Raw genomic sequence first — 57,002 nt, 5'->3', positions numbered from 1 at the left:
ACAAGCTCAACCAGCAGGCTGTCTGGAGTGACGGCCGGGAGATCGGCGCCGCCGACTTCGCCGCCCAGTGGCGCGCCCTGTCCGGCAAGGACGCCGCCTACTGGAGCGCCCACAACGCCGGCTACGACCGCATCGACAAGATCGAACGCGGCGCCAACGACCTGGAGGTCCGGGTCACCTTCAGCCGCCCCTACGCCGACTGGAAGTCGCTGTTCTCCCCGCTGTACCCCAAGGACGTCATGGGCACCCCGGACGCCTTCAACGACGGGGCGCGCCGCAAGCTCCAGATCAGCGCCGGACCCTTCAAGGTCGACAAGGTCGACACCGCCAAGAAGGACGTCGTCCTCACCCGCAACCCGCGCTGGTGGGGTCACCCCACCAAACTGTCCGAGATCGTGCTGCACGCCGTGCCCCGCGACAAGCGGGCCACCGCGCTGGCCGACGGCACCGTGGACCTGGCCGAGATCGACCCCGCCGAGGTCGAGCGCATCAGCATCGCCGGCCGCGACGGCGGCACCGGCACGCCCCTGCAGGGCGCCGGGCGCGTCTCCGCCAAGAAGCTGCAGGACCAGCTGAGCGGTGTCGAGGTCCGCAGGTCCCTGGATCCGGCCTACACCCAGCTCGCCCTCAACGGCTCCGGGGGACCCCTCGCCGACGAGCGGGTCCGCCGTGCCGTCGCCCGCTCCCTGGACCGTACGGCCCTCGCCAAGGTCGCCCTGACCCCGCTCGGCCTGCCCTCCGTCCCCGTCGGCAGCCATCTCGCCCTCTCCGGCCAGACCGACTACGCCGACAGCAGCGGCGCCCTGGGCGGCCAGGACACCAAGGAGGCGCAGGCGCTGCTCGCGGAGGCCGGATGGGTGCTCGGCGGACCGGTCAAGGAGCAGAAGAAGCCCGAGAAGGCGGCCGGACCGCAGGGCCGCGCCGCCGACCAGTCCAACGGCGGCGACGACGGCGTGTTCATCGTCGGCGAGGACAACAAGGACCCCAGGGACCACAAGAACAAGCACCGCGAGCCGACCGGTGACGAGGGCGGCAGACACCTCGCACAGGACGGCAAGCAGTACACGGAACGGCATCTGCAGCAGGGCGGCGCGCCCGGCGCCTATGCCCCCAAGGGCACCGCCGCCCCGGCCGGAGCCGCCGCCAAGACGTTGGCCAAGGACGGCAAGGCGCTCACCCTGCGCTTCGTGCTCCCCTCGGGTCCCGGCTCGGACACCCTGCGCTCGGTCGCCGACCGGATCACGCAGATGCTGGAGAAGGTCGGCATCCGCACGGAGATCACCAGGGTCCCGGACGAGAGCTACTTCAGGGACCACATCGCCGCGGGCCAGTACGACCTGGCCCTCTACTCCTGGCCGTCCTCCGCCTTCCCCGCCACCGACGCCCGCCCGGTCTACGCCAAGCCGGTCCCGGCCGCCGACGGTTCCCTGAGCGTGGAGCAGAACTACACCCGCGTCGGCACCGACCAGATCGACCAGCTCTTCGACGAGGCCGCCGCCACCCTCGACGAGGACGAGGCCAAGGATCTGATCCGCAAGGCCGACTCCCGCATCTGGGCGGCGGCCGGCTCACTGCCCCTCTATCAGCGTCCCCAGCTCATCGGGGTGAGGAAGAGCCTGGTCAACGCGGGTGCCTTCGGTTTCCAGACCCCGGTCTACGAGGACATGGGCTTCCTGAAGAAGGGCGCGAAGATGCCCGCGAGTCCGATGGTGAAGTGAGCCCTGCGTGGCCCTGCGGAAGCCGCCTCCCGCCGGGCCACGTAACATGGGGTGAGGCCGTGGCATGTCAAGCCCGGCAGGGCCCGCGTCACACGGACGTACGCAGAGGGCCTTCCTCACACTCCGGGAGTACGTCGCAATATGGCCACGCGCCACGACATCCGCAACGTCGCCATCGTCGCCCACGTCGACCACGGCAAGACGACCATCGTCGACGGCATGCTGAAGCAGGCCGGTGCCTTCGCCGCCCACCAGCTCGACTCGGTCGACGACCGCATGATGGACTCGAACGACCTGGAGCGTGAGAAGGGCATCACGATCCTCGCCAAGAACACGGCGGTGAAGTACCACCCCAAGGACGGTGGCGACCCGATCACCATCAACATCATCGACACCCCCGGCCACGCCGACTTCGGCGGTGAGGTCGAGCGCGGTCTGTCGATGGTCGACGGTGTCGTGCTGCTGGTCGACGCCTCCGAGGGCCCGCTGCCGCAGACCCGCTTCGTGCTGCGCAAGGCCCTCCAGCAGCGCCTGCCCGTCATCCTGTGCATCAACAAGACGGACCGCCCGGACTCCCGCATCGACGAGGTCGTCAACGAGACCTACGACCTCTTCCTCGACCTGGACGCGGACGAGGAGCAGATCGAGTTCCCGATCGTGTACGCGTGCGGCCGTGACGGCATCGCCTCGCTGACCAAGCCGGAGAACGGCACGGTCCCGGCGGACTCCACCAGCCTGGAGCCGTTCTTCTCCACGATCCTGGAGCACATCCCGGCCCCGACCTTCGACGAGGACGCGCCGCTCCAGGCCCACGTCACCAACCTGGACGCGGACAACTTCCTCGGCCGTATCGCACTGCTCCGCGTCGAGCAGGGCGAGCTGCGCAAGGGCCAGACCGTGGCCTGGATCAAGCGCGACGGCTCGATCGGCAACGTTCGCATCAGCGAGCTGATGATGACCGAGGCCCTCACCCGCAAGCCCGCCGAGAAGGCCGGCCCGGGTGACATCTGCGCCGTCGCCGGTATCCCGGACATCATGATCGGCGAGACCCTCGCCGACACCGAGAACCCGGTGCCGCTGCCGCTGATCACGGTCGACGAGCCCGCGATCTCGATGACCATCGGCACCAACACCTCCCCGCTGGTCGGCCGCGGCGGCACCGGCAAGGGCGCCGACGCGAAGGCGGCCGTCAAGGACCGCAAGGTCACCGCCCGCCAGGTCAAGGACCGCCTCGACCGCGAGCTGATCGGTAACGTCTCGCTGCGCGTCCTGGAGACCGAGCGCCCGGACGCCTGGGAGGTCCAGGGCCGTGGTGAGCTGGCGCTCGCCATCCTGGTCGAGACCATGCGCCGGGAGGGCTACGAGCTCACCGTCGGCAAGCCCCAGGTGGTCACCAAGGACGTCGACGGCAAGGTCTACGAGCCGGTCGAGCGCATGACGGTCGACGTGCCCGAGGAGCACATGGGCGCGGTCACGCAGCTCATGGGTGTCCGCAAGGGCCGTATGGACAACATGTCCAACCACGGCTCCGGCTGGGTCCGCATGGAGTTCGTCGTGCCGTCCCGCGGTCTGATCGGCTTCCGTACCGAGTTCCTGACCCAGACCCGCGGCACCGGCATCGGCCACTCCATCCACGAGGGCTTCGAGCCCTGGTTCGGCACGCTCCAGACCCGTAACAACGGCTCCCTGGTCGCCGACCGCTCCGGTGCCGTCACCGCCTTCGCGATGACGAACCTCCAGGAGCGCGGTGTGCTCTTCGTCGAGCCGGGCACCGAGGTGTACGAGGGCATGATCGTCGGTGAGAACTCCCGCTCCGACGACATGGACGTCAACATCACCAAGGAGAAGAAGCTCACCAACATGCGGTCCTCGACGGCCGACGTGGCCGAGTCGATCGTGCCGCCGCGGAAGCTGTCCCTGGAGCAGTCGCTGGAGTTCTGCCGTGACGACGAGTGCGTCGAGGTGACCCCGGAGGCGGTCCGCATCCGCAAGGTGAACCTGGACGCCCGTGAGCGCGCCCGCGCCGCGAGCCGCGCCAAGCACGGCTGACGCACGGCGAACAGCAGTCCGGAGCCCGGGTGTCCCCATGGTGGGGATGCCCGGGCTTTTTGCAACCCGTTTTCCGATGGCTGATGTCCGTAATGCGGAGATCCCTGCCCGATACCCATGTAACACGTCCGTTTCGCGCCCTTCTTCGGTCGAACAGTTTGTCCAGATTTTGGAAGGTCTACGCGTGAGCTGTGACTGAATTGAGATTTAAGAACGGTGGTCGGTGGTCGGCCCATGGCAGATAGTTAGCCGCGTAGCGCTCGGGTCAATGGGTCACGCGCTGTGGGGACAGCGCCGACTCACGAGCACCAGGGGGTGTCTGACCCTCCGTCAGGGGTGTCGGAGGACGAGGACGGTTACCCCCTCCCGTTGGTGAACACGTGACGTCATGAGGAGGAACCCCCATGCGTGGTCATTTCGGCCGTTCGTCCGGCGACCAGGTCTGAGAATCCCGCGACCGCTCAGCGCGGCCGCTCAACTACGCGCGTCCCACTGCGGATTCGCGTGGCTCGGAGTACCTGGACGCCTCTCACACCCACACTTGTGAAACGGACGAACAGTGACAAGTCCTATCGACATTGAGGGCGGCGGGACAACGGTGGCCGTCGGTGGCGACCTGGGGCCGCAGACGCAGCCCGAAGCCGTCAAACTCGAAGGCCGGTCCCCCGGCCAGCTGATGTGGATCCGCTTCAAACGCGACCGTACGGGCGTGGTCTCGGCCTACGTCGTGGGCTTCTTCTTCCTGGTCGGGCTGCTCGCGCCGCTGATATCCAAGCTGTACGGGAAGAACCCGTACACGGTGTACGCGGACGAGCGCCCCGAACTCTTCGACAGCGCGGGCGTGCCCGTGCAGCCCAACGGCGGCATCAGCAGCGAGTTCTGGTTCGGCCTCGAACCCGGCAACGGCTACGACGTCTTCACCAAGCTCATCTACGGGATACGTACCTCGCTGATGATCTCGGTCGCGGTCACGATCGCGGTCGTGCTGACCGGCATCGTGCTCGGCGTCGCGGCCGGCTACCTCGGCGGCCGGACCGACTTCTTCATCGGCCGGGTCATCGACTTCCTGCTCGCCTTCCCGGCGCAGCTGTTCTTCATCGCCAGCATGCCCGTCGTGGTCTCACTGTTCGTCAGCCCGCGCGACGAGACACCGACGTATGTGCGCGTGGTCGCGCTCATCCTCGTCCAGTGGTTCCTCGGCTGGATGAGCCTGGCCCGCATCCTGCGCGGCACCTCACTGGCCCTGCGTGAACGGGAGTTCATCGAGGCGGCCAAGGTGAGCGGGGCCTCGCCCTGGCGGATCATCCGCAAGGAGATCCTGCCGAACGTCGTCACACCGCTCCTGGTGCAGTCGACGTATCTGCTGCCCAGCTTTGTGACCGCCGAGGCCGGTCTGTCCTTCCTGGGCGTGGGCATCGTCGAACCGACGCCCGACTGGGGGCAGATGTTCTCCAAGGCGTCCACCGAACTGGTGATGCAGAACGACATCACCTACATGTTCTTCCCCGGCATCTCGATGATCATCTTCATCGTCGCGTTCAACCTGCTCGGGGATTCGGTCAGGGACGCCTTCGACCCCAAGACCGCTCGCTGACCGGGCACTTGCACATCTTCTGCACGGCAGTTCTTCCGCACTGGTGACAGACGGGGCACCGGTGACACACAAGATGGGTGGAAACTGAGTGATGAGTAGGGGCGGACGCCACGTCTACGGCGCACTCTCCGTGCTCGCAGCCGGAGCTCTTGTGCTCACCGGTTGCAGCAAGGGCGGCAGCGACAGCGGCGGCAACGACAAGAAGGACCAGGAGAACGCCAAGCGTCAGCAGGCGTCGATCAAGTTCGGCGGCACGGCGGACTCCACCGGCCCGGCGGCCGATGTACCCGGCGCCAAGCCCGGCGGCACCATGGAAGTACTGCAGCGCGACAGCTACGCACACCTCGACCCGGCCCAGATCTATGTGTCCGACGAGGGCTCCCTGGCCACGCTGCTCCACAGAGGCCTCACCGGCTACAAGGCGACCAGCAACGACGGCTCGAAGCACGAGGTCGTCGGTGACCTCGCCACCGACTCCGGTACCACCACGGACGGCGGCAAGACCTGGAAGTACACGCTGAAGGACGGCATCAAGTTCCAGGACGGGTCCCCGATCACGTCCAAGGACTTCCGGCACAGCGTCGAGCGGCTCTTCGCGCCGTTCGTCAACCAGGGCCCGACCTACCTCCAGCAGTGGCTGGCCGACTCCCCGGGCACCGCGTACCGCAAGCTGCTCAAGGACGGCCCGTACAAGGGCAAGCACCTGCCCAGCAGCATCCTCGAAACGCCGGACGACAAGACGATCATCTTCCACTTCAAGACCGCCCACCCCGACCTGCCGTACGCGCTGGCGATGGCCGGCTACGCGGTGGTCTCCGAGAAGGGCGACACCAAGGAGAAGTACGACAAGGCCCCGGTGGTCACCGGCCCGTACAAGATCCAGTCGTTCAAGTCCGGCAAGTCCATGGTCCTGGTGAAGAACACCAACTGGGACCCGAAGACGGACCCGATCCGCCACCAGTACGTGGACCAGTTCAACATCACCTTCAACCAGCAGTTCGAGACCTCCACCAAGGCGCTGCTCGCCGACAGCGGTGCCGACCAGACCGGCATCAGCTTCAACAACCAGGTGGACGCGGGCAACCTGTCCAACGTCCTCAAGGACCCGAAGATGAAGGCCCGCACGGTCTCCGGCTACCAGCCGTACGTGGGCCAGATGAACATCAACATGAGCCACCCGGCGCTCAAGGACAAGACGATCCGCGAGGCGATCGCCTACGCCCTGCCGGTCACGCCCTTCGTCCGTGCCTACGGCGGCACCGACGCCATGGAGGTCGCCGGCGGCCTGATCTCCCCGACCGTCAGCGGCTACGACGCGGCCTTCGACCCGTGGGGCAAGAAGAAGAAGCCCGCCGGTGACCCGGACAAGGCCAGGGAGCTGCTGAAGAAGGCCGGCAAGCTCAACATGAAGCTGACCTTCGGCTACATCAACACCCCCGAGGGCCAGCAGTACTCCACCGCCATGGCCGCGGGCCTGAAGAAGGCCGGCTTCAACGTCCAGCGCCAGGAGATCCCGGCCGAGACGTACTACGACCAGGTCAGCAAGCTCGACAACAACTACGACATCTTCCACACCGCGTGGGGTGCCGACTGGCCGTCCGCCTCGACCGTCCTGCCGCCGCTGTACGACGGCCGCGTCATCGCCGACGGCGCGCAGAACTACTCGCAGATCAACGACCCCAAGGTCAACAGCGAGATCGACCGCATCAACCAGATCACCGACCCGGTGAAGGCCGCGGCCGAGTGGGAGAAGCTCGACCAGTACATCGTCAAGGACGTCGTCAACGTCGTCCCGACGGGTGACTACAAGCAGACCCAGATCGCCGGTTCGAAGGTCGGCGGCCTCGTCTACGACGACGTCATCGGCGGCGTCGACCCGCGTCGCCTCTACATCAAGTAACCGTCCCCGCCCGGTACCCGGTGCTTCACCTCAGTGGGGGGAGCACCGGGTACCGTCCGGCCCGCCGACGTCAGAGAGCTGCCCCTGTCATGCTGCGCTTCCTCGTCCGCCGGATCCTCGGTGCCATCGTCATTCTCTTCCTGCTGAGCATCGTCACGTTCTTGCTGTTCTTCGGGATGCCACGCGACCCGGCGCTGCTGATGTGCGGCAAGACCTGCAATCCGGGCAGCCTCGCCAACATCCACCATGTGCTCGGCCTCGACAAGTCGATACCCGAGCAGTACTGGATCTTCCTGCACAACCTGGTGATGGGCAGCAACCAGTTCGCCCAGGGCCCCTGCCCGGCGCCCTGCTTCGGGTACTCGTACCACACCAACGAACCGGTGTGGGCCACGCTGATGGACCGGCTGCCCACCACCGTCTCGCTCACCCTCGGCGCGGCGTTCTGCTTCCTGCTCGTCGGCCTCGGCAGCGGCCTGGTCGCCGCCTGGCGGCGCGGCACGTTCATCGACAAGGCGGCCACCGCCGGTGCGATGGTGCTCAGTTCGATGCAGATCTACTTCCTCGGCCCGCTCGCCCTGGCGATCCTCGTCTACCAGACCCACTGGTTCGACAAACCCGCCTACAACAACTTCACCGGAGACCCGATCACCTGGTTCACGGGCCTGATCATCCCCTGGGTGGTCCTCTCCACGATCTTCGCCGCGCAGTACACCCGTATGGCGCGCTCGTCGATGATCGAACAGCTCCAGGAGGAACACGTACGCACCGCCCGCGCCAAGGGCATGTCCCGGCGGTATGTCTTCTTCCGCTACGCCTGGCGCGGTTCGCTGATCCCCATCGTCACCATCTTCGGCATCGACCTCGGATCCCTGCTCGGCGGCGCCATCATCACCGAGTACACCTTCGGCCTGCCGGGCCTCGGCCAACTGGCGGTGCTGTCCGTCTTCTTCAGCGACCTGCCGCTGCTGCTCGGCGTGATGCTGTTCTCCGCGACCATGATCCTTCTCTTCAACATCATCGTTGACGCCTGCTACGCCTACATCGACCCGCGCGTGCGGCTGGCCTAGGCCGTTTAGGAGCACTTTCGTGACCACTCTGACCAAGGAGGCCGGCGCTCCCGTCCCGGCCGGTGCGGGTCCCCTGTTGTCCGTGCGGGATCTGCACGTCAGCTTCAAGACCGAGGACGGCATCGTACGGGCCGTGGACGGGCTCTCCTTCGACCTGGAACGCGGCAAGACCCTGGGGATCGTGGGGGAGTCGGGCTCGGGCAAGTCGGTGACGAACCTGACCATCCTGGGCCTGCACAACCCCATGTTCACCACCGTCGAGGGCGAGATCCTGCTGGACGGCCAGGAGTTGACCACCGCGCGGGAGTCGGAGCTGGAGAAACTGCGCGGCAACAAGGTAGCCATGATCTTCCAGGACCCGCTGACCGCGCTGTCCCCCTACTACACGGTGGGCCGCCAGATCGCCGAGCCGTTCATGAAGCACAACGGCGCCTCCAAGCGGGCCGCCTGGGACCGTGCGGTCGAGATGCTCGGCAAGGTGGGCATTCCGAACCCGAAGGAACGGGCGAAGGACTACCCGCACCAGTTCTCCGGCGGTATGCGCCAGCGCGCGATGATCGCCATGGCACTGGTCTGCGACCCCGACCTCCTGATCGCCGACGAGCCGACCACGGCCCTGGACGTGACGGTCCAGGCCCAGATCCTCGACCTCCTCAAGGACCTCCAGCAGGAGTTCGGCTCCGGGATCGTCTTCATCACCCACGACCTCGGCGTGATCGCCGACATGGCCGACGACATCATGGTGATGTACGCGGGCAGCGCGGTGGAGCGCGGCACGGTCGACGAGGTGCTGCGTTCGCCCCAGCACCCCTACACCTGGGGTCTGCTGAACTCGATGCCACGGCTGGACTCCGACCTGGCGGCCCCGCTGTCGCCCATCCCGGGCACCCCGCCCTCGCTGCTCACCCCGCCGTCCGGCTGCCGCTTCCACCCCCGCTGCACCTTCCAGGACCGGGTGCAGGGCGCCGGACGCTGTGTCAACGAACGCCCGCTGCTGGCCCCCGACCGGGCCTCCGCCTGTCATCTGACGGGCGAGCAGAAGCGGACCATCTTCATCGACGAGATCAAGCCCCGGCTGGGCTAGGGCCAGGAGGACACGGCATGAAAGAGGACCTCGTCCTCCCCGCTCCGCGCGAGTCGGCCGACGGCGTGGAGTCAGAAGCGCTCCTTGAGGTCTCCGGGCTGACCAAGCACTTCCCGGTCAAGGGCGGCTTTCCGATCCGGCGTACGGTCGGCCATGTGCAGGCCGTCGACGGCATCGACCTGACCGTGCGCGTCGGCGAGAGCTTCGGCCTGGTGGGCGAGTCGGGCTGCGGCAAGTCGACGACGGGCCGGCTGATCACCCGCCTCCTGGAGCCGACGAGCGGGAAGATCACGTACCGGGGCAAGGACATCAGCCGCGCCTCCCGCAAGCAGCTGGCGTCCATCCGCTCCGAGATCCAGATGATCTTCCAGGACCCCTACTCCTCGCTGAACCCCCGGCAGACGGTCGGCAAGATCATCTCCAACCCGATGGAGATCAACGGGATCGCGCCTGACGGCGGCCGGGAGAAGCGCGTCCGTGAACTCCTGGACATAGTCGGCCTCAACCCCGAGCACTACAACCGCTTCCCGCACGAGTTCTCCGGCGGTCAGCGCCAGCGCATCGGTGTGGCAAGGGCGTTGGCCCTCGAACCGAAGCTGATCGTGGCGGACGAGCCGGTCTCGGCGCTGGATGTCTCCATCCAGGCGCAGGTAATGAACCTCCTTCAGGAGGTACAGAAGGAACTGGGCATCGCGTTCCTGTTCATCGCCCACGACCTCGCGGTGGTCCGCCACTTCTCGCAACGCGTGGCGGTGATGTACCTCGGCAAGATCATCGAGGTGGGCGACCGCGACTCCATCTACACCCGCCCCCGCCACCCCTACACCCACGCCCTGCTGTCCGCGGTGCCCGAGGTCAACCTCACCGACACCGACTCCGCCGGGCGCGAGCGCATCCGGCTGGCCGGCGACGTCCCGTCCCCCATCTCCCCGCCCTCCGGCTGCCGCTTCCGCACCCGCTGCTGGAAGGCCCAGGACAAGTGCGCGGCCGAGGAACCCCCGCTGATCCAGATCTCCGGCAACCGGACCGGCCACCTGACGGCGTGCCACTTCCCGGAGGAGCCCACGATCGAGGCACGCGACCAGGACATCGTGCTGGACCCGGCACTGGCGGCGCTGGAGGAGGGCGACAGCTAACAGGACCGCTCGGCCGTCCGCTCCGCCACGGTGATGATCTCCGGGCTCGCGGGGGTCACCGGCCCCCGCTCCCAGTCGCCGTACTGCTCGACGATCGTGAGTCCGGCCTCCGAGAGGAAGCCGGACAGGGCGCCGGGGTCCAGGAAGCGGAGTGTGGCCCGGCTGACCCGTGGCCGGGCCCAGCCGTCGCCCTGGTAGGTCTCGGTGAACGTCACCCGGCCCCCGACGGGACCGCCCTGGACCTCGTGCCACACGCGTACGGCCGTGCCGTCGGCGCCCATGACCTCACGCACCCGGTCCGGCGTCCAGGTCTCCCAGGCGCGGGCGGCCGGGTGGCGGGTCTCGAAGACGAACCGTCCGCCGTCGGCGAGCGCCGACCGCACGGCGCGCAGGCAGGCACGCAACTCCTCGTCGGACAGGAGCACTTGGAAGACGTGTCCGGTCATCACGACCAGTTCGAACTCGCCGTTCCACAGCCGCGTCCGCAGATCCCCGAGCACCCATTCCACGGCAGGGGCGTTCCGTCGCGCCTGTACGAGCATGGCGGCGGCCGGATCGAGCCCCATCAGCCGGCCGGGGTGGCCGTCCTCGTGTGCCCGCCTGAGCAACTGCCCTGTTCCGCAGCCGACATCGAGCACGGACTCCGCGGACTTCACCAGACCGAGATAGAAGTCGTCACCCGGTCCCCACGGGTTGAGGGTGTCGTACAGGGCGGCAAGCGAAAGATCGGCGAACGAATGATCGACCACCGCGGCAGTTTGTCATACGTGAGTGAACCGCACGGCGGGATCCGCCGTCTTCTTGTCAGGTTCCGAACTCGGGGCAACGCCCGTTCGTCCGACGGCACTTGGCGGTACAGCGAAGGCCCGCACCTGGGGAGGTACGGGCCTTCGTCCCCTGGAACAGGACGATCATGGGCTCGGGTCAATGGGCCGGTGAAAGTCCGTTCCGTAGGCGACGGCTGACGGAAAGGGGTGTGTCAGGCCGCCGTCTCGGGGTCCTTGGAGAGGCGCTGCGCGGGAATCGTGTCCGCCGTCTCCGGGTAGTGGCAGGCGGTCAGGTGGCCGGGCTTGTTGCCCTCGGCCTGGACCAGCGGCGGGGCCTCCGTCGCGCACTTCTCCGTCGCCTTCCAGCAGCGGGTGCGGAAGCGGCAGCCGGAGGGCGGGTTGATCGGGGAGGGCACGTCACCGGTGAGCCGGATGCGCTCGCGCGGGGTGTCGTCCACCGTGGCCTCGGGCACGGCGGAGAGCAGGGCCCGCGTGTAGGGGTGACGCGGGTTGTTGTAGAGGTCGTCGCGGTCGGCGATCTCGACGATCTTACCCAGGTACATGACCGCGACGCGCTGCGAGAAGTGCCGCACGATCGCCAGGTCGTGGGCGATGAAGACGAACGCGATGCCGAGTTCCTTCTGAACCTTCTGAAGGAGGTTCACGACCTGCGCCTGGATGGAGACATCCAGGGCCGAGACCGGCTCGTCCGCGACGATCAGTTTCGGCTCCAGGGCGAGCGCGCGGGCGACACCGATGCGCTGGCGCTGACCGCCGGAGAACTCGTGCGGGAAGCGGTTGTAGTGCTCGGGGTTGAGGCCGACGATCTCCAGCAGCTCGCGGACGCGCTTCTCGCGGCCGCCGGCCGGGTTGATGTCGTTGATCTCCATCGGACCCGAGATGATCTTGCCGACCGTGTGCCGCGGGTTCAGCGAGGCGTACGGGTCCTGGAAGATCATCTGGATCTCGGACCGGATCGGCGCGAGGTCTCTGCGGCCGGCGTGCGTGATGTCCTGGCCGCGGTAGGAGACCTTGCCGCCGGTCGGCTCCAGCAGGCGGGTGATCAGTCGGCCGGTGGTCGACTTGCCGCAGCCGGACTCGCCGACCAGGCCCAGGCTCTCGCCCTCGGAGACCTGGAAGTCGAGCCCGTCGACGGCCTGGACGTGGCCGACCGTACGCCGGATCGGGAAGCCGCCCTTGATCGGGAAGTGCTTGGTCAGCCCGGAGACGTCCAGGAGGGGGGTGGTGTTGCTCATGGTGGTGAAATCCCGTCTCGTGTACGTCAGTGGGCCTTGCTGGCGGCAAGGTCGGCGAAGAACTCACGGCGCTGGTCGTCGGTGAGGTGGCACGCGCTGCCGCGGCCGTCCGCCATCTCCAGCGGCGGGCGCTCCTTCGAGCACCGGTCGCCCTCGACCTTCTCGGCGAAGGCGCAACGCGGGTGGAAGCGGCAGCCGGACGGCGGGTTCAGCAGCGACGGCGGGGAGCCCGGGATCGGGTTCAGCGGCACGTCGACCGGGCCGTCGAGGCTCGGCATGGAGCCGAGCAGACCCCAGGTGTAGGGGTGCTGCGGGGAGCGCAGCACCTCCTCCTTCGTCCCGCGCTCCACGCACCGGCCGCCGTACATGACGAGGACGTCGTCCGCGATGTCGGCGATCACCCCGAGGTCATGGGTGATGAAGATGATCGCGGTGCCGAATTCCTTCTGCAGGTCCTTGAGCAGGTCCATGATCTGGGCCTGGACCGTCACGTCGAGAGCCGTGGTCGGCTCGTCGGCGATCAGCAGCTCGGGGTCGCAGACCAGCGCCATGGCGATCATCGCGCGCTGGCGCATACCGCCGGAGAACTGGTGCGGGTAGTCGTCCACCCGGATCTCCGGCTGCGGGATGCCTACCCGCTTCAGCATCTCGATCGCGCGCGCACGGGCTTCCTTCTTGGAGGCGCCGGTGTGCTTGCGGTACGTCTCGCCGATCTGTATGCCGATCGTGTGGTACGGCGACAGCGAGGCCAGCGCGTCCTGGAAGATCATCGCCATCTTGTTGCCGCGGAGCTTCTCCAACTTCCGCTCCGAGGCGCCGTTCAGCTCTTCGCCGTCGAGCTCGATGGAGCCCTCGACCTTGGTGCTGTCGGGGTTGTGCAGGCCCAGGATGGTCAGGTTGGTGACCGACTTGCCGGACCCCGACTCACCCACGATGCCGAGCGTCTTGCCGCGCACGAGGTCGAAGGAGAGGCCGTCGACGGCCTTGACGGTGCCGTCCTCGGTCGAGAAGTGCACCTTCAGGTCCTTGACGGACAGGAAGGGCTGCTGGTCGGTGCTCGTCACGGGGACGCTCCAGAGGGGGGTGATGCGGGGTAGCTGGTGGGGGCGAGCGGGGTCAGGCGAGCCGGATCCGCGGGTCGATCAGGGCGTAGAGGGCGTCGACGACGATGTTGGCGATCACCACGAAGGAGGCCGTGATGATCATGACGCCGAGCAGCATGGGCAGGTCGTTGGTGAAGACGGACTTCACCGCGAGCATGCCCAGGCCCTGGAGGCTGAAGGTCTTCTCGGTGATCATCGCGCCACCGAGCAGGACACCCAGGTCGATGCCGAAGATGGTGACGATCGGACCCATCGCGCCGCGCCAGGCGAAGCGGAAGAAGACGTTGCGCTTGGACAGACCCTTGGCCCGTGCGGTGCGGACGTAGTCCTCGCTGAGCGTCTCGACGATCTGGGAGCGCGTCATACGGGTGTAGTTCGCGGTGAAGATCAGGGCCAGCACCAGCCAGGGCAGCAGCAGGCCGTTGAACCACAAGGCGGGGTTGTCGGTGAAGTTCGTGTACGACGGCTGGTCCAGGATGTGCCACTGGTACACGAAGAAGTACAGGGCCAGCGTGCCCACGAAGTAGATCTGCATCGACGAGGCGATCAGCGAGGCGGAGCTGGCGACCTTGTCGGTGGCCTTGCCCTGCTTCACTGCGGCGAGCATGCCGGCGCCGACACCGAAGATGACGAAGACGACCGAGGAGCCGACGGCGAGGGAGAACGTCGTCGGGAAGCGGTCCATGACGGTCGACAGGACCGGCTCACGGTTCACGAACGAGTAGCCCAGGCAGGGCGCGTCACAGTGGCCGAATCCGGTGAAGTCCCGACCCGCGAAGATGGCCGACAGCCAGTGCCAGTACTGGACCGGCAGCGGATCCGAGATCCCCATGTTGTGCCGGATGATCTGGAGCGTCTCCGGCGTGCAGAGCTTGCCGCAGGCCATCCGAGCCGGGTCACGCGGCACCGCGTAGAAGAGCATGAACGTGACCGCGCTGATGACGAACAGCGTGACCACGGCGCCGAGGATTCGGCGGACTAGGAAGCGAAGCATGGGGGTTGGCTTTCCTGGGAGGGCCGTCGTGCGGATCGGGCCGGGCCGGGGTGACCGGGGGCCCGGTGGACGAGCCGAGGGTGGGGCGGTCGGTGACCGCCCCACCTCTCAGGGATGGATCAGGCCTTGACGTACATCTTGTAGAGCATGCAACCGTCGAAGTTCGGGTCCATCTTCACGTTGCCGAGCTTGGAGCCGTGGAGGTAGATGCGCTTCATGTAGACGTCCGGGATGAACGCGCCCGTCTCGGTGACCTGCTTGTCCAGGGCGGCCCACATGGCGTTCGCCTTGTCGTTGTCGGTCTCCGCGGTGGCGGCCTTGATGGCGGCGTCGACCGCGGGGTCCTTCAGGTGCGAGTAGTTCGAACCGCCGTCGGCGATCGCCTTGCTGTCGAACAGCGGCTGGAAGACCGAGAAACCGGTCGGCCAGTCGGAGCCCCAGCCGCCCCAGTAGACGTCGTACGGGTTGGCGACCTTGCCGGTCTGGTCGTACCAGGTGGTGGAGTCGATGCCCTTGGTGACGACCTCGAAGCCCGCCGCCTTCAGGGCGTTCTCGACGACGACCTTGACCTTGGCGTTGGTGTCGTCCTGCTGGTAGGCGTAGACGATCTTGGTGCCGAGCTTGCCGGCCTTCTTCAGGATCGCCTTGGCGGCCGCCGGGTCACCCGCCGGGTTCTTCAGCTTGCCCCAGACGTCCTGCGACTTGTAGCCGGCGACGAGCGGGCTCATGATGCCGGTCGCGTAGTCACCGCGGTGGGTGCCGCCCTGGACCTGACGGATACCGGCGGTCGGCCAGGCCTTGATGAGCGCCTCGCGGACGGACTTGTCGGTGACCCGGGTGGTGTTGATCCAGTAGACGCTGACGCCGCTGCCCAGACCCTCGAAGACGCGGTCCTTGGCCTCGGTGACGGCCTTCTGGACACGCTCCTGCGGGATCGTGCGCCAGGAGACGGCGTACTGGTCGTTGCCGGAGTCGGCGAGCAGACGGTCGATCGCAGTCAGCTGCTCGATGCCGAAGGTGAAGTCGAACTCGTCCGGGTAGGCGTTGCGGATCGGGTCCGTGTTCGGGTCCCAGTGCTCGTTGCGGACCAGGACCATCGACTTGTCGGTGACGTGCGACTTGACCTTGTAAGGACCGTTGGAGACGGGCTTCTTGTCGTAGTCCTGCTTCGTGTCCTTCTTCACCGGGGTCGGCGCGTAGGAGTGCATCGCGACCACGTAGTTGAAGTCCGGACGGGCCTCGGAGAGGTGGAAGGTGATGGTCTTCCCGCTCGTCACGATCGACTTCAGGTGCTTGCCCTTGAAGGGACCGGGGTAGGACTTGCGGTACTCCTGCGAGCCGGTCAGCCACGTCTGGACGTACATGGCGCCCTCGGTGATGAAGCTGGCGAAGGCACGCTCGAAGCCGTGACGGACGTCGTCGATGGTGACGTCGGAACCGTCCTCCCACTTGACGCCGTCCTTCAGCGTGAAGGACCAGGTCTTGCCGCCGTCCTTCATGGTGCCCGTGTCGGTGGCGAGGTCGCCGACCAGGGTCATGGAGCCGTCGTCCGCGACCTTGTAGCCGGTCAGGGTGCGGGAGAGGACGATCGCGGCCAGCGAGTTCCACGCGTAGTAGATGCGCTGCGGGTCGAGGTGCGAGAAGTCGTCGTCGTTCAGCAGGGAGACCTTGCCGCCCTTCTTGGCGCCGGAGACCTCCGGAGCCGGGCCCTTGGAGTCCTCCGCCGTGCCGATCTTGACCGTGGTGGTCTTGGCCTTGGCCGCATCCTGCTTGCCGCCGCCGCCGTTGCTGCTGGAGTCACCGCTGCTGCACGCGGTCAGCACGGAGCCTGCCGCGGCGGCGACACCGGTGGCTATCAGGAAGTTTCTGCGCGAGAAGGACATCGCAATCCTGCCTTGGGAGTGAGTTGAGTGAGAGAACCGGCACCCCGGCGTCATCGCCGTGGTCCTGAAAAGAGCCGGAGTCAGCGCTTGGTCTTCGGGTCGAGCGCGTCGCGCAACGAGTCGCCGAGGAGGTTGAACGCCAGGACGAAGGCCACCATCGTGAGGCCCGGGAAGAGCAGGAAGGTGATGTCGTCCTGGTAGTACTTGGCGGCGTTCCCGATCATGACACCCCAGTCGGGGGTGGGGTCCTGAAGACCGACGCCGAGGAACGCGAGACCCGCCTCCGTGGTGACCATCGCGGGCAGGGTCAGCGTCGCCTGGATCAGGATCGGCGTCCACAGGTTGGGCAGCAGCTCCTTGAAGATGATGCGTGCCGGAGACGCTCCCGTGACCTTGGCGGCCTCGACGAACTCCCGCTCGCGCAGGGCCAGTACCTGGCCGCGCAGCAGTCGGGCGATCGAGGCCCAGCCGAAGGCGGTGAGCAGCAGGATCATCGAGATGACGATCAGCGACGTGGGCGTGTTCTCGCTGTCGGACACGAACAGGGCGATCACCACCGGGGTGAAGGCCACGAAGAACAGCTGCTGCGGGAAGGCGAGCAGGATGTCGATGACCCGGCCGAGGAACCAGTCCGTCTTGCCGCCGATGTAGCCGGCGGTGACACCGATCACCACACCGAGGATCACGACGAAGATCGTGATGGCTGTGGCGATCAGCAGCGAGTTTCGGATCGCGTACAGCAGGAAGGTGAAGACGTCGCGGCCGAGCTGCGGGTCGATGCCGAACCAGAAGTCCGAGCTCATGCCGCCGTTCGGCTTCACCGGGAAGCCGTTGTCGCCGAGCAGCCCCGGCGTGTTGAGCCCGTACGTCGTGTACGGATCCTTCCCGTACAGATTGGCGATCAGCGGCGCCGCCAGCGCGATCACGAAGAAGAAGATCACGACGTAAGCGGATATGACGCCGGTGCGGTCCCGCTTGAACCGGCGCCAGGCCAGCTGTCCCGGGGACCTGCTCTCGTTGCCCTTCGAAGAGGGAGAAGTGGTCGACTTCTCGACGCTCTCGTCGGTCACCTCAAGCGGGGCAGCCGCAGATGGAGTTGGGGGGGTCATGGTGCTCCTGGCCCAAGGGAGGGTCTGATGACTCCGCAGGGCGCTCCCCTACGGGCTACGCCGGACTTTTTCAACGCAATTCATTCAAGGTCAATAAATTCTCGGTCGCCTTGGTTGTCTATTTACCTTCTTTACTCATGCTTGACCATTCCGTAGCTACGCGGGTAGCACGCTGTAATCGTTCCGTGCTTTAGTTCGGACTAACTGGACTATTCGGGCAACGAGTTCGATATGCGGACGGCTGTGTGTCGAAATGCGTACATCGGCGGGACGCAATCCAACGTTTCGGCATCGTTACGCGGAGATCCATTGCATTCGTCGCCCGAGATCGCCGCGCCCGCCCGGCGGGGGCTGCGTGCATCCGGATGACCCGTCCCCTGAAAGGGCCCCTCCCGAGTGGCGCACACATGCGGTATGCGGCATTTGCGCTGATATTGACCGGTAGCTGAAATCGGCCGGTATTGGATCACCGCTCTCGGAGGAGGCACGCCATGCGTGGAGCCAGGCACGCCGGATGGGCCGTCGGTGCGACGGCGGTGGCGCTCGTCGCGACGGCGTGCGGGGGCGGAGCCACGAGCGGCACGCAGGGCGGGGTCCTCAGTTCCTCCTGGGGCGACCCGCAGAACCCCCTCGAACCGGCCAACACCAACGAGGTGCAGGGCGGCAAGGTCCTCGACATGATCTTCCGCGGTCTGAAGCGGTACGACCCCAAGACCGCGCAGGCCCAGAACATGCTCGCCGAGAGGATCGACACCCCGGACTCGCAGAACTTCACCGTCACGATCAAGGACGGCTGGACCTTCAGCAACGGCGAGAAGATCACCGCCAAGTCCTTCGTGGACGCCTGGAACTACGGCGCGAGCCTGAAGAACAACCAGAAGAACGCCTACTTCTTCGGCTACATCCAGGGCTACGACAAGGTCCACCCGGCCACCGGCTCACAGAGCGCCGACACGCTCTCCGGACTGAAGGTCGTGAACGACAGGACCTTCACGGTCAAGCTGAACCAGAAGTTCTCCGGCTTCCCCGACACCCTGGGCTACGTGGCCTTCGCGCCGCTGCCCCGGTCGTTCTTCTCCGACCACGCCGCCTGGCTGGAGAAGCCGGTCGGCAACGGGCCGTACATGATCGACTCGTACGCCAGGGGCTTCCAGATGGCCCTGATGAAGTGGGACGGCTACCCCGGCGCCGACAAGGCGCAGAACGACGGTGTGACCCTCAAGGTCTACACGGACAGCGACACCGCCTACACCGATCTGCTGGCCGGAAACCTCGACCTCGTCGACGACGTCCCCGCCGCGCAGCTGAGGAACGTCAAGAAGGACCTGGGCAACCGCTACATCAACACCCCGGCCGGCATCATCCAGACCCTCGCCTTCCCGTACTACGACAAGGACTGGGACAAGGCCGGCGCCGAGAAGGTCCGCACCGGCCTGTCCATGGCGATCAACCGGAAGCAGATCACCGACACGATCTTCCAGAAGACCCGCACCCCGGCGAGCGACTGGACCTCGCCCGTGCTCGGCACGGCAGGCGGTTTCAAGGAGGGGCTGTGCGGGAGCGCCTGCGAGTACGACCCGGCCGGGGCCAAGAAGCTGATCCAGGAGGGCGGCGGGCTCCCGGGCGGACAGCTCAAGATCACCTACAACGCCGACACCGGCTCGCACAGGATGTGGGTGGACGCCGTGTGCAACTCCATCAACAACGCGCTCGGCAACGACAAGGCCTGCGTGGGCAACCCGATCGGCACCTTCGCGGACTTCAGGAACCAGATCGGCCGGCACAAGATGAGCGGCCCGTTCCGGGCGGGCTGGCAGATGGACTACCCGCTGATCCAGAACTTCCTGCAGCCGCTCTACTACACCAATGCCTCCTCCAACGACGGCAAGTGGTCCAACGCGCAGTTCGACCAGCTCGTGGACCGGGCCAACGCCGAGACCGACACCGCCAAGGCGGTCTCCACCTTCCAGCAGGCCGAAGAGGTCGTCCGGGACAACATGGCCGCCATCCCGCTCTGGTACCAGAACGGCAGCGCGGGCTACTCGGAGCGGCTGTCCAACGTCGCCCTGAACCCGTTCAGCGTCCCCGTCTACAACGAGATCAAGGTCGGCTGAGCCGCCATGGGGCGCTATGTCGTCCGGCGTCTGCTCCAGATGGTCCCGGTGTTCGTCGGGGCGACGCTGCTGATCTTCCTGATGGTGAACGTGATGGGTGACCCCATCGCGGGACTGTGCGGCGAGCGTGCCTGCGACCCGGCGACGGCCGCCCAGCTGAAGCGGGAGTTCGGCCTCGACAAGCCGCTGTGGCAGCAATACCTGACCTACATGGGGAACATCTTCACCGGCGACTTCGGCACCGCGTTCAACGGCCAGCCCGTCACCGAGCTGATGGCGACCGCGTTCCCCGTCACCATCCGGCTGACGATCGTGGCGATCCTCTTCGAGATCGTCATCGGCATCTCGCTGGGCGTCGTCACCGGAGTGCACCGCGGCCGCCCCGTCGACACCGGTGTGCTCCTCGCCACCCTGGTCGTGATCTCCGTACCGACCTTCGTCACCGGCCTGCTGCTCCAGCTGCTGCTCGGCGTGCAGTGGCACTGGATCCAGCCGTCGGTCTCCCAGCAGGCCGCCTTCGGCGAACTGATCGTGCCGGGCCTCGTCCTGGCGGCCGTCTCCCTCGCCTACGTCACCCGGCTGACCCGCACCTCCATCGCGGAGAACAAACGGTCCGACTACGTCCGTACGGCCGTCGCCAAGGGCCTGCCCCGGCGCCGGGTCGTCACCCGGCATCTGCTGCGCAACTCGCTCATCCCCGTCGTCACCTTCATCGGCGCCGACATCGGGGCGCTGATGGGCGGCGCGATCGTCACCGAGCGGATCTTCAACATCCACGGCGTCGGCTACCAGCTCTACCAGGGCATCCTGCGGCAGAACACCCAGACGGTCGTCGGTTTCGTGACCGTCCTCGTCCTCGTCTTCCTGCTGGTCAACCTGCTCGTGGACCTGTTGTACGCCGTACTCGACCCGAGGATCCGCTATGCCTGAGCAGTTGCACGAGCCCGAACGCGCCATCGCGGGGACCGGCGCCGGCAGCGGGATGGACCTGGCGGCGAGCGAGGCCGAGACGCTGGAGAAGACACCGGCGGGACCGCTGGGCACAGGGCCCCGCGCCAAGCCGCGCAGCCTGTGGTCCGACGCCTGGCGGGACCTGCGCCGCAACCCCGTCTTCATCGTCTCCGCGCTCGCCATCCTCTTCCTCGTCGTCATCTCCCTGTGGCCCTCGCTGATCGCCTCCGGCAGCCCCCTGCAGTGCAACCTCGCCAAGTCCCAGGAGGGCTCCCAGCCGGGCGCCCCCTTCGGGTACGACGGCCAGGGCTGCAACGTCTACACGCGGACCGTCTACGGGGCCCGTACGTCCGTCACGGTCGGCGTCTGCGCCTCGCTCGGGGTCGCGCTCCTCGGGTCCGCGCTGGGCGGCCTCGCCGGGTTCTTCGGCGGGGCCTGGGACTCGCTCCTGTCCCGGGTGACCGACATCTTCTTCGCGATCCCCGTCGTCCTCGGCGGTCTGGTCCTCCTCTCCGTGGTGACCAGCAATACGGTCTGGCCGGTCATCGGGTTCATGGTGCTGCTCGGCTGGCCGCAGATCTCCCGCATCGCCCGCGGCTCCGTCATCACCGTCAAGCAGAACGACTATGTGCAGGCGGCCCGCTCCCTGGGCGCCTCCAACTCCCGCATCCTGCTGCGCCACATCGCGCCCAACGCGGTCGCCCCGGTGATCGTCGTGGCGACCATCGCGCTCGGCACCTACATCTCGCTGGAGGCGACCCTGTCGTATCTCGGCGTCGGCCTGAAGCCGCCCAGCGTCTCCTGGGGCATCGACATCTCCGCCGCCTCCCCCTTCATCCGCAACGCCCCGCACGCGCTGCTGTGGCCCTCCGGCGCCCTGGCGATCACGGTCCTGGCCTTCATCATGCTCGGCGACGCGGTGCGCGACGCCCTCGATCCGAAGCTGAGGTGAGCCGCCGTGCTGCTCGAAGTGCGTGACCTGCACGTGGAGTTCCGGACCCGGGACGGGGTCGCCAAGGCCGTGAACGGCGTCGGCTACGGCGTGGACGCGGGGGAGACGCTCGCGGTGCTCGGTGAGTCGGGGTCCGGCAAATCGGTCTCCGCGCAGGCCGTCATGGGCATTCTCGACATGCCGCCCGGCAGGATCACGGGCGGCGAGATCCTCTTCCGGGGCCAGGACCTGTTGAAGATGAAAGAAGAGGAGAGGAGAAGGATCCGCGGCTCCGGAATGGCGATGATCTTCCAGGACGCCCTGTCGGCACTGAACCCCGTGCTCTCCGTGGGCGAGCAGCTCGGCGAGATGTTCGTCGTGCACCGGGGGATGTCACGCAAGGACGCGCGGGCCAGGGCGGTCGAGCTGATGGACCGGGTGCGCATCCCGGGCGCCGCCCAGCGGGTGCGCGACTATCCCCACCAGTTCTCGGGCGGAATGCGCCAGCGCATCATGATCGCCATGGCGCTGGCCCTGGAGCCGGCGCTGATCATCGCCGACGAGCCCACCACCGCCCTCGACGTCACCGTCCAGGCCCAGGTCATGGATCTGCTCGCCGAACTGCGGCGCGAGTACGACATGGGGCTGATCCTGATCACCCACGACCTCGGCGTGGTCGCCGACGTCGCCGACCGCATCGCCGTGATGTACGCGGGACGGATCGTAGAGTCGGCCCCGGTCCACGACATCTACAAGTCACCCGCGCACCCGTACACACGCGGCCTGCTCGACTCCATCCCGCGCCTGGACCAGAAGGGCCGGGAGCTCTACGCCATCAAGGGCCTGCCGCCGAACCTGATGGACATCCCGCCGGGCTGCGCCTTCCACCCGCGCTGCCCGATGGCCCGGGACGTGTGCCGCACGGACGAACCCCCGCTGTACGAGGTCTCCGAGGAGCGCGGCAGCGCCTGCCACTTCTGGCGGGAGTGCCTCCATGACTGAGCCGATCCTGGAGGTCAGCGGCCTCGTCAAGCACTATCCGCTCACCCGGGGCATCCTCTTCAAGAAGCAGATCGGCTCGGTGAAGGCCGTGGACGGCGTCGACTTCACGCTCGGCCGCGGCGAAACCCTGGGCCTGGTGGGCGAGTCGGGCTGCGGCAAGTCGACGGTCGCCCGGATGCTGTGCAACCTGGAACAGCCGACGGCGGGCTCGATCCGATTCAGGGGCGAGGACATCACCAGGCTCTCGGGCAAGGCCCTGAAGGCCGTACGGCGCCACATCCAGATGGTCTTCCAGGACCCGTACACCTCGCTCAACCCCCGTATGACGGTGGGCGACATCATCGGGGAGCCGTACGAGATCCACCCCGAGGCGGCCCCGAAGGGCGACCGCCGCCGCAGGGTCCAGGAGCTGCTGGACGTGGTCGGCCTCAACCCCGAGTACGTCAACCGCTATCCGCACCAGTTCTCGGGCGGCCAGCGCCAGCGCATCGGCATCGCACGCGGGCTTGCGCTGCGCCCGGACGTGATCGTCGCCGACGAGCCGGTGTCGGCGCTGGACGTCTCGATCCAGGCGCAGGTCGTCAACCTCCTGGACCGGCTCCAGACGGAGTTCGAGCTCTCCTACGTCTTCATCGCCCACGACCTGTCGATCGTGCGGCACATCTCGGACCGGGTGGGGGTGATGTATCTGGGCCGCATCGTGGAGACCGGCAGGGACGCCGAGATCTACGACCATCCCACGCACCCCTACACCCAGGCCCTCCTGTCCGCGGTCCCGGTACCGGACCCCGAGGCCCGTGAGCACCGCGAGCGCATCATCCTCACGGGCGATGTCCCGTCCCCCACGAACATCCCGTCCGGCTGCCGCTTCCGCACCCGTTGCTGGAAGGCCCAGGAGCGCTGCGCGCTGGAGGTACCGGCGCTCGCCGTACCCGCCGAGTTCCGCCGCACGACGGGTCCCGCGGCGCACGACTCGGCGTGTCACTTCGCGGAGGAGAAGCAGGTGGTCCCGCTGGAGGAACACGGCAACGGGCCGGGGTGACATGGTGCACCCCGGCCCGTTTACGGCACCCGCACGGCCGTACGCTGTTCAGCCTCGCGCGTCCGTATATCGGTACCGCTTCCGCTAAGTTGCCTGCGCGTTAACGCAGTTCACGCGTGTTTGCGCGGTTGTGTCAGCGAACGCTTGAGGAAGTCCACCTGGAGGAGGAGCAGATTCTCCGCGACCTGCTCCTGCGGGGTCATGTGTGTGACGCCGGACAGCGGCAGCACCTCGTGCGGGCGGCCGGCGGCCAGCAGGGCGGAGGACAGGCGCAGCGCGTGGGCCACCACCACGTTGTCGTCGGCCAGACCGTGCACGATCATCAGCGGGCGGTGCGGCTCGGCGGGGGAGGACAGGCCGTCGTCCGTGACCAGGGAGCTCTTCGCGTACGACGCCGGGTCCGCGGCCGGGTTGCCCAGGTACCGCTCGGTGTAGTGGGTGTCGTACAGGCGCCAGTCGGTGACCGGAGCCCCCGCGATGCCCGCGTGGAAGACGTCCGGGCGGCGCAGCACGGCCAGGCCCGCCAGCCAGCCGCCGTAGGACCAGCCGCGGATCGCCACCCGGGTCAGGTCGAGGGGGTACCGCTTCGCGAGGTCCTGGAGCGCCTCGACCTGGTCGTCCAGGGACACCGTGAAGTCACGGTGCACCGCCTTCTCCCAGGCGGGGGAGCGCCCCGGGGTACCCCGGCCGTCGGCGACGACCACCGCGAAGCCCTGGTCGGCGAACCACTGCGAGGTCAGGTGGGCATTGTGCGCGGCGACCACGCGCGGGCCGTGCGGACCCCCATAGGGGTCCAGCAGCACCGGCAGGGGAGTGTCGGAGGGGTAGTCCTGTGGCATAAGCACGGCGCACGGGATTCGCCGTGCGCCCCCCTCGGTGAGCGTCACGCGCGGGGACATACCGGGATCTTCGGCGTACGACTGGACAGTCGCCGTCGGTTTTCCGTCACGCAGTACCTGGACGCGGGCGCCCGCGCGGTCCAGTGCGGCGGAGATCAGTACGGTCACGCCCCCGGCGCGCACCGCCGAGTGCACGCCGGGGTCCTGTGAGACGCGCTCCACACCGAGTTCGTTCACCCGGTAGACGTGCACCTCGCCGATGCCGGGAGCCTCGGCCTCCTCGCCGGCCGAGGCCGAGACCAGCACGTCGTCGTCCGAGACGTCGAGCACCGCACGGATGTGCAACTGGGCTCCGGTCAGCGGGCGTTCGCCCACCGCGAGCACCCGCGTACCGCCCTCGTCGGCGATCCGCACGAGCTGTCCGGAGGGGCTCCAGCAGGGCACGCCAGGGAAAAGTTCCAGCCATGTTGGATCTTCTTCCGCATGCACCATCCGGGTCGCCCCCGAGTCCGGGTCCACGGCCAGGAACAGCTGGCTGCGCTGGTCCCGCGCCTGTACCAGGACCAGCGGGGCACCCGCCTCTGACCAGTGCACATGCGCCAGATACGGATAGCGCGCCCGGTCCCAGGCGACCTCCGTGCGGGCCCCGTCGAGGCCGATCACGAACAGCCGTACATCCGCGTTGGCGGTGCCCGCCGCCGGATACGCGACGTGTTGTGGCTCACGCTCCGGGTGGGCCGGATCCGCGATCCACCACCGCCGCACCGGCGTGTCGTCCGCGCGCGCCACGAGCAGCCGGTCCGACTCCGGGGCCCACCAGAAGCCCCGCGCACGCCCCATCTCCTCGGCTGCGATGAACTCGGCCAATCCATAGGTGACCCCGTCCGCGTCGGGCTCCGCCAGCGCCCGGTCCCCCTCGCCCTCCGCGCCCACCACCCGCAGGGCGCCCCCGGCGACATACGCCACATGCCGTCCGTCGGGGGCGGGACGCGGGTCGATCACCGGCCCGGGAACCCGGAGTTCACGTGCCGTGCCGGCCCGTAGCTCCGCCGTGAAAAGCCGCCCTGACAAGGCGAAAGACGCCAGTTCCAGGGCGGTGTCGGTGGCGTAGCCGACGATGCCGGCACCGCCCTCGCGGCTGCGTTCGCGGCGCGCCCGCTCCTCGGGCGAGAGATGCTCCGTGGCGCCGCCAAGCAGCGCCCGTGGGTCGGCCGCGAGGCGCTCCCGGCCGTCCGTCACGTCAATGATCCACAGGGAGTTGGCCCGGTCCGTACCGGAGTGCGAGCGCAGGAACGCCACACGGGAACCGTCGGGAGCCACGGTGAACGCACGCGGCGCGCCGAGCGTGAACCGCTGGGTGCGGGCGTGCCGTCGGGGGAAGGAGTCAGGCTCGGTCGTCATCCCCTGACCATATTGGCCATGCGCCCCCTTGTGCGGCCGTGCGCCGACCGATGCGCGAGTACGGATAGTTATGATCACTACCGCTGAGTGGGTATGAACCTGCTGGCTCGTGCATGGATTTGCTGTACCGATCTACAACCCCCATAGTCCGAACCCCCGCGTACCTGGGATCTTTGGAGGTGAGCCGCCGTGGCACTCTCGATTTCGGCGGTGGTGCTGCTGGCGATCATCGTCTTTCTGCTGATCAAGAAGTCAGGGCTGAAGGGCGGCCATGCGGTCGTCTGCATGCTGCTCGGCTTCTACCTGGCCTCCTCGACCGTCGCTCCAACGATCAGTGAGCTGACGACGAACGTGGCGAGCATGATCGGCAGCATCAAGTTCTGACGTGCGCCGAGCCCGGCCCTGGGCGGCCTCGCCGGGGCCGGGTGGTTCGCGCGGACGGGTTCCGACGCTCCGGACAGTAACCGTACGCATCGGCTGCGTCACTGCTCGCGGTACGCAGAGGCGGCCACGCTGAGTGACGTGAACCAGGGAAACTCCACCCAACTCGACTGCGCCGTCCGGAACTTCAGCGTGCTCTGTACGTCGTCGGGGACACCCTCCGTATCGAGGTGAGCGACACCCGTGGGGGCGGTCTGCCCTGCCCGGGGCAACCCGCCCCCGAGCCGGAAGCCGGCCGGGGGGCGTTGTCCCGACGCCGACTGTCAAGCACAGGTGGGCCGCCCGCTCCTCACCCGTGCTGGAGCGCCCTTTACTCGGGGCGTGGAAGCACGACACTGACAAAGCAGCGGGCGGCCCCACGGCCACTCGTCAGCGCCGGGGCACTGCGCCCGCCCCGCCTGCTCTGCACCCTCTCCTCCAACCAACCCGGCCACCAGCGTCGTACAGCCAATGGCCACGCCCCCGTAGCCCCCGAGAGGCCCAAGGCGCCGAGGGGAGTGCACACCCCCGCAAACCGGTCACCTCCGCCGCCACGGCCCCCGCCTCCTCTCCGTCGTGAGGCGGCTCACCTCGCCCCCGGTGTCGCCGCCTGGCTGGAGCGGGAGGTCGGTCTCGGGGCCGTACGGCATGCCGTGACCGCGGATCTCCTGGCCGAGGGGCTGTGTCGTCCCGCCGCTCTCCGTGGGGGTACCCGGGGGTCCGCCACCTGAGCGTCTGGTCGGGCGCGTGCCCCGGTGAGGGTGGGCGCCTCGTAGGGTGGGGCCATGACGGAACTGCCCGCCCGGCGTCTGCTGCTGGTGCACGCGCACCCGGACGACGAGTCGATCAACAACGGCGCGACCATGGCCAAGTACGCGGCCGAGGGAGCGCGGGTCACCCTGGTCACCTGCACCCTCGGGGAGCGGGGTGAGGTCATTCCGCCCGAACTGGGGCATCTGACCGGTGCCGCTCTTGGCGAGTACCGGCTGCGTGAGCTCCGGGGTGCCATGGGCGAGCTGGGTGTCGACGACTTCCGGCTGCTCGGGGGCGCCGGGCGCTACGCGGACTCCGGGATGATGGGGCTGCCCGACAACGACGACCCCGCCTGCTTCTGGCAGGCCGACCTCGACGAGGCCGCCGGATACCTCGTGGAGGTGATCCTGGAGGTCCGGCCCCAGGTTGTGGTCACCTATGACGACAATGGGGGGTATGGCCACCCCGACCACATTCAGGCCCACCGCGTCGCCATGAGGGCTGTGGAGTTGGCCGCCGACGCGGGCTGGCGTATCCCCAAGGTCTACTGGAATCGCGTTCCGCGCCGGGTCGCCGAGGACGCCTTCGCCCGCCTTCGGGACGATCTGCCCGCTCTGCCCTTCGCCAAGCCGGCCTCCGTCGAGGACGTCCCGGGCGTGGTCGACGAGGAGCGCGTCACCGCCGAGGTCGACGGCACCGCGTACGCCGCCGCCAAGGCCGCCGCGATGCGCGCGCACGCCACCCAGATCGAGGTGGCCGAACCGTACTTCGCGCTCTCCAACGAACTGGCCCAGCCCGTCTTCACCACGGAGTACTACGAGTTGGTGGGCGCAGAGCGCCCGCGGACCCGGGAGACCGACCTGTTCGCCGGGACCGGCGTCGAGGAGGCGTCATGAGTTCGGCAGGGCGCGGATCTATGCTCGCCCAGCCGCTGCAGCGGCCCTCCGCCGGGCGGATCGCCGCCCATGTGGGCCTGTTCGTGCTCGGAGCCCTGGCCGGGCTCGCCGGGGCGCTGGTGCAGGGCGGCTGGTTCCCGGGCGGGCTGCTGCTCGCCCTGGCGGGCGCGGCCGGGGTGTTCCTCGGCGGGGCGCGTGCCACCGGCAGCCGCGCCGGGGCGGTCGCGCCCGCGGCAGGCTGGATCGTCACCGTCATCCTGCTCACCGCAGGCCGTCCCGAAGGGGACTTCCTGTTCGGCGCGGGGGGCGGTTCCTATCTGTTCCTGCTGGGCGGCATGGCCCTGGCTGTGATCTGCGCCACCCTTGGACCGGGGCGGCAACCGGACGGCGATGCCGCCCGACTTGCCAAGTGACGTACCAATTCGCCACGGGGCGCGCGTGCGAGTCCGGTGTGGGTTTCCCCAGCGGTCATGGGATACGCGCCAGAAGTGGCCAGTATGGTGGTGCGCGCCGCCGAGCCGCCCGAGCAAGGTCGTGACGGGCGGCGGAGCCAACCGGGAGAACCTGCCTTGAGTCGTGAAACTGACACTCCGTCCTCCGGGCCCAACGGGCGCGGCGGAGCCGCATACCCCTCGGGCACGCCGCCGTACGGGACCCCCATGGTTTCCGGCGACGGTACGGGCGCGGACCGTTCGGCCGCGCAGCCCGAGGAGCGAAAGACCGAGACCACGCTGACGACGCGCATCCGGATCAACATCCCCGGATCGCGGCCCATTCCGCCGGTCGTCGTGCGCACGCCCGTCGCGGACACCGAGGCTTCCGACGACGACACGGGCGCGGCCGCCGAGGCGCAGCCGGCGCCCGCCCCGAAGCCCACCGGGCCCACCGGCGGCGTCGAGCCGTCCGGCGAGCCCGCGGCGGCGGCCGGGGAGAAGACGAGCGACTGGTTCGCACCCCGCAAGTCCGGCGCGGGCAAGGGCGGTCCGGCCGGCGGCGGTACGAACGGCGCCGGAATCCCCGGCGGTTCCGCGGCCGGTGCGACCGCTTCCGGCACGGGCACGGCTGCCCCCGGCGGCGCGGCTGCGCCCAAGGGCGCGCGTCCGGGCGCCGGTCGCCCCGGCGGTGTGGTCGGCTCCATGAGCGCGCCGGGCGGCTCCCGTCCCGGCGGTACGAACGGCGCGGGGCTCCCCGGCGCCACCGGCGGACCCGTGGCTCCCGGGCACGGCGGTGGTACCGGCTCCTTCGACGTGACCGAGGCGCTGGCCGCGGGCCCGCTGGGCAACGGCTCCCGTCCCGGCGCGGGCGGCGACGAGCCGCGCCGCGACGATCTGCCGTACTTCGCGGAGAGCGGCCCCGGCGGCCAGAACGGCTTCGGCGGTGTGAACGGCCAGGGCGCCGGCCCGGCCGGCCCCGACAGCTCCAGCGGCTTCAACGGTCCGAACGGTCTCGGCGGCCCCGGCGTTCCGCAGGGCCCCGCGGGCCCGACCGGCGGCCCGGTCACCGGCGACGGCCCGATGGTGCCGCCGGTCACCGGCGCACCCGGCGGCCTCGGCACGGCGCCCGGCGAGTCCTTCACCGGCCCCGGCACCGTCGGCGGGCACCGCCGTACCCCCGGCGCCGGTCCCGCCGCCCGCCGCGGCCCCGGCGGCGGTCTGAGCGACGACACCGCGATCCTCACCCCGCAGAAGCCGGCCCCCGAACCGGGCATGCCCGGCTACGGCTCCCCGGCGGACAACATCTCCGGGCACACCGTGACCAGCGGTATCCCGGTCGTCCCGCCCACGGCGGCCTCGCCGTTCGGGCCGGGCGCCCCCACCGACGGGGCCGTGTCGCACACGCCCCCGAAGCTGCCCGAGCCGGTCTCGCCGAACGTCCCGCAGAGCAAGTCCAAGAAGAAGAAGGGCCGCAGCAAGCCGGCCCTGCTCGGCGGGGTCGTGGTCGTCGCCGGCATCGGTGTGTACGGCGCCGGACTGCTGATGAACCACTCCGACGTGCCCAAGGGCACCACCGTGCTCGGTGTGGACATCGGCGGCGGCACCCGCGACGACGCCGTCAAGAAGCTCGACGAGGCGTTCGGCGACCGGGTGAACAAGCCGCTGAAGCTGTCGGTGGGCGGCAAGACGGTCTCGCTCACGCCGGACAAGGCGGGACTCCAGTTCGACACCACCGCCACCGTCAGCGCGGCCGCGACGAGCGACTACAACCCCGTCTCCGTGATCGGCTCCCTCTTCGGCCAGAAGCGGGTCGTGGAGCCGGTCATGCCGGTCGACGAGGAGAAGCTCCAGGTCGCCCTGAAGGACGCGGGCGGTGGCTCCGGCTCGGTCGCCGAGGGCACGATCAAGTTCCAGTCCGGCAAGGCCGTCGCCGTCTACGGCAAGGCGGGCAAGGGCATCGACGCGGCCGGTTCGACACAGGCGGTCGCGGAGGCCTACCGGTCGATGGTGGAAACCGGCACGGCCGCCCCGGTCACGGTGCCGACGACCACCCAGCAGCCGACGGTCTCCAACGCCGAGGTCGACCGCGAGATGAAGGCGTTCGCGGAGCCGGCGATGTCCGCCAAGGTCACCGTGCAGACGGACGCCGCGCACTCGGTCCCGATGAGCCCTCAGAACTCGCTGTGGAAGTTCCTCCGGGTGACGGCCGTCGACGGCAAGCTCGTCGACAAGCCCGACCTGGTGGCCCTGAAGAACCTCTACGGCCAGGCGTTCGACGGCGTGCTGATCACCCGGTCCAACGGTAAGAAGACGCCCGTCACCCCGCAGGACGTGTACGGCGCCCTCCGCCAGGCACTGACGAGCAGGACCAACCGGATCGCGGTCATCGACACCACCCCGAACTAGACCGGAACCAGCCCGGCCCGCAGAGGGGCGTCCGGTGTTCACCGGGCGCCCCTCCGGCGTGTCACGGCGTCGGTATGACATCTGTCATCCGGCTCTCAGGACCCCCGACACTGCCCCGCACCCGGCCCTCCTGGCCACCATGGACGCCATGACAACGACAGCGGTGACCACCGGCGCCCCGGTGGTCGGGTTCGATCAGGTGAGCAAGACCTATGGGAGCGTGCGGGCGGTGGACGGGCTGTCGCTCACGCTGCACCCGGGGGAGACCGTCGCCCTGCTCGGGCCGAACGGCGCCGGCAAGTCCACCACCCTCGATCTGCTGCTCGGCCTCAAGCAGGCCGACGGTGGCACGGTCAGCGTCTTCGGCACCGGCCCGCGCGAGGCGATCGTCGCCGGACGGGTGGGCGCCATGCTGCAGAGCGGCGGGCTGATGGACGAGGTCACCGTCACCGAACTGGTCCGGCTCGCCTGCGATCTGCACCCGAAGCCCTACAAGGTCACCGACGTACTGGCCCGCGCCGGCATCTCCCAGATCGCCGACCGGAAGGTCAACAAGCTCTCCGGCGGCCAGGCCCAGCGCGTCCGCTTCGCCCTCGCCACCGCCGGCGACAGCGACCTGATCGTCCTGGACGAGCCGACCACCGGCATGGACGTCTCCGCCCGCCAGGCCTTCTGGGCCACCATGCGCGAACAGGCCGACCAGGGCCGTACGGTCCTCTTCGCCACCCACTACCTCGAAGAGGCCGACGCCATCGCGGACCGCGTCCTCGTCCTGCACCGCGGCCGGCTCCTCGCCGACGGCACCGCAGCCGAGATCAAGGCGAAGGCGGGGGCCCGCAGGGTCTCCTTCGACCTGGAGGGCGACATCGACGAGCCGGCCCTGCGCGCGCTGCCCTTCCTGGCCTCGGTCAGCGTCTCCGGCCAGACCGTCCGCATCCAGTCCACCGACGCCGACGCCACCGTCCACGCCCTGTACGGCCTCGGTGTCTACCCCCGCAATCTCGAAGTCGCCGGGCTCGGCCTGGAGCAGGCGTTCGTCGCCATCACGGAGGCCGAGGAGGCCAAGCAGTCGTGAACTCTCTGATCAAACTGGAACTCGCCCGCGCCCTGCGCAACCGCAAGTTCCTGTTCTTCTCGGTGATCTACCCCTCCGCCCTGTTCCTGCTCATCGCGGGCAACGCCGACAGCAAGACCAAGATCGATGGCACCGGGCTCACCCTGCCGACGTACATGATGGTCTCCATGGCCTCCTTCGGCGCCCTGACCGCCGTCCTGATGGGCAACAGCGAGCGCATCGCCAAGGAGCGCGAGAGCGGCTGGGTACGGCAGCTGCGGCTGACCACCCTGCCGGGGCGCGGATACGTCCTCGCCAAGACCGCGAGCGCGGCCGTCGTCAGCCTGCCCTCCATCGTCATCGTCTTCGTCGTCGCCGCGGCCGTGAAGGACGTCCGGCTGGACGCCTGGCAGTGGCTCGCCCTCACCGGCGCCATCTGGGCCGGCAGCCTGGTCTTCGCCGCGCTCGGCGTCGCCATCGGCTACCTCGCCAGCGGGGACGCCGTCCGCCCGATCACGATGATCACCTACTTCGGCCTGTCCATGCTCGGCGGCCTGTGGATGCCCACCACGACCTTCCCGCAGTGGCTCCAGGACATCGCGAAGTGGCTGCCCACGCACGCGTACGCTGCCCTCGGGCGGTCGATCGAGCAGAGCCGGACCCCGCACGCCCAGGACATCGCCATCCTTGCCGTCTTCTTCGTCCTCTTCGCGGGAGGCGCGGCCTGGCTGTACCGGAAGGACACGCTGAAGGCGTGAGCGCCATGACGGAGGACCCGCTGACCGAGGAAGCCCGCCGGGAGCAGCTGATCCCCCTGGGACAGTCCTCCCGCAGCCGGCGCGACCTGTTCCTGCGCAAGATGCTGTGGATCGGCGTCTGGCTGGTCTTCCTCAGCGCCCCGGTCAACGACCTCGTCTCCGGGAGCCACACCACCGGGGCGACCGTGGCCGGCTGGCTGGGCCTGGCGGTCTTCGTCGGGGTCTATCTGACCCTGGTCTTCCGGGACATGGGCAGTCCGGCCACCCCGAGGCGGGTCGGCGCCCTGATCGCCGTCCTCGGGGTCCTCGCGACCCTGCTGTCCTTCACGCTCGGCGCGCCCTGGCTCGCCCTGTACTGCTACGTCTCCGTCGCCTGCGGGGCCACCCTCCCGCTGCGGGTCGCCTGCTGGGCGATCCCGGGGACGGCGGGTGTGATGCTGCTGGTCGGCCTGCACGTCGGCGAGCAGCACGCCCTGGACCTGCTGATCCTGGTGTTCCTCATCGGATTCGCCATGACGGGGGTCGTCCAACTGGTCCGTACGACCATCGAGTTGCGCAAGGCCCGTGCCACCGTCGCCCAACTCGCCGCCAACGAGGAGCGGCTGCGCCTGGCCCGGGACCTGCACGACCTGCTCGGCCACTCGCTCTCCCTCATCACGCTGAAGAGCGAACTGGCCGGCCGGATGCTCCCCGACCACCCCGACAAGGCGGCGCAGCAGGTCGCCGACATCGAACAGGTCAGCCGGCAGGCCCTGGTAGACGTGCGCGAGGCGGTCACCGGCTATCGGCGTCCCCGGCTGGCCGCCGAACTCGCCGGTGCCCAGGTCGCCCTGACCGCCGCCGGGGTCACCGCCCAGGTGCCCGCCGAACCGGACCTCGACGGCGTCCCCGAGGAGGGCGAGTCCGCCCTCGCCTGGGCGCTGCGCGAGGCGGTCACCAACGTCGTACGGCACAGCGGTGCCGGACGCTGCACGGTGGAGCTCCTGGAACGCCAGACGCTGGACGGCCCGGTCCTCGAACTCTCCGTCGAGGACGACGGATCGGGCGGCTCCGGCAAGGGTCCCGGCAATGGCCTGACCGGTCTGACCGAGCGCCTGGAGAAGGTCGGCGGCACACTGGAGGCGGGCCGGGTCAGGCACGGGTTCCGGCTGGTCGCCCGTGTGCCCACGGCCAGTGGGGTGGACGTAGTATCCGGGGCATGAGCAGCACGATCAAGGTTCTCCTCGCCGAGGACCAGTCGATGGTCCGCGAGGCGCTGGCCGCCCTGCTCGGCCTTGAGGACGACATCGAGGTCGTCGCCCAGGTCTCGCGCGGCGACGAGGTGTCGGCGGCCGCCCGGGAGCACGATGTGGACGTCGCCCTGCTCGACATCGAGATGCCGGGCTGCACGGGAATCGAGGCCGCGGCCCGGCTCCACAAGGAACTTCCCGCGGTCAAGCTGGTCGTCCTCACCACCTTCGGCCGCCCCGGCTATCTGCGCAGCGCCATGGAGGCGGGCGCGGACGCCTTCCTGGTCAAGGACGCCCCGGCCGCCCAACTCGCCGAGGCCGTCCGCAAGGTGCTAACCGGCGAGCGGGTCATCGACCCCACGCTCGCCGCGGCCGCCCTGGCCGAGGGCGCCAACCCCCTCACCGACCGCGAACGCGAGGTCCTGCGCGCCGCGGCCGACGGCTCCACCAACGCCGAACTGGCGGCAGCCCTGCACCTGTCCCAGGGCACGGTCCGCAACTACCTCTCGACGGCGATCCAGAAGCTGGCCGTGCGGAACAGGGCGGAAGCGGTACGGATCGCGCGGGAGAAGGGCTGGCTGTAACCCGCTGGAACACCCCCTGGCTGCCCCTAGTTGAGCATGGAGCGCGCCGTGTGCGCCTGACGTCGTACCCGCTGTGCGGTCGGTTCGTCCACCCCGGCCACCACCTCCGCGTACGCCTCCAGCTCCGCCGCTCCGGCCAGGAACTCACCGCGCTGCACGAGGAGTTGCGCCCGCTCGTAGCGCAGCCGCGCCGGATGCGAGGGCAGCAGCAACGACAGCTCCACCGCCCACAGCGCCACGTCCGACCGCTCCGGCCGGGCCGCGGCCCACGCCCGGACGTTGTTCAGGATCCGCACGACGACATCCAGCGGATCCGCGGGCACCAGCATGCCCGGATCCAGCGGAGCCCCCGTCGCCCCGACGACGAGCAGCTCGGCGTCCGTCCCCGTGAGCACCCTGCCCCCGTCGAAGGGATCGGCGAGCACCTGCTCCCCGGCCGCCCCGAACCCGACCACGAAGTGCCCCGGCAGCGCGACCCCGTACACCGGCGCGCCCGCCCGTCGCGCCACCTCCATCCACACCACCGACAGCAGGATCGGCAGCCCGCGCCGCCGCCGCAGCACCTCGTGCAGCAGCGAGGACTCCAGACGGCGGTAGTCCGCGGCGGAGCCGTGGAACTCGCAGCGGACGCCGAGCAGGTGGTGCAGCGCCGTCGCCCAGGCCAGGGGCCCGCCGGGCCGGTACGGCAGCTGTCCCGCCAGCCGGTCCAGCTCCATCTGCGCGGCGTCCATGCCCGTCTCGTCGAGCGCGCCGTCGGCCGACGCGCCGAGCAGCAGACACAGCGCCGAGAGGTCGGGCCGTTCGGACCGTGCCTCCTCGGCGAACCGGTGCCGCACCTCGGCCGACCGCTCCGGCGATGGGGGATAAGGGGGACGCATAGCTGGCTCGTGCCCTTTCACGGTGATCCGTACCACCGACCGACGATGATCCGTCCTACCGACCGGCGATGATCCGTATCACCGGCGGGCGCCGGAGGCGCCCGGCTCCCGGTAGTGGTGATACGCGTGATGCGCGGCGAAGCCCATGGCGGCGTACAGCGCCCGGGCCGCCTCGTTGTCCTCCTCGACCTGCAGCCAGGCGGCCGAGGCACCCTCGGCCAGGGCCTGGCGGGCGAGAGCGGCCATCACGGCACTGCCCAGGCCGCGTCTGCGCTGCTCCGGGGCCACTTCGACGGCCGCGAAGCCGGCCCACCGTCCGTCCACGACACACCGCCCGATCGCGGCCGGCGCGCCCCCGGCCTCACCCGGGACGGTCGCGAACCACACCGACGGCCCGCTGCCCAGCACCTTCAGGGCCACCTCGCTCACCCCCTTGCGCTGATACCGGTCCAGCCACGCCTCGTCCGCCTCCCGGTCCAGCACCACCTGGGCGCCCTCGTCCCGGTCGGCCACCGGCGCCAGGGCGCCGATCCACAGCTCGGCGGTCACCTCGCGCACCCAGCCGCGCCGCTCCAGCTCCGCGCACAGCAGCTCCTGCGTGCCCTCGGCGCCGGTCGCGGTCTGGATGTACGCGGGCAGGCCGCGCTCGCCGTACCAGCGTCGTACGGCTTCCAGTGCCGCGTCGAGCGGAAGGCCGGGGTCGCCGAGCGGAAGCACACTGTTGGCCCGCCGCGTGAAGCCCACCCGTCGCCCGACCAGCGCCCCCCAGGGACGCTCCCCCAGAGCTGAACGCCTGGGGGGACCCCCATCGCGCGGCACCTCCTGCACTGCGGCCCGCAGCTCCCACTCGCCCAGCCGCTCGCTCTCCACCGGCCGCCAGGCCCGCGAGGCGACGCGCGCGAGCTCCTCGTAGGAGGCGGCGGGACCCCGCCGACGCGCCGGGGCGGCCGGTACGACCTTGCCCGCGACCAGCGAGGATTCCGGAATCCGAACGGTCTCCCCGTTCTTGCGTGTGATCAGCAGCACACCCTTGTCCCATGATGTGAGAACACCCACCGTGTCGGTGAACTTCTCACCCCGTGTTCCAGGTTCGCTCAAGCGCCGTACGGAGACTCGTTTACCCACGTCAGCAGCGGTGATACGGACCTCGAGTCGCCCGGCGGCAGAGAATTCCACAGGTCGGTTCACCCCTCCTGTTCGGATCATGCCCAAGAACGGAGATACTAGGGGCGGGCATCGACGACGCCGCGCTCCCGCGCGCCAGGCGGCGGAGCCTACGGAGGCCCGCCAGCGCCCAATCGAGGAGGAACGACAGCGTGACCTACGTCATCGCGCAGCCTTGTGTCGACGTGAAGGACAAGGCGTGCATCGAGGAGTGCCCGGTCGACTGCATCTACGAGGGCCAGCGGTCCTTGTACATCCACCCGGACGAATGCGTCGACTGTGGTGCCTGTGAGCCGGTCTGCCCGGTCGAGGCGATCTTCTACGAGGACGACACTCCGGAGGAGTGGAAGGACTACTACAAGGCCAACGTCGAGTTCTTCGACGAACTCGGCTCTCCCGGTGGCGCCAGCAAGCTGGGCCTGATCGAGCGCGACCACCCCCTCATCGCCGCGCTGCCGCCGCAGGCCGAGTAATCCGCAGGCGGCCGAGCAGCCCGCAGCGCGCCGCCTCGGTCCCGTACGGCCCGATCGCCTTGATCACCGCCGTACGGGACCGAGGCGTTTGCCGTACCGACGAAAGTGAGCCAGAACATCGTGTCCGCAGTCTCCGACCGTCTGCCCACCTTTCCCTGGGACAAGCTGGAGCCGTACAAGAAGACGGCCGCGGCGCACCCGGACGGCATCGTCGACCTGTCCGTCGGCACCCCGGTCGACCCGGTCCCCGAGCTGATCCAGAAGGCCCTGATCGCCGCCGCCGACTCGCCGGGCTATCCGACCGTCTGGGGCACGCCGGCCCTGCGCGACGCGATCACGGGCTGGCTGGAGCGCCGGCTGGGCGCCCGTGAGGTCACCCCCCGCCATGTCCTGCCGATCGTCGGCTCCAAGGAGCTGGTGGCCTGGCTCCCCACCCAACTGGGCCTCGGCCCCGGCGACCGGGTCGCGTACCCCCGTCTGGCCTATCCGACCTACGAGGTCGGCGCCCGCCTGGCCCGCGCCGAGTACGAGGTCTACGACGACCCGACCGAGCTCGACCCCACGAACCTGAAGCTCCTCTGGCTGAACTCGCCGTCCAACCCCACGGGCAGGGTGCTGGGCCAGGAGGAGCTCACCCGGATCGTCGCCTGGGCCCGCGAGCACGGCGTCCTGCTCTTCTCCGACGAGTGCTACCTGGAGCTGGGCTGGGAGGCCGACCCGGTCTCGGTCCTGCACCCGGACGTCAACGGCGGCTCGTACGAGGGCGTCGTCTCGGTCCACTCCCTCTCCAAGCGGTCCAACCTGGCGGGCTACCGCGCGGCCTTCCTGGCCGGCGACCCGGCCGTCCTGGGCCCCCTCCTGGAGATCCGCAAGCACGGCGGCATGATGACCTCGGCGCCCACGCAGGCGGCGGTCGTCGCGGCCCTGTCCGACGACATCCACGTCCGCGAGCAGCGCGAACGCTACGCCGCCCGGCGCACGGCCCTGCGCGACGCCCTGCTGGCCCACGGCTTCCGCATCGAGCACAGCGAGGCCGGCCTGTACCTCTGGGCCACCCGGGACGAGTCCTGCTGGGACACGGTGGCCCGTCTTGCCGAGCGAGGCATCCTGGTCGCCCCCGGCGACTTCTACGGCACGGCGGGCGAGAAGTTCGTCCGCGTGGCCCTGACGGCGACGGACGAGCGCGTGGCGGCCGCGGTGGCGCGACTGGCGGGCTAGTTCGGCCCGGACGGCACTGCACTGCACAGCACAGCACAGCACAGCACAGCGCGAAGGGGTCCAGGGAGGTTCCCTGGACCCCTTCGCGCTGTCGAGACCTGGATGCCTAGCCGAGCGGCAGGCTGCTCACCGGCAGCGTGGACGTCGGCAGCCCGCCCTTGGTGAGGGAGTCCGTGGGCAGCCCGCCCTTGGTCGCCGTCCCGGCCGTGGCGCCGAGGACCTGCCCGGCGGAGCCGGTCGCGTCCCCCGCGGCCTGCTGTGCCGCGGGCGCCGCCTTCTGCACGGCCTTGGCGCCGGCCTTGCCCGCGGTCGGCACCGCCTTCTTGACCGCCTGGCCGCCCGCGTCGCCCGCGAGCCCGGTGACGTGCTGCGTGGCACCGTCGACCGTGTTGCCGACCTGCGCTCCGTCCAGGGCGGTCAGGCCGCCGAGGTTCGGGGTGGCCGGCAGATCGGGGGCAGCGCTCGCGGAGCCGGCCGCACCGACCCCGGCGGCCGCTCCCGCTGCGACGAGCAGCGCGGCACGGGCGATCCTGCGGGTCAGGGGGAGGGACATGATGCTCCATTCGACGGGAGAGAACGTTGAAGTGTCCGACCGTGTCCGGCAGTTGATCTCCGGGCTCGGACGCAGTGACTACCGCTCGAAGCCCACGAAGGTTGCGGAGCCCAAAGGTAAAGAGTTGGCAACGCATCGCATTATCTGCTGTGGATAAAAACGGGCAAAAGTCACCCGCCGTACGACTTCGCAGAATCCTTACGGCCCTTTGTTTCCAAGGGCGTTTACGACCAGGAGAGTGACCGCACGAAAACCTGCGCACACCGCCGCGTCACCACCCGCAGGGTGACCCCCGCGAGTGAACCCCCGTACTACTGCCCGGTCACGATCCGAACGGACCCCGCCGACTTCTCCGCACCCGCGGCACCCGTCGTGCCGGTCGGGCGCCACTGGCTGTCCGTGCTCCCGGCGGCCCACACCCGCCCCGCGTACGAGACCCGTGCGATGTGCAGCGCCGAGGAGTTGGCCACCGCCCAGTGGGCCAGCTGCCAGCCCCGCTCCCGCTCGGTCCGCCCGGTCCCGTCGGTCCTCCGGTCGTCCGGCACCGGCACGGTCACGGTCCTGGCGCCCGAGTCTGCGGTCATGCTCGGGGACGGACTGGCCTCGGCCGTACCGCTCACCTCGGCGCCGACCTCCTGGAGCGCGTCGTGCCCGAAGTCCCGTACCAGCGCGGCCCGTACGGCGTCCGGACCCGTCGCCGCCGCCTCGGCCGAGGTACCCGTCGCGGGGCGCCCCTGGCAGGTCAGCGTGGCCGCCGCCTGCCCGGTCAGGGCCGCGGCGAGCAGCTTGGCATCCGGCTCGTGCTTGGCGTACGCCTCCGGGAAGCCGCTGCGCTGCACGCGCTGCGCGGCCACCGTGAGCGGGAGTTCCCTGTAGTCGGGCACCTTGGCCAGGTGCTCGTAGAAGATGCCCGCCGAGTAGGTCGGGTCCATGATCTGCTTCTCGGTGCCCCAGCCCTGCGAGGGCCGCTGCTGGAACAGGCCCAGTGAGTCACGGTCGCCGTGCTCGATGTTGCGCAGGCCCGACTCCTGCAGCGCGGTCGCCAGCGCGATGGTCACGGCGCGCTCGGGCATGCCGCGTCCGGTGCCGACGGCGGCGATCGTCGCCGCGTTCACCGCCTGCTCGGGCGTGAACTCGTACGGGGTCTCGCCGCCTTCGGCCGAGACGACCTTGCAGCCCGGGGCTCCGGTGCCACCCGTGACGTACTGCACCACGAGATAGCCCGCGACGGCCAGCAGGACGAAGAAGGCCGCGCTGAGACGGAAGAGGCGGCCGCGACGCTTGGGAGAAGTGGGGGACGACTCTGGCACCCGTACAAGGTACTGGAGGCCTCCCGGGCCCGGGAGGCGGGTGGCGCCTGCGGTGCGGCCCGGCCGGGCCGGGGGAGCGTTAGGGTCGTCACCATGGCCGACACCACGCTTGACCTGACGCTGGACGCCGCCGCGCTCACGGCGCGGCTGGTCGACTTCCCCTCGGAGAGCGGCACCGAGAAGCCGCTTGCCGACGCGATCGAAGCCGCCCTGCGCTCCTTGCCGCATCTGACGGTCGACCGGTACGGCAACAACGTCGTCGCCCGTACGCGGCTGGGCCGGGCGGAGCGGGTGATCCTGGCCGGCCACATCGACACGGTCCCGATCGCCGACAACGTCCCCTCGCGCCTCGACGAGGACGGCGTCCTGTGGGGCTGCGGCACCTGCGACATGAAGTCCGGCGTGGCCGTCCAACTGCGCATCGCGGCCACCGTCCCCGCCCCGAACCGCGACCTGACCTTCGTGTTCTACGACAACGAGGAGGTCGCCGCCGAACTGAACGGCCTCAAGCACGTGGCCGAGGCGCACCCCGACTGGCTGACGGGCGACTTCGCGGTGCTGCTGGAGCCTTCCGACGGCCAGGTCGAGGGCGGCTGCCAGGGCACCCTGAGGGTGCTGCTGCGGACGAAGGGCGAGCGGGCCCACTCGGCGCGCGGCTGGATGGGCTCCAACGCGATCCACACGGCGGCCCCGATCCTGGCCCGCCTGGCGGCGTACGAACCGCGCTACCCGGTGATCGACGGCCTGGAGTACCGCGAGGGCCTGAACGCGGTGCGCATCTTTGGCGGGGTGGCGGGCAACGTCATCCCCGACGAGTGCGTGGTGGCGGTCAACTTCCGCTATGCCCCGGACCGGTCCGAGGAGGAGGCGCTCGCGCACGTCCACGAGGTCTTCGCGGACTGCGGCGTGGCGGAGTTCGTGGTGGACGACCACAGCGGCGGGGCGCTGCCGGGACTGTCCCACCCGGCCGCGGCGGCCTTCATCGAGGCGGTCGGAGGCACCCCGCAGCCGAAGTACGGCTGGACGGACGTCTCCCGTTTCTCCGCCCTGGGCATCCCGGCGGTCAACTACGGCCCCGGAAACCCGCACTTGGCGCACAAAAGGGATGAAAGGGTGGAAATCGCCAAGATCCTGGCGGGCGAGGAGCGCCTGCGGGCCTGGCTGACGAGCTGAGGCGCGCGACGGGTGTGGGTCTGACGCTTCATTGCGGACATGCTCACGTCCCGCGTGCGTAACCAGGGTGGATCTACTCTTGCGTGGATACACCTGCACGCGGAGGGAGCGCACATGGCTACTGGCAACCCCGAGGGCAAGAAGCGCCCACCGGAGGAGCAGCGCCTGGGGCCGGTCCTCCGGCGGCGGGGTCAGGTCACCGCGAGTACGACGGACCAGCGCCTGCTGGACGCGGGCGGCCCGTCCGACTGGGTCCACACGGATCCCTGGCGGGTCCTGCGGATCCAGTCGGAGTTCATCGAGGGCTTCGGCACCCTGGCCGAACTCCCGCCCGCGATCAGTGTGTTCGGCTCGGCGCGCACTTCGGTGGACTCCTCGGAGTACGACGCCGGTGTGCGGCTCGGCCGCGGGCTGGTGGAGGCCGGCTGGGCGGTGATCACCGGCGGCGGTCCCGGCGCGATGGAGGCGGCCAACAAGGGCGCCTGCGAGGCGGGCGGCACCTCGGTCGGCCTCGGCATCGAGCTGCCCTTCGAGCAGGGCCTCAACTCCTACGTCGACATCGGCCTCAACTTCCGGTACTTCTTCGTCCGGAAGATGATGTTCGTGAAGTACGCGCAGGGCTTCGTGGTGCTCCCCGGCGGCCTCGGCACCCTGGACGAGCTCTTCGAGGCCCTCACCCTCGTACAGACCCAGAAGGTCACGCGCTTCCCCATCGTCCTCTTCGGCACCGAGTACTGGGGCGGACTGGTCACCTGGCTGAGGAGCACCGTGATCGCCCAGGGCAAGGCCTCCGAAAAGGACCTGCTCCTCTTCCACGTCACGGACGACGTGGAGGAGGCGGTGGCACTGGTGTCGAAGGAGGCTGCGCGTTAGGCGCCGAGCGAAGTGTAATCCGGATGTACACTAGATTCATGTCTGCTACGTATCCCATCGCCGAGGCGAGGGGCAAGCTCGGTGAGCTTGCCCGCCGGGCTGCCCAGCACGAGCACATCACCTTGACCGACCGTGGCATCCCGACTGCCGTCCTCATCTCTCCGGCGGAGCTCGAAGACCTTGAGGATGCTCTGGCGCTGGCCCGCCTTGAGCGGGACCGGGCTCTGGGGCGCACCGAAGTCCCCGTCCCCCATGCGGAGGCTCGGCGGATACTCCTCGAAGCCGCGGGGAGGAGTACGGAGTGACCTGGGAGGTCCAGTGGGAGCCGATGGCGCTCGACGAAGCCACCGGTTTCCTCAAGGACGACCCCCACGGAGTGGACACCCTCCTCCAGGCGACCGATCAACTCGCCGGGGACCCCAGGCCTGAAGGTTCCAGGGCCTGGGGTACCCACCACCGTCGACTCCACCGTGGCCCCTGGCGCATCCTGTACCGCGTCGACCCGGAGGCACGGACCCTTCACATGGAACACATCGGGCGCGCGCTCGAGTGAGCGGCAGCGGGGGGCGGCGGGGAGCGCCTACGCCAACCCCCTGCGCGCGACCGTCGGCGGGCGGTGGCCCGCGATCGACGTCACCATGTCCAGGACCTGCTTCGTCTCGGCCACCTCGTGGACCCGGTACACCTGGGCGCCGAGCCACGCGGACACCGCGGTCGTCGCCAGCGTCCCCAACACCCGCTCCTTCACGGGCCGGTCCAGCGTCTCCCCGACGAAGTCCTTGTTGGACAGCGACACCAGCACCGGCCACCCCGTGGCCACCATCTCGTCCAGCCGCCGGGTCGCCTCAAGACTGTGCCGCGTGTTCTTCCCGAAGTCGTGACCGGGATCGATCATCACCGACTCGCGGGGCACACCCAGCGCCACCGCACGCTCGGCCAGTCCCACGGTCACCCGGAGGATGTCGGCCATGACGTCGTCGTACGTCACCCGGTGCGGCCGGGTCCGCGGCTCGGTGCCCCCCGCGTGCGTGCACACCAGCCCCACCCCGTACCGCGCCGCGACCTCGGCCAGCCCCGGATCCACCCCGCCCCAGGCGTCGTTCAGCAGGTCCGCCCCGGCCTCGCACACGGCCTCCCCGACCGCGGCCCGCCAGGTGTCCACGCTGATGATCACGTCGGGGAACCGCCGCCGTACCTCGGCCACGAAACCGACCGTCCGCCGCGCCTCCTCCTCAGCGGTCACCTCGTCCCCGGGCCCGGCCTTCACCCCGCCGATGTCGATGATCGCGGCACCTTCGGCCACCGCCTGCTCCACGCGCGCGAGCGCCGGCTCGTCACGGAAGGTCGCCCCCTGGTCGTAGAAGGAGTCCGGGGTCCGGTTCACGATCGCCATGATCACCGGCTCGTGCGGCTCGAATTCCCGCCTGCCCAGCCTGAGCATCCCCTGTGACCTCTTCCAGTGAGTCGTGCTTGTGTCCCGCCCCGCGCCCGCCTGTGACCCTAACTGTCAGACTCGCATGGCACGATCGGAGCGAGAGACTTTCGAGACCGAGTACTACAGAGCGTGGGGACCCAGCGATGGTTATGTTCTTGTTCCTGGTCGTCGCGCTCGCCGTCGTGGTCGCCGCGGTGACACTCGCCGTGGTGGGCGGCGGCGAGGGCGCCACCGGCCCCCTGCCCGAGGTCGCGCCCGAGCGCCTCGACGACTCGCTGCCCCCGGACCGCCCCGTCGGCCGCGCGGACGTGGAGAGCCTCCGCTTCCCGCTCGCCCCCCGCGGCTATCGCATGGCGGACGTGGACGACGCCCTCGGCCGCCTCGGCGCCGAACTCGCCGAGCGGGACGCCCGTATCGCCCACCTGGAGTCCGCGCTCGCCGGTGCCCAGGCCGCCGCGCACGTCCGGCTGGACAAGCCCGCGCAGGAGGACCAGCGGTGAGCGACGGCACCGCCCTGGCCGGCCCCGACGGCACGCCGCGCTGCCCCTGGGCGCTGACCACCGACGACTACGTGACGTACCACGACGAGGAGTGGGGCCGCCCCGTCCACGGCGACGACGCCCTCTACGAGCGCCTCAGCCTGGAGGCCTTCCAGTCGGGCCTGTCGTGGATCACGATCCTGCGCCGCCGCCCGGGCTTCCGCGCCGCCTTCGCCGACTTCAGGATCGAGAAGGTCGCCACCTTCACGGACGACGACCGCGAACGCCTTCTCGTGGACCCCGGCATCATCAGAAATCGCGCCAAGATCGACGCGACCCTCGCCAACGCGCGCGTGCTCGCGGAGTGGTCCTCGGGCGAGCTGGACAGCCTGATCTGGTCCCACGCCCCCGACCCGGCCGCCCGCCCGGCCCCGAAGACCCTCTCCGACGTCCCCGCGGTCACCCCGGAGTCCACGGCCCTGTCCAAGGCCCTCAAGAAGCGGGGCCTGCGCTTCATAGGCCCGACGACGGCCTACGCGCTGATGCAGGCGTGCGGACTGGTCAACGACCACCTGGAAGGCTGCGCAAGCCGGAACACGTAGACCTGCGGGTGAGGAAGAGGCCGTCGGCCGTCGGCCGACGGCCGTCCGTCACCGGCCCAGATACTTCGGCTTCTCCTTGTTCACGAACGCCTGCACCGCGATCGCGTGGTCCTCGGACCTGCCCGCGCGGGTCTGCAGCTCGTCCTCCTTGTCCAGCGTCTCGTCCAGGGAGTGCGTGAGCCCGAAGGCGACCGCCTCCTTGAGCGCCGCGTAGGCCACCGTCGGCCCGTCGGCCAATTTCCGGGCGATCTTCTCGGCCTCGGCCCGCAGCTCGGCGGCCGGCACGAGCCGGTTGGCGATGCCGAGCTCGTACGCGTCCTGCGCGCTGATGTTGCGCGGGAAGAGCAGCAGGTCCGCGGCGCGCGAGGGGCCCACGACCCGCGGCAGCGTCCAGGAGATCCCGGAGTCGGCGGTCAGCGCCACCCCGGCGAACGACGTGTTGAAGGCCGCGGTGTCCGCCACCACCCGGTAGTCCGCCGCCAGCGCGAAACCGAAGCCCGCCCCGGCCGCGACCCCGTTCACCGCCGCGACGACCGGCTTCGCAGCCCCCGCGAGGGCCCGCACGATCGGGTTGTAGTGCTCCTTCACCGTGGTCATCGTCTGCCCGGCCCCCGTCTCGCGGTCGGCCGCGAGCAGCCCGATGTGTTCCTTGAGGTCCTGGCCCACGCAGAACGCCCGGTCCCCGGCGGCGGTGAGCAGGATCGCCCGCACGGACCCGTCGCCCGCCGCCTCCTGTGCCGCGTCCCGCAGGGCGACCTTGGCCGCGATGTTCAGCGCGTTCATCGCCTCGGGGCGGTTCAGCGTGATCGTCGCGAGTCCGTCGGTCACCTCGTAGAGCACGGTGTCGGCCATGGCGCATCCCCTCTGCTGTGGCGGCTCTGACGTACCGCTCGGTACGCCGTTGTCTGAGGACAGCATGGCGGAGAACCCCGTCCACGGGCCGGACCCGACGTGTGACCTGCGTCAAAGAAATTCGCCACGGTTTTCGTCGGCCGATGTCCGTGCGGTGGCGCAGTATCGCAGTCACATCGCCGAATTGAGTGGTTTTGCTCGCGCGCGTTGCCCAAGCGATGCCGACTGATGTTGGTCATCGGGTCCTGAGATGCGGGATAATGGCTTGGAAGCAATGTGTTCGATGCCGGTGTCGCGTGTCCCACACGGATCGCGCGTGCCCTCCAGGGCCGTCGGCAGACGATGAGCTGGTTTCAGGAAGGGGAACGAGCATGGCGGCCATGAAGCCGCGGACGGGCGATGGCCCGCTCGAGGTGACCAAGGAGGGGCGGGGCATCGTCATGCGCGTTCCGCTCGAAGGCGGCGGTCGGCTCGTCGTCGAGCTGACCCCTGACGAGGCCGAGGCGCTCGGCGACGCCCTCAAGAAGGTCGTCGTCTGACGCGCCAGCGACCATACCCTTTCAGCTGCCCCGGCACCGTACGTAGTGCCGGGGCAGCTGCGTTCCCGGGCGCAGGTCCGTCGACCGCACTGCCGTCCGCGCGTGCGGTCAGCGCTTGACGGCGCACAGCAGGCCGTCGCCCACCGGCAGCAGTGAGGGCACCAGCTCCTGGCTCTCGCGCACCGTGCGCAGCAGCTCGCGCAGTCGCAGCACCTCCGTGGGCTGCGGTCCCGAGTCGACCGTCCGGCCGTTGCCGAAGACGCCCTCGAAGACCACCACGCCACCCGGCCGGAGCAGACGCAACGATTCAGCGAGATAGTCCAGGTACTCCAGGCGGTCGCCGTCGCAGAAGACGAGGTCGTAGCCGGCGTCCGCGAGCCGGGGCAGGACGTCCAGGGCGCGGCCGGGGATGAAGCGGGCCCGGTTGCTGGCGAAGCCGCAGGCGCGGAAGGCCTGCCGGGCGAACTGCTGGTGCTCCGGCTCGGGATCCACGGTGGTCAGCACGCCGTCCGGCCGCATGCCGTGCAGCAGATGGATCCCCGACACCCCGCAGCCGGTGCCGATCTCCGCGACCGCCTTGGCGTCCACGGTGGCGGCGAGCAACCGCAGCGCGGCGCCCGCGCCGGGCGACACCGAGCGCAGGCCCGCCTCCCGGGCCCGGTCACGGGCCCAGCGAAGCGCGTCGTCCTCGGCGACAAAGGCGTCGGCGAACGCCCAGCTCGTCTGCCGGTTGCCGGTAATGACCCTCTCCTGTCCCCGTGGTTGCCTCGGCGTGACTGTATCCGTTGGCCCCGGGAACCCGCAGATGGGACCGGGCGTTTAAAGGGATGAGCGAGTGGTGGGGGGACCCGACGGGGGGTAAGAGATGGACCAGGACGCCGAGCAAGTGCTGACGCAGCCGTATGTGCCGTATCAGCCCAGATCAAATTCTCGTAAAACCGCTTATCCGGAGCTAACGGGCGAGGTGGCTATGGTAGGGGCTCCACTGGACACCACCAGAGCCGACAGGGGAGGTGCGGCTGAGCCTGTGGATCGGGGAGGAGTGCTTCGGCGCTTTCTCGGATCGGCGGGTAGGCCGAAATCCGTGAACGACACCGCTGCTGACGCCAGCCACGCCGCCGGCCTTGCCCAGACCGCGACGTTCTCCACCGACGCGGACGCTCAGGCATGGACTCCGCCCACATGGGAGGAGATCGTCAGCACGCACAGCGGCCGGGTCTACCGGCTGGCCTACCGCCTCACGGGCAACCAGCACGACGCCGAGGACCTCACCCAGGAGGTCTTCGTCCGTGTGTTCCGCTCCCTGTCGACCTACACGCCGGGCACCTTCGAGGGCTGGCTGCACCGCATCACCACGAACCTGTTCCTGGACATGGTCCGGCGCAAGCAGCGCATCCGCTTCGACGCCCTGGGCGAGGACGCGGCAGAGCGTCTGCCCAGCAAGGAGCCGACCCCGCAGCAGGTGTTCAACGACGCCCACTTCGACGCGGACGTCCAGCAGGCCCTCGACACCCTCGCGCCCGAGTTCCGCGCCGCCGTCGTCCTGTGCGACATCGAAGGACTGTCGTACGAGGAGATCGCCGCGACCCTCGGTGTGAAGCTGGGCACGGTCCGCTCCCGGATCCACCGCGGCCGCTCGCAGCTGCGCAAGGCCCTCGCCCACCGTTCCCCTCAGGCCCGGGCCGCCGAGCGGCGCTCGTTCGTGGCACGCGTGCCCGCGCTGGGAGGAGGGGGCGCGCCCGCGTGAGTGGAACACGACCCAAACCTGCCGAGGCACGCCTCGCAGAGCAGCACCTGGGAGACCGGCTCTCCGCCCTCGTGGACGGGGAACTCGGTCATGAGTCGCGCGACCGCGTCCTGGCCCACCTGGCCACCTGTGCCAAGTGCAAGGCGGAGGCGGACGCCCAGCGCCGGCTGAAGAACGTCTTCGCGGAGGCGGCCCCGCCCCCGCCGTCCGAGAGCTTCCTGGCCCGTCTCCAGGGACTCCCCGGTGGCGGCGACGATGACGACACGGGCTCGCCGCTGGGCGGCACGGGACTGTCCGGACGTGCCTCCGACACCGGGGTCTTCGGGGTCCGACGCCCCGACCGGTTCGAGTTCGGCTATGTCCCCGCCACCCATGCCTCACCCTCCGCCGCCGACCGTGGCTTCCGCATCCACCCCGTCGGACGCCCCGACGCCGACCGGTCCGCCTCGCGCGGGCTGCGGTTCGCGTTCGTCGCGGCCGGGGCGGTGTCCCTGGCCGCGGTCGCGCTGGGCGGCGTGACCACGGGCATCCCGGGCGACACGGCGGCGGACGCCCGCGGCGGCTCCGGCAGCGGCAGCAATGTCACACCGGCCCGCACCCAGGGCGGAGGGCCCGCTTCGGCGCCCGAAACCCAGCGCCGTCGCGCCGTCGGACCGCTGCTCGCCCAGGGCACGCTGCTCGGGGAGACTCCCGTGGTGCCGACCTCGATGTCCGCGCCTCTGGTGCCCGGAGTGCCGTCCCCCGCCGACGGGCAGGTCCAGGACGCCGTGCACAGGCTGACCGCGCCCGTCGTGGCCGGCGCGGCCGCCATGTCCCCGTTGATACGACCGCTCGACACGACCCCGCCGGTCGCCCTGACCTCGTGGTCATCGGCCCCCGAGGTCACCGGCCCCGGCCTGCTCGCCACACCCGTCCCCGACACCACCTCCGCTCCCACCCCCTCCTCCTCGTCCCGCACGGCCCCCTGACCGGTCTCTGCGCGCTGTCCCCCGAACCTGGTTGAATCCGGTGAGGGCCGTGTCCGCGGCGGAGTTTCCGGGCACGGAGTCGACGTTCCGCGGCCAGCTGTGGGGAGAGCATGAACGAGGGGAAACCGACGAAGCCCGCCAAGGCGAAGTGGTGGAGTCGGCCTCGGCCGCAGGTTCCGGAGGCCGGGGATGCCGCGGCCGCGGTTCCGGTGCCGGACGACAGCGAGGGTGACTTCGAGTTGGCCCGCCCGGCGCCGCCCGCCGACGGAGACTTCGAGCTGGAGGCGCCCTCGCGTCCGGACGCGGAGCGCGAGGAGCAGGGTGCCGAGCCGGCCGTACGGGACGCGGGCTTGCCCGGACAGGGCGTGGAGGCGCGGGTCGACACGTCGACCGTGACCGACGCCCGGCTCCCGGCGGCGCCGGGCACCGCCGCGCCCGGGCCCGGCACTCCCGCCGTACCGACCGCCACCGACCGCCCCAGGCCCCTGCACGACCCCGACCCGTACAGCACGCCGCCGTACGGCGAACCGGGCCCCTGGGCACCCGCTCCGCCGGTCCAGCACCCGGCAACCACACCCACGCACGGCACGACCCTGCCCACGCCTGCTCCGGCGCCGGTGCCGCCGCAGGCCTCGCCGGCTCCTGCCGCTGGGCTGCCGCAGGCCTCGCCGGTCCCTGCCGCTGGGCTGCCGCAGGCCTCGCCGGTCCCTGCCGCTGGGCTGCCGCAGGCCTCGCCGGTCCCTGCCCCTGGGCTGCCGCAGGCCTCGCCGGTCCCTGCCCCCGTGCCGCCGCACGCCGCACCGGTTCCCGCCGCTGGGCTGCCGCAGGCCTCGCCGGTCCCTGCCGCTGGGCTGCCGCAGGCCTCGCCGGTCCCTGCCCCTGGGCTGCCGCACGCCGCACCGGTCCCCGTCCTGGCGACCCCCGTGCCCCACGACACCCCGCTCCCGCCCCCCGAGGCCCAGGCCGGCGCCCCGCATCCCGACCCCTGGCACCGCTACGACCCCTGGTCCGCCGCCCAGGCCTCCGCCCACGCCCCTCTCCAGCAGAACGGCGCCGCGGTCCCCACCCAGCAGCAGCGCCGCAAGCGGGCCAGGCGGGCCCTCGTCGGCGGGGCCCTGGTGCTCGCCCTCGTCTCCGGGGGCATCGGCGGGGCCGTCGGGGCCTATCTGGAGCGCAACGGCGGTGTGGGGGACATCCAGCTGCCGCAGTCGGGCAAGGTGCCGGCCGGGCGGGCGCCGGACAGCGTGGCCGGGATCGCCGCCCGTGCGCTGCCGAGCGTGGCCACCCTGCATGTGACCGGCAGCAACGAGCAGGGCACCGGCACGGGCTTCGTGCTCGACACGCGCGGCCACATTCTCACCAACAACCATGTCGTCGAGTTCGCCGCGTCGGGCGGCGAGATATCGGTGACCTTCAGCAGCGGGGACACCGCCAAGGCCAGGATCGTCGGCCGGGACACCGGCTACGACCTCGCCGTCGTGCAGGTGACCGGGGTGCACGGGCTCAAGCCCCTGCCGCTCGGCAACTCCGACAACGTCCAGGTCGGCGACCCCGTCGTCGCCATCGGCGCCCCCTTCGACCTCGCCAACACCGTCACCTCCGGCATCATCAGCGCCAAGGAGCGGCCCATCACGGCCGGCGGTGAGAGCGAGGACGGGAGCGACGTGTCGTACGTCGACGCCCTGCAGACCGACGCGCCCATCAACCCCGGCAACTCGGGCGGACCCCTCCTCGACTCGCAGGCCCATGTCATCGGTATCAACTCCGCCATACGGTCCGCCGACAGCGCCTCGGGCTCGGGAGACGGCCAGGCGGGCTCCATCGGCCTCGGCTTCGCCATCCCGGTCAACCAGGCCAGGCGGGTCGCCGAGGAACTGATCAACAAGGGCAAGGCGGCCCACCCGGTCATCGGGATCACCCTCGACATGGGCTACACGGGCGACGGCGCCCGTATCGGCACCAAGGGCGCCAAGGGCTCGCCCGCGGTCACCACGGGCGGGCCGGGCGACCGGGCCGGACTCCGGTCGGGCGATGTCATCACCGAGGTGGATGGCCAGCCCGTCCACTCCGGGGAGGAACTGATCGTGAAGACCCGGGCCCACCGTCCCGGCGACCGGCTGCGGCTGACCGTCGAGCGCGACGGCGGGCCCAGGTCGGTCTCGCTGGTGCTCGGATCGTCCGACGACAACTGACAGAAACCTCACAGGTGAAGCCCGGCACATGGCCTCACAAGGCAAACAACCCCCAAAACCGGTGCTCTACACGCACTCGGACACCTCGGGACGGTACCGATCGGACAGGTCCGCCGGGTACCGTGGACCCGGCCCGGACCACGGAACACCAGTGACACAGACCGCCGAGGGCCGAGGACCGAGGACATCGCAAGGAGCTTCAGGTGTTCAATGACATAGGACCGCTCGAGCTGCTCACGATCATCGTGCTCGCCGTGCTCGTCTTCGGTCCGGACAAGCTCCCGAAGGTCATCCAGGACGTCATGCGTACGGTCCGGAAGATCCGCGAGTTCTCGGAGAGCGCCAAGCAGGACATCCGCGCCGAGCTGGGCCCGGAGTTCAAGGACTTCGAGTTCGAGGACCTCAACCCCAAGGCGTTCATCCGCAAGCAGCTGGACAACGACGAACTGGGGCTGAAGGAGATCCGCAACGGCTTCGACCTGAAGAAGGAGATGGCCGAGGTCACGGACGCGGTCCACAGCCGCGACACGGACACCTCGTCGTCCTCCTCCTCCTCCTCGTCCTCCTCGTCCTCGTCCGGTGGCCGCATCGACATGACGAAGAAGCCCGAAGACCCCGCCAAGGACGAGCGTCCGCCCTTCGACGCGGACGCCACCTGACCGTCGTACGCCCGTGAACTGCGCGTCCCGGTGCGCCCCTGCGCCGGGACGTGACGCGTTTCATACCGCGCATGCGCCCCGTGCGGCGTGAACAGGCCGCGCGTACGACCCACGCGGCGGGCGGTTTCCCTGCTGCCCGCAGTGAGGTGGATATGCTGCCGAGTTGTTGTGCGGACCGGACGAGTACGCCCGAAGGGGGGCGGGCCACCCCGGTCCGACGAGAGCGAGGAGGCGTCCGGGCACATGGAGACGACAAGTGGGGCGGTCGCGCAGGCGCCGGATGCGGAGGGTGGCCGGCAGGTCCCCTACGCCCGGCGTACGGTCGACGGCTACCTGCTGGCGCCCTTCCCGTGGTACGGCCTCGACGAGGCCTTCACGGGGCCGCGCTGGCTGATGCAGGTCGGTACGGCGGCCGACGGCGCCGTCGAGCACGGTTCGATCGGGCACGGGGACGAGCCCTCCGTGAAGAACGAGTACGCGGTCGGCTCCGCGACGGAGCCCCGGGAGAAGTTCGCCGTCGTGGTGACCGTCGCGGCGAACCCCTCCCGGCGCAGCGCGGACGGCACGGGCTTCCTGGAGGCCACCACGGTCTCCTCGGCGGCCTGGCTGGCCGGTGTGGGGCTGCTGTCCTTCACCTGGCCCGGCCAGATGGACCACAGCCTCCGTGACGACTGGCTGGAGCAGCAGACGGAGACGGCGTGGGTCCTCGCGGACGACCTCACCGGCCCGGACTGGTCGACCCTGTCCCTGCCCGTCGACGGCGTGCCGACTCCCTTCCACTACCGGGAGTCCGAATTCGGCTGGGTGCTCGCCGGGTCGACGCAGGAGGGGGTGCACGTGGGGGCGTACGGAAGGGGCATGAGCGCGTACGGGCTCGGCTTCGCCATGATCAAGGACATCGCGGCGTACGCCTAGCCGACAGGGACATGCGCAAAGGGGCGCCGCTGCACAGCGGCGCCCCTCGTCACAGGGTCGTGGAAGACCCCAGGACCCTAGAACTTGTTCTTCGGGGTGATCCCCAGCGACAGCCCCGAAAGGCCCCGCTGGCGTCCGCCGAGCTTCCCCGCGATCGACCGCAGTGCCGCGCCCGCCGGAGAGTCGGGGTCGGTCAGGACCACCGGCTTGCCCTCGTCGCCGCCCTCGCGCAGGCGGACGTCGATCGGGATGTTGCCGAGGACGGGGACGGTCGTGCCCGTGGTGCGGCTCAGGCCGTCGGCCACCAGCTGGCCGCCGCCCGTGCCGAAGACGTCGACCATCTCGCCGCAGTGCGGGCAGGGCAGGCCGGACATGTTCTCGACCACACCGACGATCTTCTGGTGGGTCTGGACGGCGATGGAGCCGGCGCGCTCGGCGACCTCCGCGGCGGCCTGCTGCGGGGTCGTCACGACCAGGATCTCCGCGTTCGGGATCAGCTGGGCGACCGAGATGGCGATGTCGCCCGTGCCGGGCGGCAGGTCGAGCAGCAGCACGTCCAGGTCGCCCCAGTACACGTCGGCCAGGAACTGCTGGAGCGCGCGGTGGAGCATCGGACCGCGCCAGACGACCGGCGCGTTGCCCGGGGTGAACATGCCGATCGAGATGACCTTCACGCCGTTCGCGGACGGCGGCATGATCATGTTCTCGACCTGGGTCGGACGGCCGTCCGCGCCCAGCATGCGCGGCACGCTGTGGCCGTAGATGTCGGCGTCGACCACGCCCACCTTCAGGCCGTCCGCGGCCATCGCCGTCGCCAGGTTCACCGTCACCGAGGACTTGCCGACGCCGCCCTTGCCGGAGGCGACCGCGTACACCCGGGTCAGGTTGCCGGGCTTGGCGAAGGGGACCTCGCGCTCGGCCTGGCCGCCGCGCAGGGCGTTCGCCAGCTCCTTGCGCTGCTCGTCGCTCATGACGTCGAGCGTGACGTCGACGCGGGTGACGCCCTCGACCCGGGAGACCGCGTCGGTCACGCGCTGCGTGATCGTCTCGCGCATCGGGCAGCCGGAGACCGTCAGGTACACGGTGACCGCGACCGCGCCGTCCGCTCCGATCTCCACGGATTTGACCATCCCCAGTTCGGTGATGGGGCGGTTGATCTCGGGGTCGTTCACCGTCGCCAGTGCTTCGCGCACCGCGTCTTCCGTAGCCATAAGGACGATGGTACGGCGATCCGTGCGGCGTCCGGGTAGCCCCTCAGTGGTCTTCTGCGTCACGTCCGGCCGAGCGGTCCGTCCGCTCTGCCGGGAATGCGGGGTGTCCGTCGAGGTGCCGCAGCTGCTCCAGGTCCTTGATGGCGTCCTGCAGCTCGGAGCGGATCCAGTCCCGGGTCGCCACCTCGCCCAGACCCATGCGCAGGGCGGCGATCTCCCGGGTGAGGTACTCGGTGTCCGCGATGGACCGCTCGTTCTGCTTGCGGTCCTGTTCGAGGTTGACGCGGTCGCGGTCGTCCTGCCGGTTCTGCGCGAGCAGGATCAGCGGGGCCGCGTAGGAGGCCTGGAGGGACAGCATCAGGGTCAGGAAGATGAAGGGGTAGTTGTCGAAGCGCAGGGCGGCCGGCGCGGCGATGTTCCACAGCACCCACAGGATGATGACGACCGTCATCCAGACGATGAAGCGTCCCGTGCCCAGGAAGCGCGCGATCTTCTCCGACAGCCGTCCGAAGGCCTCCGGGTCCCACTCGGGCATGATCCGGCGCCGCCGCGGCCGCGGCTGGTCGAGCCGGGGCGTGCGCGGGCGGGTGGCGGCGGTGGCGCCGGCCAGGGTGCGCTCGCGGGCGGCGGTCTCGCGCTCAGGAACCATGCGCACCCGCCCCCTCGCCCGCTCCTCCGCCCGTACCCGCTCCCGTTGCCCGGTCGGTCTCCTCGTCCAGGTGGAACTCCGTCTCCCGCCAGTCGTCGGGGAGCATGTGGTCCAGTACGTCGTCCACGGTGACCGCGCCGAGCAGCGAGCCCGCCTCGTCGACCACGGGCGCCGCCACCATGTCGTACGTGGCGAAGAACCCGGCGATGATCGGCAGGGTGGCCTCCGGGTCGAGCGTCTGCAGGTCGTCGTCGACCAGCGAGCTGACCAGGGTGTACGGCGGATCGCGCAGCAGGCGCTGGAAATGGACCGTGCCCAGGTACTTGCCGGTCGGTGTCTCGTCCGGCGGGCGGCAGACGTAGACCTGGGCGGCGAGGGCGGGGGACAGGTCCGGGTTGCGGACGCGGGCGAGGGCGTCGGCGACGGTCGCGTCCGGGCGCAGCACGATGGGCTCGGTGGTCATGAGGCCGCCGGCGGTGTGTTCCTCGTACGACATCAGGCGCCGCATGTCGGCCGCGTCGGCGGGCTGCATCAGGCTCAGCAGCCGCTCCTTGTCGGCCTCCGGGAGCTCGGCGAGCAGGTCGGCCGCGTCGTCCGGGTCCATGGCCTCCAGGACGTCCGCGGCGCGCTCCTCCTTCAGCTTGCCGAGGATCTCGATCTGGTCGTCCTCGGGCAGCTCCTCCAGGACGTCGGCGAGACGGTCGTCGTCCAGGGCGGCGGCGACCTCGGCGCGCCGCTTGGGGGAGAGGTGGTGCAGGACGTTGGCGAGGTCGGCGGGGCGCAGCTGCTCGAAGGTGGCGAGCAGGCTCTCGGCGCCCTGACCGTGCTCCGCCAGGGAGAACCCGGTGACGGCGGACCATTCGACGGTGAGCGTCTCCCCCTTGGCGCGCCGGAAGGCGCTGCCCTTCTTCCCCTTGCGGACGAAGACCCGGTCGACCTCCCAGTCCCGGCGGGCCGGCAGCTGCTGCACGGACACGTCCAGGACGGTGACCTCCTCGTCGGTCTCGACGAGTTTGACGCGCAGGTCGAGCAGTTCTCCGAAGACGAGGCGTTCGGTGGGCCGGCGCTCGAAGCGGCGGACGTTGAGCACACCGGTGGCGATGACCTGGCCGGACTCGATACTGGTCACCCGGGTCATGGGCAGGAAGATACGGCGCCGGGTGGACAGTTCCACGACCAGCCCGAGCAGCCGCGGGGGGCGTCGTCCGACCCGGAGGATGACCACCAGGTCGCGCACGCGGCCCACCAGGTCGCCGTTCGGATCGAAGACGGGGACACCGGCGAGATGCGAGACGAAGATCCGGGGGGCGCCGGCTGCCATGACTGTGCTCCCTTTATGTACAGGAGTGCTGTGGATCGCGTTCCTTTCCCGAATTGCCCGCTCGGTGGGCTTCAGGCTAGCCCGTCCTGATCGGGCACGCCCTGGTGAGCGGTCCGGACGGACTGGCTCCGCCTGGCGGGTGCGGCCCCGGTACGCTGCGGTACGCCGCTCAGGACCCGTCAGAAAGGCAGCCCCACCTGTGACTGCGATTTCCCAGGGCCGTATCCGCCGCGCCGTGCTCGTGAGCGCGACGTGCGCACTGGTGATGACGGGAACGGCGGCGCTCGCGGCGTGCAACGAGGATCCGGACGCGGGTACCAACGGCGTGGGCAAGCTGTCCGCGGAGAAGATCCAGAGCAGGACCAGGGCGGCCGCCGGCTCCGTGGACGCGGTGCGGCTGTCCGGGACGGTCGTCACCCGCGGGCACACGTACCGGCTCGACATGCGTCTGAAGCCGGAGGGCGGCATCGGGTCGGTCACCTCGGAGGGGACGACCTTCCATGTGCTGCGGATCGGCGAGCAGCTGTATCTGAAGGCCGACGCGGCCTTCTGGAGCCACGCGGACGGCACCGACGGCAAGGGCGGGGACACGGCGGCGGCGGACAAGCTCGACGGCAAGTACGTGAGGGTGCCGCAGGGTGATCCCGTGTACAAGAAGTTCAGCGGCTTCACGGACAAGGCCGTGCTCCTCGACGGCCTGCTGACCCTGCACGGCACGCTGGCCACGGACGGGCACTACGAGCAGTCGGGCACCCGCACCATCCGCATCACCGGCGACAAGGGCTCCGGCGGCACGCTGGACGTCTCCCTGCAGGGCAAGCCGTACCCACTCCGCCTGGTCCGCGGCGGCAGCGCGGGAACGCTCAGCTTCTCCGACTGGGGCAAGAACTTCACAGTGACCCAACCCCCGAAGAACGAAACCGTCGACTACGGGAGGCAACTCCCGACGTCGTAGGACGAAAGCGCCGACACCACCCAAGTCGCACGGCGACAGCGTTACTTGAGCTTGCGTCGCGTTGCGGGAGGGCGGCGGGTGATGGCCCGGTAGGGCAGGGGGCCCGGGCCGGGTTGGCGTCGCCGCGCGGCGCCGCGGAGCGTGCGGCGCTCAGGACCCGGGGGGCTGTCGGCGTCTGGAGTTACTTGGGCTCGCGCCGCTTCGGCAGCAGCTGCGGCGGGCCGTCTGGGGCGGATGTCGTTGAGGAGCGCCGGGCGGTGCCTGCGGTGCTTGGTCCCGGGGTTGGTCGTCGCGTCGCCGCGGTGGCGTTGCTGAGCGTGCGTTGCTCACCGAGGAGGCGTGGGAGTCCGACGGGGATC

The 57,002-nt window shown here is 69.9% G+C and carries 52 protein-coding genes (1 of these 52 only partly in view); 35 read left to right on the top strand and 17 right to left on the bottom strand.

The genetic code is table 11. The annotated features are described in order from the left end of the window. The 7 genes from ACZ4EG_RS26065 to ACZ4EG_RS26035 all read left to right on the top strand — a co-directional run. Window positions 1-1,718 carry the 3' portion of an ABC transporter family substrate-binding protein gene (locus ACZ4EG_RS26065; RefSeq protein WP_467792281.1) on the top strand. The gene continues 376 nt to the left of window position 1, outside the view, so the window shows 1,718 of its 2,094 coding nt (coding positions 377-2,094); its start codon lies off the left edge, out of view; it ends in the stop codon at window positions 1,716-1,718. A gap of 141 nt (window positions 1,719-1,859) precedes the next feature. Further along, entirely contained in the window at window positions 1,860-3,767 is a 1,908-nt protein-coding gene (gene typA, locus ACZ4EG_RS26060; RefSeq protein ID WP_453553599.1) for a translational GTPase TypA, read from the top strand. Window positions 3,768-4,326: 559 nt separating this feature from the next. Further along, window positions 4,327-5,361: an ABC transporter permease gene (locus ACZ4EG_RS26055; RefSeq protein WP_453553597.1), complete on the top strand. Its 1,035-nt coding sequence runs from the start codon at window positions 4,327-4,329 to the stop codon at window positions 5,359-5,361. A gap of 91 nt (window positions 5,362-5,452) precedes the next feature. Continuing rightward, on the top strand, window positions 5,453-7,261 hold the full coding sequence (locus ACZ4EG_RS26050) for an ABC transporter substrate-binding protein (protein WP_467792280.1): 1,809 nt from the start codon (window positions 5,453-5,455) through the stop codon (window positions 7,259-7,261). 89 nt (window positions 7,262-7,350) lie between these two features. Then, window positions 7,351-8,331: an ABC transporter permease gene (locus tag ACZ4EG_RS26045; RefSeq protein ID WP_453553593.1), complete on the top strand. Its 981-nt coding sequence runs from the start codon at window positions 7,351-7,353 to the stop codon at window positions 8,329-8,331. A 19-nt stretch (window positions 8,332-8,350) separates the two neighbouring features. Further along, window positions 8,351-9,415: an ABC transporter ATP-binding protein gene (locus ACZ4EG_RS26040; protein WP_390708690.1), complete on the top strand. Its 1,065-nt coding sequence runs from the start codon at window positions 8,351-8,353 to the stop codon at window positions 9,413-9,415. Window positions 9,416-9,432: 17 nt separating this feature from the next. Then, complete coding sequence (locus tag ACZ4EG_RS26035; RefSeq protein ID WP_467792279.1) at window positions 9,433-10,551, top strand: ABC transporter ATP-binding protein; 1,119 nt, start codon at window positions 9,433-9,435, stop codon at window positions 10,549-10,551. On the opposite strand, the gene ACZ4EG_RS26030 is transcribed toward ACZ4EG_RS26035, so the two are convergent. The 6 genes from ACZ4EG_RS26030 to ACZ4EG_RS26005 form a co-directional block, all read right to left on the bottom strand. Continuing rightward, window positions 10,548-11,300 carry a class I SAM-dependent methyltransferase gene (locus tag ACZ4EG_RS26030; protein WP_467792278.1) on the bottom strand — a complete coding sequence of 251 codons (753 nt, stop codon included), beginning with the start codon at window positions 11,298-11,300 and terminating at the stop codon, window positions 10,548-10,550. The two genes, ACZ4EG_RS26035 and ACZ4EG_RS26030, sit on opposite strands and share 4 nt — an antisense overlap. Window positions 11,301-11,530: 230 nt before the next feature. Beyond that, window positions 11,531-12,574 carry an ABC transporter ATP-binding protein gene (locus ACZ4EG_RS26025; protein WP_467792277.1) on the bottom strand — a complete coding sequence of 348 codons (1,044 nt, stop codon included), beginning with the start codon at window positions 12,572-12,574 and terminating at the stop codon, window positions 11,531-11,533. A gap of 26 nt (window positions 12,575-12,600) precedes the next feature. Further along, the gene (locus ACZ4EG_RS26020; RefSeq protein WP_467792276.1) at window positions 12,601-13,638 is read right to left on the bottom strand and encodes an ABC transporter ATP-binding protein; all 1,038 of its coding nucleotides are present in this window, start codon (window positions 13,636-13,638) and stop codon (window positions 12,601-12,603) included. A 52-nt stretch (window positions 13,639-13,690) separates the two neighbouring features. Then, window positions 13,691-14,671, bottom strand: coding sequence for an ABC transporter permease (locus ACZ4EG_RS26015; protein WP_467792275.1), 981 nt, complete (start codon window positions 14,669-14,671; stop codon window positions 13,691-13,693). Between the two features lie 119 nt (window positions 14,672-14,790). Then, window positions 14,791-16,554, bottom strand: coding sequence for an ABC transporter substrate-binding protein (locus ACZ4EG_RS26010; protein ID WP_467792274.1), 1,764 nt, complete (start codon window positions 16,552-16,554; stop codon window positions 14,791-14,793). An 80-nt stretch (window positions 16,555-16,634) separates the two neighbouring features. Next, window positions 16,635-17,624, bottom strand: coding sequence for an ABC transporter permease (locus ACZ4EG_RS26005; protein WP_467792273.1), 990 nt, complete (start codon window positions 17,622-17,624; stop codon window positions 16,635-16,637). Window positions 17,625-18,154: 530 nt separating this feature from the next. Here ACZ4EG_RS26005 and ACZ4EG_RS26000 point away from each other — a divergent pair. From ACZ4EG_RS26000 to ACZ4EG_RS25980, 5 genes are read left to right on the top strand one after another with little or no spacing between them, the layout of a single operon-like run. Then, the gene (locus tag ACZ4EG_RS26000; protein WP_467792272.1) at window positions 18,155-19,777 is read left to right on the top strand and encodes a peptide ABC transporter substrate-binding protein; all 1,623 of its coding nucleotides are present in this window, start codon (window positions 18,155-18,157) and stop codon (window positions 19,775-19,777) included. Between the two features lie 6 nt (window positions 19,778-19,783). After that, a complete protein-coding gene (locus ACZ4EG_RS25995) occupies window positions 19,784-20,707 on the top strand; it encodes an ABC transporter permease (protein ID WP_390731287.1) in 924 nt (307 codons plus the stop codon). Next, on the top strand, window positions 20,700-21,680 hold the full coding sequence (locus ACZ4EG_RS25990; RefSeq protein ID WP_467792271.1) for an ABC transporter permease: 981 nt from the start codon (window positions 20,700-20,702) through the stop codon (window positions 21,678-21,680). Before ACZ4EG_RS25995 ends, ACZ4EG_RS25990 begins: the two co-directional genes overlap by 8 nt. Before the next feature lie 6 nt (window positions 21,681-21,686). Further along, window positions 21,687-22,661 carry an ABC transporter ATP-binding protein gene (locus ACZ4EG_RS25985; RefSeq protein ID WP_453553572.1) on the top strand — a complete coding sequence of 325 codons (975 nt, stop codon included), beginning with the start codon at window positions 21,687-21,689 and terminating at the stop codon, window positions 22,659-22,661. Beyond that, window positions 22,654-23,703, top strand: coding sequence for an ABC transporter ATP-binding protein (locus ACZ4EG_RS25980; protein WP_467792270.1), 1,050 nt, complete (start codon window positions 22,654-22,656; stop codon window positions 23,701-23,703). The genes ACZ4EG_RS25985 and ACZ4EG_RS25980 overlap by 8 nt, the downstream gene beginning before the upstream one ends. Before the next feature lie 110 nt (window positions 23,704-23,813). Here the strand turns inward: ACZ4EG_RS25980 and ACZ4EG_RS25975 are convergent, their stop codons facing one another. After that, entirely contained in the window at window positions 23,814-25,943 is a 2,130-nt protein-coding gene (locus tag ACZ4EG_RS25975; RefSeq protein WP_467792269.1) for a S9 family peptidase, read from the bottom strand. Between the two features lie 189 nt (window positions 25,944-26,132). On the opposite strand from ACZ4EG_RS25975, the gene ACZ4EG_RS25970 reads away from it, so the two are divergent. From ACZ4EG_RS25970 to ACZ4EG_RS25935, 8 genes are all read left to right on the top strand, one after another. Then, entirely contained in the window at window positions 26,133-26,327 is a 195-nt protein-coding gene (locus ACZ4EG_RS25970; RefSeq protein WP_030346161.1) for a hypothetical protein, read from the top strand. Window positions 26,328-27,148: 821 nt separating this feature from the next. Then, on the top strand, window positions 27,149-28,012 hold the full coding sequence (mshB, locus tag ACZ4EG_RS25965; RefSeq protein ID WP_467792268.1) for an N-acetyl-1-D-myo-inositol-2-amino-2-deoxy-alpha-D-glucopyranoside deacetylase: 864 nt from the start codon (window positions 27,149-27,151) through the stop codon (window positions 28,010-28,012). After that, complete coding sequence (locus ACZ4EG_RS25960; RefSeq protein WP_467792267.1) at window positions 28,009-28,425, top strand: DUF6113 family protein; 417 nt, start codon at window positions 28,009-28,011, stop codon at window positions 28,423-28,425. Before mshB ends, ACZ4EG_RS25960 begins: the two co-directional genes overlap by 4 nt. A gap of 156 nt (window positions 28,426-28,581) precedes the next feature. Further along, window positions 28,582-30,852: a hypothetical protein gene (locus ACZ4EG_RS25955; RefSeq protein ID WP_467792266.1), complete on the top strand. Its 2,271-nt coding sequence runs from the start codon at window positions 28,582-28,584 to the stop codon at window positions 30,850-30,852. Window positions 30,853-31,000: 148 nt separating this feature from the next. After that, entirely contained in the window at window positions 31,001-31,927 is a 927-nt protein-coding gene (locus ACZ4EG_RS25950; RefSeq protein WP_390708708.1) for an ABC transporter ATP-binding protein, read from the top strand. Continuing rightward, window positions 31,924-32,664 (top strand): ABC transporter permease, encoded by a 741-nt coding sequence (locus tag ACZ4EG_RS25945; protein ID WP_453553556.1) that lies wholly within the window; start codon window positions 31,924-31,926, stop codon window positions 32,662-32,664. Before ACZ4EG_RS25950 ends, ACZ4EG_RS25945 begins: the two co-directional genes overlap by 4 nt. Before the next feature lie 5 nt (window positions 32,665-32,669). Further along, entirely contained in the window at window positions 32,670-33,866 is a 1,197-nt protein-coding gene (locus tag ACZ4EG_RS25940) for a sensor histidine kinase (RefSeq protein ID WP_467792364.1), read from the top strand. Continuing rightward, window positions 33,863-34,477 carry a response regulator transcription factor gene (locus tag ACZ4EG_RS25935; protein ID WP_453553554.1) on the top strand — a complete coding sequence of 205 codons (615 nt, stop codon included), beginning with the start codon at window positions 33,863-33,865 and terminating at the stop codon, window positions 34,475-34,477. Before ACZ4EG_RS25940 ends, ACZ4EG_RS25935 begins: the two co-directional genes overlap by 4 nt. 26 nt (window positions 34,478-34,503) lie before the next feature. Here ACZ4EG_RS25935 and ACZ4EG_RS25930 read toward each other — a convergent pair whose 3' ends face one another. Next, window positions 34,504-35,355, bottom strand: a complete 852-nt coding sequence (locus tag ACZ4EG_RS25930) for a transglutaminase family protein (protein ID WP_453553552.1) — start codon at window positions 35,353-35,355, stop codon at window positions 34,504-34,506. 78 nt (window positions 35,356-35,433) lie between these two features. Then, window positions 35,434-36,531: a GNAT family N-acetyltransferase gene (locus ACZ4EG_RS25925; protein WP_467792265.1), complete on the bottom strand. Its 1,098-nt coding sequence runs from the start codon at window positions 36,529-36,531 to the stop codon at window positions 35,434-35,436. A gap of 140 nt (window positions 36,532-36,671) precedes the next feature. Between ACZ4EG_RS25925 and fdxA the strand changes: the two genes are divergently transcribed. Together fdxA and ACZ4EG_RS25915 are read left to right on the top strand one after the other, a co-directional pair. Continuing rightward, entirely contained in the window at window positions 36,672-36,992 is a 321-nt protein-coding gene (fdxA, locus tag ACZ4EG_RS25920) for a ferredoxin (RefSeq protein WP_263212261.1), read from the top strand. Between the two features lie 120 nt (window positions 36,993-37,112). Then, window positions 37,113-38,210: a bifunctional succinyldiaminopimelate transaminase/glutamate-prephenate aminotransferase gene (locus ACZ4EG_RS25915; protein ID WP_467792264.1), complete on the top strand. Its 1,098-nt coding sequence runs from the start codon at window positions 37,113-37,115 to the stop codon at window positions 38,208-38,210. A gap of 106 nt (window positions 38,211-38,316) precedes the next feature. On the opposite strand, the gene ACZ4EG_RS25910 is transcribed toward ACZ4EG_RS25915, so the two are convergent. After that, window positions 38,317-38,763, bottom strand: coding sequence for an ATP-binding protein (locus tag ACZ4EG_RS25910; protein WP_467792263.1), 447 nt, complete (start codon window positions 38,761-38,763; stop codon window positions 38,317-38,319). A 311-nt stretch (window positions 38,764-39,074) separates the two neighbouring features. Beyond that, window positions 39,075-40,073, bottom strand: coding sequence for a VldE C-terminal domain-containing protein (locus ACZ4EG_RS25905; protein ID WP_467792262.1), 999 nt, complete (start codon window positions 40,071-40,073; stop codon window positions 39,075-39,077). A 93-nt stretch (window positions 40,074-40,166) separates the two neighbouring features. Here ACZ4EG_RS25905 and dapE point away from each other — a divergent pair, with 93 nt between their 5' ends. From dapE to ACZ4EG_RS25885, 4 genes are all read left to right on the top strand, one after another. Continuing rightward, window positions 40,167-41,246: a succinyl-diaminopimelate desuccinylase gene (gene dapE, locus ACZ4EG_RS25900; protein ID WP_467792261.1), complete on the top strand. Its 1,080-nt coding sequence runs from the start codon at window positions 40,167-40,169 to the stop codon at window positions 41,244-41,246. Between the two features lie 114 nt (window positions 41,247-41,360). Then, window positions 41,361-42,119 carry an LOG family protein gene (locus ACZ4EG_RS25895; protein WP_453553540.1) on the top strand — a complete coding sequence of 253 codons (759 nt, stop codon included), beginning with the start codon at window positions 41,361-41,363 and terminating at the stop codon, window positions 42,117-42,119. Window positions 42,120-42,157: 38 nt separating this feature from the next. Then, window positions 42,158-42,424 carry a type II toxin-antitoxin system prevent-host-death family antitoxin gene (locus tag ACZ4EG_RS25890; RefSeq protein ID WP_453553538.1) on the top strand — a complete coding sequence of 89 codons (267 nt, stop codon included), beginning with the start codon at window positions 42,158-42,160 and terminating at the stop codon, window positions 42,422-42,424. After that, window positions 42,421-42,672, top strand: coding sequence for a type II toxin-antitoxin system RelE family toxin (locus ACZ4EG_RS25885; protein ID WP_467792260.1), 252 nt, complete (start codon window positions 42,421-42,423; stop codon window positions 42,670-42,672). The genes ACZ4EG_RS25890 and ACZ4EG_RS25885 overlap by 4 nt, the downstream gene beginning before the upstream one ends. 27 nt (window positions 42,673-42,699) lie before the next feature. Here the strand turns inward: ACZ4EG_RS25885 and folP are convergent, their stop codons facing one another. Further along, window positions 42,700-43,560, bottom strand: coding sequence for a dihydropteroate synthase (gene folP / locus ACZ4EG_RS25880; RefSeq protein WP_467792259.1), 861 nt, complete (start codon window positions 43,558-43,560; stop codon window positions 42,700-42,702). A gap of 137 nt (window positions 43,561-43,697) precedes the next feature. On the opposite strand from folP, the gene ACZ4EG_RS25875 reads away from it, so the two are divergent. Next, window positions 43,698-44,054 (top strand): DivIVA domain-containing protein, encoded by a 357-nt coding sequence (locus ACZ4EG_RS25875; RefSeq protein ID WP_363294046.1) that lies wholly within the window; start codon window positions 43,698-43,700, stop codon window positions 44,052-44,054. Then, a complete protein-coding gene (locus ACZ4EG_RS25870) occupies window positions 44,051-44,635 on the top strand; it encodes a DNA-3-methyladenine glycosylase I (RefSeq protein WP_467792258.1) in 585 nt (194 codons plus the stop codon). Before ACZ4EG_RS25875 ends, ACZ4EG_RS25870 begins: the two co-directional genes overlap by 4 nt. Window positions 44,636-44,683: 48 nt before the next feature. On the opposite strand, the gene chcB is transcribed toward ACZ4EG_RS25870, so the two are convergent. Beyond that, window positions 44,684-45,487 (bottom strand): 2-cyclohexenylcarbonyl CoA isomerase, encoded by an 804-nt coding sequence (chcB, locus tag ACZ4EG_RS25865; RefSeq protein WP_467792257.1) that lies wholly within the window; start codon window positions 45,485-45,487, stop codon window positions 44,684-44,686. 371 nt (window positions 45,488-45,858) lie between these two features. Here chcB and ACZ4EG_RS25860 point away from each other — a divergent pair, with 371 nt between their 5' ends. After that, window positions 45,859-46,026 carry a DUF3117 domain-containing protein gene (locus tag ACZ4EG_RS25860; RefSeq protein ID WP_018544333.1) on the top strand — a complete coding sequence of 56 codons (168 nt, stop codon included), beginning with the start codon at window positions 45,859-45,861 and terminating at the stop codon, window positions 46,024-46,026. 108 nt (window positions 46,027-46,134) lie between these two features. Here the strand turns inward: ACZ4EG_RS25860 and ACZ4EG_RS25855 are convergent, their stop codons facing one another. Further along, on the bottom strand, window positions 46,135-46,833 hold the full coding sequence (locus ACZ4EG_RS25855) for an O-methyltransferase (RefSeq protein WP_390708984.1): 699 nt from the start codon (window positions 46,831-46,833) through the stop codon (window positions 46,135-46,137). A 235-nt stretch (window positions 46,834-47,068) separates the two neighbouring features. Here ACZ4EG_RS25855 and sigE point away from each other — a divergent pair, with 235 nt between their 5' ends. The 5 genes from sigE to ACZ4EG_RS25830 all read left to right on the top strand — a co-directional run bounded on the left by sigE (window position 47,069) and on the right by ACZ4EG_RS25830 (window position 52,507). Next, window positions 47,069-47,773, top strand: coding sequence for an RNA polymerase sigma factor SigE (sigE, locus tag ACZ4EG_RS25850; protein ID WP_390708723.1), 705 nt, complete (start codon window positions 47,069-47,071; stop codon window positions 47,771-47,773). Next, window positions 47,770-48,741: an anti-sigma factor family protein gene (locus ACZ4EG_RS25845; protein ID WP_467792256.1), complete on the top strand. Its 972-nt coding sequence runs from the start codon at window positions 47,770-47,772 to the stop codon at window positions 48,739-48,741. Before sigE ends, ACZ4EG_RS25845 begins: the two co-directional genes overlap by 4 nt. Before the next feature lie 110 nt (window positions 48,742-48,851). Next, window positions 48,852-50,933 carry a S1C family serine protease gene (locus ACZ4EG_RS25840; protein ID WP_467792255.1) on the top strand — a complete coding sequence of 694 codons (2,082 nt, stop codon included), beginning with the start codon at window positions 48,852-48,854 and terminating at the stop codon, window positions 50,931-50,933. Between the two features lie 203 nt (window positions 50,934-51,136). Continuing rightward, a complete protein-coding gene (locus ACZ4EG_RS25835; protein ID WP_467792254.1) occupies window positions 51,137-51,592 on the top strand; it encodes a sec-independent translocase in 456 nt (151 codons plus the stop codon). A gap of 243 nt (window positions 51,593-51,835) precedes the next feature. After that, window positions 51,836-52,507 carry a hypothetical protein gene (locus tag ACZ4EG_RS25830; protein ID WP_390731279.1) on the top strand — a complete coding sequence of 224 codons (672 nt, stop codon included), beginning with the start codon at window positions 51,836-51,838 and terminating at the stop codon, window positions 52,505-52,507. A 77-nt stretch (window positions 52,508-52,584) separates the two neighbouring features. On the opposite strand, the gene ACZ4EG_RS25825 is transcribed toward ACZ4EG_RS25830, so the two are convergent. The 3 genes from ACZ4EG_RS25825 to ACZ4EG_RS25815 are packed head-to-tail and all read right to left on the bottom strand — an operon-like array spanning window position 52,585 to window position 55,688. Then, a complete protein-coding gene (locus ACZ4EG_RS25825; RefSeq protein WP_453553519.1) occupies window positions 52,585-53,718 on the bottom strand; it encodes an Mrp/NBP35 family ATP-binding protein in 1,134 nt (377 codons plus the stop codon). 43 nt (window positions 53,719-53,761) lie between these two features. Further along, the gene (locus ACZ4EG_RS25820) at window positions 53,762-54,367 is read right to left on the bottom strand and encodes a DUF1003 domain-containing protein (RefSeq protein WP_467792253.1); all 606 of its coding nucleotides are present in this window, start codon (window positions 54,365-54,367) and stop codon (window positions 53,762-53,764) included. Beyond that, on the bottom strand, window positions 54,357-55,688 hold the full coding sequence (locus ACZ4EG_RS25815) for a magnesium transporter MgtE N-terminal domain-containing protein (protein WP_467792252.1): 1,332 nt from the start codon (window positions 55,686-55,688) through the stop codon (window positions 54,357-54,359). The genes ACZ4EG_RS25820 and ACZ4EG_RS25815 overlap by 11 nt, the downstream gene beginning before the upstream one ends. 199 nt (window positions 55,689-55,887) lie before the next feature. On the opposite strand from ACZ4EG_RS25815, the gene ACZ4EG_RS25810 reads away from it, so the two are divergent. Further along, entirely contained in the window at window positions 55,888-56,643 is a 756-nt protein-coding gene (locus tag ACZ4EG_RS25810; protein WP_467792251.1) for a hypothetical protein, read from the top strand. The last annotated feature ends 359 nt before the right edge of the window (window positions 56,644-57,002 follow it).

Source organism: Streptomyces sp. NPDC025638 (assembly GCF_055558775.1).
The sequence above is the reverse complement of the archived record's forward strand: the minus strand, read 5'-3'. Positions and strand labels throughout refer to the sequence as shown.

Bases quoted from the DNA above. Each gene is read 5' to 3' on its own strand.
- ACZ4EG_RS25960 (WP_467792267.1), top strand. From the start codon at position 28,009: ATGAGTTCGGCAGGGCGCGGATCTATGCTCGCCCAGCCGCTGCAGCGG.
- ACZ4EG_RS25980 (WP_467792270.1), top strand. From the start codon at position 22,654: ATGACTGAGCCGATCCTGGAGGTCAGCGGCCTCGTCAAGCACTATCCG.
- ACZ4EG_RS25815 (WP_467792252.1), bottom strand. From the start codon at position 55,688: ATGGCAGCCGGCGCCCCCCGGATCTTCGTCTCGCATCTCGCCGGTGTC.
- mshB (WP_467792268.1), top strand. From the start codon at position 27,149: ATGACGGAACTGCCCGCCCGGCGTCTGCTGCTGGTGCACGCGCACCCG.
- ACZ4EG_RS25930 (WP_453553552.1), bottom strand. From the start codon at position 35,355: ATGCGTCCCCCTTATCCCCCATCGCCGGAGCGGTCGGCCGAGGTGCGG.
- ACZ4EG_RS25820 (WP_467792253.1), bottom strand. From the start codon at position 54,367: ATGGTTCCTGAGCGCGAGACCGCCGCCCGCGAGCGCACCCTGGCCGGC.
- ACZ4EG_RS25890 (WP_453553538.1), top strand. From the start codon at position 42,158: ATGTCTGCTACGTATCCCATCGCCGAGGCGAGGGGCAAGCTCGGTGAG.
- ACZ4EG_RS26025 (WP_467792277.1), bottom strand. From the start codon at position 12,574: ATGAGCAACACCACCCCCCTCCTGGACGTCTCCGGGCTGACCAAGCAC.
- ACZ4EG_RS26045 (WP_453553593.1), top strand. From the start codon at position 7,351: ATGCTGCGCTTCCTCGTCCGCCGGATCCTCGGTGCCATCGTCATTCTC.
- dapE (WP_467792261.1), top strand. From the start codon at position 40,167: ATGGCCGACACCACGCTTGACCTGACGCTGGACGCCGCCGCGCTCACG.
- ACZ4EG_RS25875 (WP_363294046.1), top strand. From the start codon at position 43,698: ATGGTTATGTTCTTGTTCCTGGTCGTCGCGCTCGCCGTCGTGGTCGCC.
- ACZ4EG_RS26010 (WP_467792274.1), bottom strand. From the start codon at position 16,554: ATGTCCTTCTCGCGCAGAAACTTCCTGATAGCCACCGGTGTCGCCGCC.
- ACZ4EG_RS25825 (WP_453553519.1), bottom strand. From the start codon at position 53,718: ATGGCTACGGAAGACGCGGTGCGCGAAGCACTGGCGACGGTGAACGAC.
- ACZ4EG_RS25975 (WP_467792269.1), bottom strand. From the start codon at position 25,943: ATGACGACCGAGCCTGACTCCTTCCCCCGACGGCACGCCCGCACCCAG.
- ACZ4EG_RS26000 (WP_467792272.1), top strand. From the start codon at position 18,155: ATGCGTGGAGCCAGGCACGCCGGATGGGCCGTCGGTGCGACGGCGGTG.
- ACZ4EG_RS25935 (WP_453553554.1), top strand. From the start codon at position 33,863: ATGAGCAGCACGATCAAGGTTCTCCTCGCCGAGGACCAGTCGATGGTC.
- ACZ4EG_RS25990 (WP_467792271.1), top strand. From the start codon at position 20,700: ATGCCTGAGCAGTTGCACGAGCCCGAACGCGCCATCGCGGGGACCGGC.
- ACZ4EG_RS26015 (WP_467792275.1), bottom strand. From the start codon at position 14,671: ATGCTTCGCTTCCTAGTCCGCCGAATCCTCGGCGCCGTGGTCACGCTG.
- ACZ4EG_RS25840 (WP_467792255.1), top strand. From the start codon at position 48,852: ATGAACGAGGGGAAACCGACGAAGCCCGCCAAGGCGAAGTGGTGGAGT.
- ACZ4EG_RS25830 (WP_390731279.1), top strand. From the start codon at position 51,836: ATGGAGACGACAAGTGGGGCGGTCGCGCAGGCGCCGGATGCGGAGGGT.
- ACZ4EG_RS25995 (WP_390731287.1), top strand. From the start codon at position 19,784: ATGGGGCGCTATGTCGTCCGGCGTCTGCTCCAGATGGTCCCGGTGTTC.
- ACZ4EG_RS25940 (WP_467792364.1), top strand. From the start codon at position 32,670: ATGACGGAGGACCCGCTGACCGAGGAAGCCCGCCGGGAGCAGCTGATC.
- typA (WP_453553599.1), top strand. From the start codon at position 1,860: ATGGCCACGCGCCACGACATCCGCAACGTCGCCATCGTCGCCCACGTC.
- ACZ4EG_RS25950 (WP_390708708.1), top strand. From the start codon at position 31,001: ATGACAACGACAGCGGTGACCACCGGCGCCCCGGTGGTCGGGTTCGAT.
- chcB (WP_467792257.1), bottom strand. From the start codon at position 45,487: ATGGCCGACACCGTGCTCTACGAGGTGACCGACGGACTCGCGACGATC.
- folP (WP_467792259.1), bottom strand. From the start codon at position 43,560: ATGCTCAGGCTGGGCAGGCGGGAATTCGAGCCGCACGAGCCGGTGATC.
- ACZ4EG_RS26035 (WP_467792279.1), top strand. From the start codon at position 9,433: ATGAAAGAGGACCTCGTCCTCCCCGCTCCGCGCGAGTCGGCCGACGGC.
- ACZ4EG_RS25910 (WP_467792263.1), bottom strand. From the start codon at position 38,763: ATGTCCCTCCCCCTGACCCGCAGGATCGCCCGTGCCGCGCTGCTCGTC.
- ACZ4EG_RS25860 (WP_018544333.1), top strand. From the start codon at position 45,859: ATGGCGGCCATGAAGCCGCGGACGGGCGATGGCCCGCTCGAGGTGACC.
- ACZ4EG_RS26050 (WP_467792280.1), top strand. From the start codon at position 5,453: ATGAGTAGGGGCGGACGCCACGTCTACGGCGCACTCTCCGTGCTCGCA.
- ACZ4EG_RS25895 (WP_453553540.1), top strand. From the start codon at position 41,361: ATGGCTACTGGCAACCCCGAGGGCAAGAAGCGCCCACCGGAGGAGCAG.